This is a genomic window from Nonomuraea typhae (genome assembly GCF_009760925.1).
GTDB classification, from domain to species: domain Bacteria; phylum Actinomycetota; class Actinomycetes; order Streptosporangiales; family Streptosporangiaceae; genus Nonomuraea; species Nonomuraea typhae.
Map to the genome: position 1 here is coordinate 230,687 of NZ_VRLV01000011.1, position 56,340 is coordinate 287,026.

Sequence of the window (56,340 nt, forward strand, 5' to 3'; positions counted from 1 at the left end):
AACACCTCGTCGGCGTCCAGCAGCTCGACGGCCATGCCGGCCCATTGGGAGCCCTGGCCGGGGAAGACGAAGACGGGCTGCGCGTCCTGCTCGGCCACCCCGGTGACGACGGCGGCGTGCGGCACGCCGTCTGCCAGGGCGTCCAGGGCGGCGACCAGTTCCGCACGGCCGTGGGCGACCACCACGGCCCGGTGCGCGAAGGCGGTCCTGGCGGCCAGCGCCCGTCCGGCGGCGTCCAGGTCGGGCGCGCCGGCGGCGAAGTCCCGCAGCCGCTTGGCCTGGGCGCGCAGGGCGGTGCCCGTCTTGGCGGAGATCACCCAGGTCAGGAGTTCCCGGCCGGAGGCCGGGTGGGCCGGAGAAGCGGCCGGGGGTTGTTCGAGGATGAGGTGGGCGTTGGTGCCGCTGATGCCGAAGCTGGACACCGCCGCGCGCAGCGTGCGGCCCTCGGGCAGGGAGACCGGGGAGGTGAGGAGCCTGACGTCGGCGGCCGTCCAGTCCACGTGGGGGGTGGGTTCGGCGGCGTGCAGGGTGGGGGGCAGGGTCCGGTGCTCCAGAGCCTTGATCATTTTGATGACGCCGCCGACCCCGGCCGCCGCCTGGGTGTGGCCGATGTTGGATTTGAGGGAGCCCAGCCACACGTCCCCGTAGACCGACATGACCGATTCGGCCTCGATCGGGTCGCCGAGGGTGGTGCCGGTGCCGTGGGCCTCGACCACATCCACGTCGGCCCCGGTCAGGCGGGCGTCGGCCAGCGCCTGGCGCATGACGGCCTGCTGGGCCAGCCCGCTGGGGGCGGTGAGGCCGTTGCTGGCGCCGTCCTGGTTCACCGCGCCGCCGCGGATGACGGCGAGCACCGGGTGGCCGTTGCGGCGCGCGTCGGACAGGCGCTCCAGCAGCAGCATGCCGGCGCCCTCTGCCCAGCCGGTCCCGTCCGCGGCGGCGGAGAACGCCTTGCAGCGGCCGTCGCGGGCGAGGCCGCCCTGGCGGCTGAACTCCACGAACATGCCGGGCGTGGACATCACGGTGACGCCTCCGGCCAGCGCCAGCGTGCATTCGCCGCGCCGGAGCGCCTGGGTGGCCAGGACGATCGAGACCAGGGACGACGAGCACGCGGTGTCGGTGGTGAGCGCGGGCCCGCGCAGCCCGAGGGAGTAGGCGATGCGGCCGGAGGCGACGCTCAGCGCGGTGCCCGTCAGCAGGTGGCCGTCGGCCTGGCCGTCCGGCTGGTGCAGGCGGGGCCCGTAGTCGGGGGCCATGGCGCCGACGAACACGCCGGTCGCGCTGTCGCGCAGGGCGCCGGGGTCGATGCCGGCCCGCTCGACCGCCTCCCAGCTGATCTCCAGCAGGAGCCGCTGCTGCGGGTCCATGGCGGCGGCCTCGCGGGGGCTGATGCCGAAGAAGGCGGCGTCGAACCGGTCGGCGTCGTGCAGGAAGCCGCCGTGGCCGGTGTCGCTGGTGCCCGAGCGATCCTGCCCGGAGGCGAACAGCCGGGCAAGGTCCCAGCCCCGGTTCGCGGGGAACTCGGTGATCGCGTCGGCGCCGTCGCTGACGAGCCGCCAGAGGTCGGCGGGCGAGGCCACGCCCCCCGGGTACCGGCAGCCCATCCCGATCACCACGACCGGGTCGTCGTCCGGAGCGGTCGCCGTGACCCGATCGTGGTGATCGGGGATGGTGGCCTGAGTCCCGGGCAGCAGCCCGCGTACGTGGTCGATGAGCTTCTGCGGCGTCGGGTGGTCGAACAGCAGGCTCGTGGGCAGCTTCAGCCCGGTGGCCGTGCGCAGCCGGTTGCGCAGGTCCAGTGCGGTGGCCGACTCCACGCCGAGGTTCTTGAAGGTCCTGGCGGGCTCGATCGCGCTCGCGTCCTCGTGCCCGAGCAGCCCGGCGAGCGTGCTCAGCACCAGCTCCCGCACGTCCCCGGTGAAGGTCTCCGCCGCGCCCGGGGTCTCCGTCACAGCCGGTACGGCCGGCCGTACCACGCCAGGGGAGGCGAGCGGGTACGGCCGGCGCTGGAACGGATAGGTGGGCAGGTCCACGAGACGGCCGCTGCCGCACAGCCCGCTCCAGTCCACGTCCGCGCCCCCGGCGTACGCCTCGGCGAGGGAGCGCATGACCCGGTCGGGCCCGCCGTCGTCGCGCCGGAGCGTGCCCACGGCGGCCACCTCGTGCCCGGCGGCCTCGGCGGTCTCGGTGACGCCGCCCACGAGCACGGGGTGGGGGCTGCACTCCACGAACACCCCGGTCTCCTGGGCCAGCGCGACGCGTACGGCCTGCCCGAAGCGGACGTGCCGGCGCAGGCTGGCGTACCAGTAGGAGGCGTCCAGGTCGGCGGTGTCGATGGGCCTGCCGGTGAGCGTGGAGACGAAGGTGGTGCACGTGGAGGCCGGCCGTACCGGGGCGAGGGCGGCGAGGACCTGGTCGCGGACCTGCTCGACCTCGACGGAGTGGGAGGCGTAGTTGACCGGGACGATCCGGCTGCGGTACTCGGGCAGGCGGGCCTTGAGCTCGTGGAGGGCCTCGGTGGGGCCGGAGACGACGAACGAGCGGGGGCCGTTGACGGCGGCGAGGGCCATGTGGCGGGAGATGCGCGCCATGGTGGTCTCGATGACGTCGAGCGGCGCGGCCACGGACATCATGCCGCCCTTGCCGGCGATCCCGGCGATGGCCTTGCTGCGCAGGGCCACGACGCGGGCGCCGTCCTGGGGGGACAGGGCGCCGATGGCGGTGGCGGCGGCGATCTCGCCCTGGGAGTGGCCGATGACGAGGTCGGGGCGCAGGCCGTGAGCCTGCCAGAGCGCGGCCAGGCCGGTCATGACCGCCCACAGGGCGGGCTGGACGACGTCCACGCGGTCGAAGCCGGGGGCTCCGGGCTTCTCGCGCAGCACGTCCATGAGGTCGTAGTCGGTGAAGGGGGCCAGGGCGAGCGCGCATTCGGCGACGCGTTCCGCGAAGGCGGGCGAGCCGGCCAGGAGGGAGCGGGCCATGGCGGGCCACTGGGCGCCCTGGCCGGGGAAGACGAAAGCGGTCCGGCCGGTGCGGCCGGGGACGAAGGCGGTGCCCGTCACGGCCGCGTCGTGCGGGTGCCCGGCGGCCAGGGCGGCCAGAGCCTCACGCTTGGCGGGGCCGAGGACGACGGCGCGGTGCTCGAAGGCGGCGCGGCTGCGGACCAGGCTCCAGGACACGTCGGCGGGGTCGGCTTCGACCTCGGTCAGCCGCCTGGCCTGTTCTTTCAGTGCCTCGGGTGAGCGGGCGGAGAAGACCCACGGGGTCTCGGCCTGGCCGGAGGGGGCGGTCTGGCGCTTGCGGGCGCCGCCGATGCTGAGGCGGGGCGGCTCGGTGACGATGAGGTGGCAGTTGGTGCCGCCCATGCCGAAGGAGCTGACGCCGGCGACCAGCCGCCGGGCCGACCAGGGCTGCGTCCGCGGGACGACGCGCAGGTGGAGCGTGTCGAGGGGGATGTCGGGGTTGGGCGTGACGTAGTTCAGGCTGGCCGGCAGCTCGCGGTGCTTCACGCTGAGGACGACCTTGAGCAGCCCGGCGATGCCCGCCGCGCCCTCCAGGTGGCCGATGTTCGTCTTGACCGAGCCGACCAGCAGCGGCTCGCCGGCCCCGCGGGCCTTGCCGTACACGGAGCCGAGGGCGGCGGCCTCGATCGGGTCGCCGACCTTGGTCCCGGTGCCGTGGAGTTCCACGTACTGCACGGCACCGGGCGCGACCCCCGCCTGAGCGCAGGCCAGCTCGATGACCTCGGTCTGCGCCCGGCCGCTGGGGACGGTCAGGCCCGCGCCGCCGCCGTCGTTGTTGACGGCGCCGCCCAGGATCACCGCGTGGATGACGTCCCGGTCGGTGATGGCGGCGGCGAGCGGTTTGAGGACGACGAGCCCGCCGCCCTCGCCGCGCACGTAGCCGTTGGCCCGCGCGTCGAAGGTGTGGCAGCGGCCGTCGGGGGACAGCGCGCCGAACTCGCCGATGGCGTTGGTGGTCTCGCCCAGCAGGTTGAGGTTGACGCCTCCGGCGATGGCCAGGCCGGTCTCGCCGCGGCGCAGGCTCTCGCAGGCCAGTTGGACGGCGACGAGAGAGGACGACTGGCCGGCGTCGAGGGTGAGGCTGGGGCCGCGCAGGCCCAGCACGTAGGAGACCCGGTTGGCGATCATCGCCCGGTTGGCGCCGGTGTAGCCGTGCCTGCCGCCGGCGGAAAGGGCGGCGAAGTCGTTGGAGATCGCGCCCAGGAAGACGCCGGCCTTGCTGCCGCGCAGGTCGTCGGGGAGCACGCGGGCGCTCTCCAGGGCCTCCCAGGCCAGCTCCAGCACCAGGCGCTGGTGCGGGTCCATGGCCGCCGCCTCGTTCGGCGAGATGCCGAAGAAGGCGGCGTCGAAACCCTCGACGTCGTCCAGGAAACCGCCGTGGCGGTAGTCGGCGGCGTTCGGCCACCGATTCTCCGGGGCGGGGGTCACCGCGTCCACGCCGTCACGCAACAGGCGCCAGAACCGCGCGGGGTCGGCGGCCTGAGGAAGCCTGCAGGACATGCCGACGACGGCGATCCCAGCCAGCTGATTCGACTCACCAACCATCAGGACGCCACCTCAAGCCGGGTGTTGAATATTCGCGACTATTGGGCAAGTAATTAAGACCCTAATCGCGGACTTTGCCGGGGCCCATGGACCGGCGGTGGCACGTAGTTACCGCCGTTAGTGGCCGCCTGGGTCAGGTTGACGGTGCTGGCACATCTGGGCAATGAATGGCAATATGCCCGTAGAAGCTCCCCTCAGTTTCGGCCAGCTGTTCAGCTGGCGCGATATCGAGCGGCATCCGCACGACTGGGTCCACGAGGCGAACCTGCCCGCGATGTGGGATCTGCGCGGACTGACGCTCGACCGGGTGATGACGGCCCTGCGGACGCTGGCCGGCCGGCATGAGGCGCTGCGCACCACCTACCACGTGCGCGGTGGCACGCCGTACCAGAAGGTCCACGGGGCGGTCACGCTGCCGATCGAGCTGGTCGAGCGCGACGGCGGCGACCAGCAGGAGGCGGAGCGCACGGCGGCCGAGCTGATCGGCCGCCCCTTCCCCATGTCCGGGGACCTGAACTGGCGCGGGCTGCTGGTGAGCGTGAAGGGCGAGCCGAAGTTCCTCGCGCTGTCGATCTCCCACCTGATCATGGACGCCTGGTCGGTGCGGCACCTGCGCGACCAGTTCCGCGCGCTCGTCGAGGACCCCGGCGCGACGGCCGACCCGGGGCCTGTCCCGAGCGCGCTGGCGCTGCGCCAGCGCGAGGACGCGTGGGCCGCCCGCCGCACCGGCGCGGAACGGCACTGGCGCGGGGTCCTGGCCGAAGGGCTCATGGACGAGCTGCCCACGCTGCCGTCGCGGGCCTACCGCAACCGCCTCGAGGCCACGCTGCACTCCCGGCGCGTCAACGGCCTGTCGCACGTGGCCGCCAAGCGCCTCGGCGTGACCGCGCCCGCCGTGGTGATGGCGCTGGTCGCGGCCGGCGTGGCCAGGCACACCGGCGCCGAGCGGGTCACGATGAGCCTGATGGCCTCCAACCGGTTCTCCGCCGAGACCCAGCGGGCCGTCGGGACGCTCAACCAGCTCGTCCCCGTCGTCCTGCCGGTCGACCAGGGCGCCACCCTCGCCGAGCACGTGCGCCGCATGCACTGGAACGCGGCCAGGGCCTACCGGCACGGCAGTTACGACCTCGACCGGATCACCGAGGTCGCCGCCGAGTACGGCCGGCCCGGCCACGGCTGCTGGTTCAACCACCTGCTGCGCTGCTGGTTCAACTACCTGCAGATCGACGACGTGGTCGCCGACCCCGCCGACGACAGCCCCGCCGAGCTCGTGTGGACGCCGCTGGCCCAGCAGTACGGCCAGGCGTTCCGGGTCCGGGTGCAGGTGTCGCGGGGCCGTACCTCCCTGCTGATGCTCTCCGATCCCGACGTCATCCCGGCCGAGGGCATGCTCGACATCCTGCGCGGCGTGGGCCGCGGCGTGCAGCTCGCCGCCACCGACCCGGACGCCGGGCTCAAGGAGTTGTGGGGCGGCAAGGACCTCGACCCGTCGTTGTTTCCGCGCGAGCACTGACCATCCCGGGAGAAAGCCGTGGCACGCACCCTTTACCAGTGGTTCGCCGGCAGCGCCGCCCGGCACGGGGACGCCGTCGCGCTGGAGGTGGCCGGTGAGCGGCTCACCTACGCCGAGCTGGACGAGCTGGCCGGGCGCATCGCCGCCGCCGTCCGCGACCCCGGGCCGCGCATCGGGCTGCGGGCCGACCGGACGGTCCTGGCCTACGCCTCCTACCTGGCGATCCAGCGGCTCGGGCGGACCGTGGTGCCGCTCAACCCGGGCGCGCCGCGGGCGCGCAACGACACGATCGCCGCGTCTGCGGGGCTGGGCGAGGTACTGGCCACCCCAATTCCCGAAATTTCCGGACAGGCGGAGGGTCCTCAGGATCCCGACAGCCTGGCCTACATCCTGTTCACCTCCGGCTCCACCGGCGTGCCCAAGGGCGTGCCGCTGCGCCACCGCAGCGTGGACGCCTACCTGTCCTACGTGATCCCCCGCTACGAGCTGGGCCCCGGCTGCCGCGTCTCGCAGACCTTCGACCTCACCTTCGACCTGTCGGTCTTCGACATGTTCGCCACCTGGGGCAGCGGCGCCACGCTGGTCGTGCCGCTCAAGTACGACCTGCTCAAACCGGTCTCCTTCGTCACCAGGCACGAGCTGACCCACTGGTTCTCGGTGCCGTCGGTGGTGTCCGTGGCCGCGCGCACGCGCAGGCTGCCGGCCGGCTCGATGCCGTCGCTGCGCTGGAGCCTGTTCTGCGGGGAGCCGCTGACGTTGCAGCAGGCCGACGCCTGGCGGGCGGCCGCGCCCCTGAGCGTGCTGGAGAACCTGTACGGCCCGACCGAGCTGACCATCTCCTGCACCCAGTACCGCCTGCCCGCGCGGCGGGCCGACTGGCCGGTGACCGCCAACGGAACGGTGCCCATCGGCGTGCCGTACCCGCACGTCGAGCACACGATCGCGGACGGCGAGCTGTGCCTGAAAGGGGTGCAGCGCTTCCCCGGCTACCTCGACCCGGCCGACGACGAGGGCCGCTTCACCGGCGAGTGGTACCGCACGGGCGACCGGGTGGCCTGGGAGAACGGGCTGCTGGTGCACCACGGGCGGCTGGACCAGCAGGTCAAGATCTCGGGGCACCGCGTGGAACTCGGCGAGATCGAGGCGGCGTTGCGCGGGCAGCCGGGCGTGAGCGAGGCCGTCGTGCTCGCCCTGCCCGGCGTCTCCGGCGAGCTCGTGCTGGAGGCCGCCTGCACCGGCGCGGACCTGGACCCCGGGGTCCTGCTCAAGGGGGTCGGCGAGACGCTGCCGCGGTACATGGTGCCGCGGGCGGTGACCGTCCTTTCCGAGCTGCCGCTCAACGGCAACGGGAAGGTCGACCGCCGCGCGCTACGCGATATGTACCTCCAGCGCCTGCCATAGCGAGCCGACCGTGGCGAAGGTGTCCTCGTCGAGGATGTCATCGGGCAGGGCCACCGCGTAGCCGTTCTCGATGTCGACGAGCAACTGCACCACGCCCATCGAGTCGAGGCCGAGCCCGGCCAGCTCGTCGCGTGCCGAGAAGTCCCCCGCGTCGGCGTACGGCAGGTGCGGACGCAGGATGCGCTGAAACTCGTGCGGTATTTCCAACATATGCCACCTCACGCTTAAATCTGCCTACCACTAAGCGTCCCCTATTTTTCACGCGGACCGCTAGTGACAGCTTTTCGCTAGCCCCTAGCGGACACCGGCAAACCGTTGTCCATACCCCGGGAACAACTAATTCTGGAAGGGTGAAGACTGCGAAGCTGTGCTGGGGCCAGCGATACATGTGGCTGAGATTCCACCAGCTGCCCCCCGGCCACCGACACGAGACGCACGTCGTGCTCAGGCTGGGTGTCTACGAGGGCGTCACCGTGGCCAACTGCCGGGCCACGCTCACGTACCTGGCCCGCCGGCACGAGGCGCTGCGCACGACCTTCCACCTCGACGGCGACGGCGACCCCTATCAGAGGGTCCACCCCCCTGGCCCGGTGCCCGCGACCGAGGTGACGACCGAGCGGGACGGCACCCCGTCGCCCGCCGAGGTGATCGAGGAGCTGTCCACCCGCCCCTTCGACCTGGAGAACGAGTGGCCGATCCGCCTCTGCGTGATCACCACCGGCGGCGCGCCCAAGCAGATGGTCGTGGTCCTCAACCACCTGGCCGTCGACGTCTGGACGATCGAAGCGCTCAAGCGCGAGCTGCGGATGCAGCGCGCCGCCCACGCCGACCGCCGCCCCGCCGCCCTGAAGCCGGTCCGGCACCAGCCGGTCGACCTGGCCCGCTACGAGGCGTCGGCGGAAGCCGCCGTCACCGCCGCCCGCGCGGTCGCCCACTGGGAGAACGAGATCGCCCAGCTCCCCTATGACCTGTTCGCGGCCAGGCGCGGCCGCCCCTCCGACCCCGTCGCCCGCCACGCGACGCTCATCTCCCCCGCGCTGCTCGCCGTCTCCCGCGAGCTGGCCGCCCGGCATCAGGTGTTCCCCTCGCTGATCCACCTGACCGCCTACACCGCGATGATGGCCGCCTACACCGGCAGCGAGACCGTCGGCCACCTGTCGTTCGTGGGCAACCGCGACGCCCACCCCTACGGCGACGTGCTCACCTGCATGTTCTCCCCGACGCTGGTGCGGGTGGACTGCTCGGGCGACCCGGCCTTCGGCGACCTGCTCGCCCGCGTCTCGGCCGCCTTCGCCACCGCACGGGAACACGCCTACCTCCCCTACGACGAGGTGGTCGAGCTGCTGTCCCGCGAAGGCTCACGCCGCGCCCATCCGGTACGGCTGGCCACCGAGTTCAACTTCATCAAGCAGGCCGCCCGCGAGTACAAGGGCGCCAGGACCGCGTTCACCTCGAACCCGGTGCCCGAGTCGTGGGCGCGCACCGGCACTGACACCTACGTCCGCGTGGACGAGTGGCGCGACGCCGTGGCCGTGTCCCTGCACGCGGCCTCGGCGGTCATGGACGGCACCGCCGTGGAGCGGTTCCTGCGCGGCTTCGCCGCCTTCGTCCTCGCCGGCCTGGACAACGCGTCACTCGGCGACGCCGCCCGCCTGGCGGGTTTCGCGCCTCCGGACGGCCTGGCGGCGCCGCCGTACCTCGACGCCGGGGACGCCGACCCTGCGGCGGAACAGGATCTCGCGGAGATCGTCCGGCAGGTGAACGGCCTTTCCGAGGTGGATCTCGCGCGCAGCTACACGCTCGCGGGCGGCCGCGCCCTGCGCATCCCGCGCGTGCTGGCGGACCTCGGCGCCCAGGGCTGGACGGGCCTCGACGTCTGCCGGCTCGCAAGCCCCACGCCGCTCCGGGCGCTGGCCCGACGGCTCGTTTCCCTTTCCACGCACGACCGGAACAGACTCGGAGTGGTCACATCATGAGCGTTTCCAAGAGCCACGAGCTGGTGGCTTCCGAGCAGGAGCTCCTCGAGGTCGTCAACCGCGAGCTGGCCGGCGCCGGTCCGGGCGGCGATCTGGTCATCATGGGCGGCCACTTCATGCTCTTCGAGAACGAGGAGGGCAGGCTGGTCTCCGGCATCATCGAGGAGCAGGACTCCGAGGTGATGCGCCGCCGCATCGCCGGGCGGGTCGGCATCTTCCCGCTCTACACCTGGCGGATGTCGGTGGACCTGCTGCGGGAGCACCCGGAGGCGCGCCTGCTGCTGCTCGTCAACGACTGGCAGTACGTCCCCCAGAACGGCCGCCCGGCCGGTGAGCTGCGCGCCGAATACTACGACGGCTTCACCCAGTTGCCCTCCTCCTACGAGAAGGAGCTGCGCAGCGCCGGCCTGTCCCCCGACAGCATGCTGGCGAGCAGGAAGCACCCGCTGGCCTTCCCCGAGACCTGGCTGAAGTACCGCTTCCAGAAGACCGCCGCCAAGCTCGTCAAGCAGGGCCGCCTGGAGAAGAGGTACCTGGAGTCGAGCGAGAGCAAGCCCGAGGTCTCCTTCCTCGACGAGAACGGCAACTACCGCACGCTGATGAGCTGCGGCATCACCGGCTGCGCCGGCGAGATGACGGAGATGGTGGCCGAGGTGTACAACGCCGGCTACCGCAGGCTGCTGGTCTTCGCCCCCGGCGAGTGCCTGAACCCGGTCGAGACCGGCGTCGACATCGCGCTCAGCCTGTACGGCCTGCCGGGCATGACCGTGATCATCACCGACCCCGGCGGCAGCGGCGAGATGTCGGCCGAGGAGATCTTCGGCGGGCTCGTCACGGTGTGCACCATCAGGAGCTGATGGCATGAACATCATCTACCTGGACAACTGCGCGACCACCCGCGTGGACGAGGAAGTACTCGACGCGATGCTGCCCCACCTGCGCGAGGACTTCGGCAACCCGTCCTCGCCGCACGTCCTGGGCAAGCGCGCCCGCCGGGCCGTGGACCTGGCCGCGGTCTCGGTGGCCGAGCTGCTGGGCGCCGACCCGGGCGCCGTCGTGTTCACCTCCGGCGCGACCGAGAGCAACAACATCGCGTTGCTCGGCCTGTTCGGGCACGAGGACCGGGCGCCGGCCAACGCGGTCTTCTGCCCCACCGACCACAAGTCCTCCCTGTCGATCGGCGCCGCGCTGGCCGCCCGCGGCGTCGAGACCAGGTCGATGGCGGTGCGCCACGACGGCCAGGCCGACCTGGCCGACCTGCGCGGCAAGCTCGACGCCCACACCCGCGTGGCGACCGCCGCGTGGGTCAACAGCGAGCTCGGCACGATCCAGCCGATCGCCCAGATGGCCGCGCTCTGCCACGAGGCCGGCGCGCTGCTGCACGTGGACGGCGCGCAGGCGGCCGGGCGCATCCCGATCGACGTGGAGGGCGAGGGCATCGACACCCTGTCCATCTCCGCGCACAAGATCCACGGCCCGAAGGGCGTGGGCGCGCTGTTCGCCCGCCGTGACGTGCGCCGCCGGTTGCGTCCGATCATGTACGGCGGCGGCCAGCACGAACTGCGCAGCGGCACGATACCCACCCACCTGGTCGTCGGCCTGGGCGCCGCCTGCCGTATCGCCCAGAAGCGGCTCAACGACAACTGGGCGGCCGTCACCCGCCTGCGCGAGGTGGCGCTGGGCGTGCTGTCGGCCCGGGTGCCGGGCTTCCGGTTCAACGGCGACCCGAACGTCGCGGTGCCGCACGTGCTGAACGTGGTGCTGCCCGGCGTGCGGGGCGAGAGCCTGGTCTCGGGCCTGCGCAGGGTGGCGTTGTCCACCGGGTCGGCGTGCAACTCCGACTCGCAGGAGCCCTCGTACGTGCTCACCTCGATCGGCGTCGGCGCCGAGGACGCCAACAGCTCGGTGCGCATCTGCCTGAGCCCGCACCTGTCCGAGGAGGACCTGGTGACCGGGCTGGAGCTGGTGTGCGAGCGCGCCAGGGGCCTGGCCGAGGTCGTCGCCGGGGCGTCGGGACACTACGCGTGACGGAAGGGGCCGGTTGCCCGGCCCCTTCCGGAAGGACGGCTAGTGGGCGAGGAACTTCTTGGCGGCCTGCACCCCGGCCTGGAAGCGGCTGGTGGCGTCGAGGTCGCGCATCAGGGTCGCGATGTGCCGGCGGCAGCTGCGCACGGACATGCCGAGCTTCCTGGCCACGACCTCGTCGGTGTAGCCCTTGGCCATGAGCGCGGCGATGGACTGCTGGAGGTCGTCGGCGACGTCGGCGTAACCGGCCTCGATGCCCTCCAGCGGGGTGGCGCTCTCCCAGAGGTGGTTGAACAGGTCCAGGAAGAACTGGGCCACGCCCTGGTTCTGCACGCGGGCCACGTTCGTCTCGCCGTCGCTGACGCCGAAGAGCACCACCAGCGTGCGGTCGAAGACGATCGCCGAGCGCGGGATGTGGCTGACGGTGTAGACCGTCGCGCCGGCCTCGGTCAGCCGCTTCATCTTCATCCGTGTGGCCAGGTCGGCGCGGTTGCGGTGCTGGCAGATGATCCGCACCGAGATGCCCCGCCCGAGCAGCGCCAGATAGACCTCGGCCAGCTCGTCCCCGTCGATCCCGCTGGACTGCAGCACGAGGACCTCGTCGCGGCAGGCGTCACCGGCCATCTTCAGGAAGCCGCGCACCTCCATGCCGCCCACCAGGTAGTCGATGGAGCCGCCCGGCGCCGGGCCGTCGCCGTGACCGGCGTAGTCCTGGCGGAAGACGTCGATCCGCTCCTTGATCTGGTCGATCAGCTCACGCCGCTGGTAGATCTCCCGCTCCACGAAGGAGACGAGCGTGGCGGCGGCGACCTCCGGGTCCACCGGCAGGAACCGCCGGCCCCGCCCGTCGCCCGGCCGCAGCAGGCGGCTGTCGACGAGCTGGTCCACCGCCTCCCGCATCTCACGCATGCCGATGCCCAGGTCGGCCGCCGCCACGTCCACGGCCTCGATCGCCCCCTTCCGCGCCGCATAGCGGTACACCGCCGCCACGTGCTCCCCGTCGACCGGAGCCCGTCCCGTGAAGAACGCACTCGTCGTCATGACCTACCTCCCCTGTTCCGCGAACTGCTCGGCCACCGAGATCACGTACTGGCCGTACGCGGACTTCTCCAGTGCGACGCCGAGCCGGTGGCATGCCTCGGCGTCGATGTAGCCCATACGCAGGGCGATCTCCTCCAGACAGGCGATCCGCACCCCCTGCCGCTGTTCGAGGAGCTGGACGTACTGGGATGCCTGCAGCAGGGACTCCGGCGTCCCGGCGTCCAGCCATGCGAAGCCGCGGCCCAGATTGACCAGTTCGGCCTTGCCGCGCTTCAGGTAGTCGAGATTGACGTCGGTGATCTCCAGCTCGCCCCGCGCGGAGGGCGCGAGGTTCTTGGCGATGTCGACCACGTCGTTGTCGTAGAGGTACAGGCCCACGACCGCGTGATTGGACTTCGGTACGGCCGGCTTCTCCTCCAGGGAGAGCAGGCGGCCGTCCCTGTCGGTCTCGGCGATGCCGTACCGGTGCGGGTCGCTGACCGGGTAGCCGAACAGCACGCAGCCGTCCACGTCGTGGCAGGCTTCGCGCAGCACGCCCTGGAAGTCGTAGCCGTGGAAGACGTTGTCGCCGAGGATCAGCGCGACGCCGTCGTCGCCGATGTGCTCGGCGCCGAGGATGAACGCCTCGGCGATGCCGTTGGGCTCGGGCTGCTCGGTGTAGCCGAGGCGCAGGCCGAGCTGGGAGCCGTCGCCCAGCAGGCGGCGGATCTGCGGCAGGTCCTCCGGGGTGGAGATGATCAGGATGTCGCGGATGCCGGCGAGCATGAGGACCGACATCGGGAAGTAGATGAGCGGCTTGTCGTTGACCGGCAGAAGCTGCTTGGAAACGGCCAGCGTCGTGGGCAGCAGCCGGGTGCCGCGCCCGCCGGCGAGGAGTATCCCCTTCATCGTGGTCCGCCTTTCGCTCGCCATCAGGTGCCCGCTCTCGTTCTCCGGCTGAACAGGACGAGCGCGGTACCCATCAGCGCCGCGGCCATCGCGGCCAGCACCAGCAGCTCCCGCAGCACCGCGGCTATCCCCGTGCCCGGCCGCGACAGCGCCAGCAGCGCGTCCAGGCCCCAGGCGTGCGGGAACAGGTGCCCGATCGCGTTCAACGTCTCGCCCGCCGCCTCGCGCGGCCACAGGCAGCCGCCCAGCATGCCCAGCACCACGCCCAGCGACGGCCCGATCGCCGGCGCCTGGTCCGGATTGTTCAGCAGCGTGCCGACCAGGATCGCCGCCGCCGTCGCCACCAGCGCGAACAGGCCCACCACCGCGGCCACGCCCAGCGGGTCGCCCCACCGCACGCCGAAGGCCAGCGAACTGACCACCACGATGAGCACCGCCTGCGCGATCGCCACCGCGAACCGGCTCAGCGCCTCGCCCATGAGCACCATGCCCCGCTTCACCGGCGCGGTCAGCGCCCGCTGGAGCATGCCCAGGCGGCGGCTCTCCACCATCGCGGCCGCCACGGCCATCGAGTTGATGAAGGTGAACAGCAGCAGGTTGGCCGGGGCGGTGTAGGCGAAGCCACGCGGTTCGCCGCCGGGTGAGTCCCTGTCCACGACCGTGACGCCGCCGATCTCCGCGCGGGCCTGCCGTACCAGCCGGCCGGCCTCGGCTTCCGAGGCGCCCGCGGACCGTGCGGCGGCGGTGGCGGCGAGGACCCCCGACACCCGTCCGGCCGCCACCTCGATCGCGGCGCGCGCGGCCACGCCGCTGCCGTTGTTCTCGGTCGCCACCAGGTCGAGGCGCGGGCTGCCGGGGGTGATCACCAGCCCGGCGGCCAGCGAGCCCTCCCTGACAGCCGACTCCAGCCCCGCCTTGTCGCCGACCGGCGTGACCTCCAGGTCGGGGTGGGCGCGCAGCCCGGCCAGCAGCGCCGCCGTGACCGCGTCGCCGCCGGGCGCGACCACGCCCACGCGCAGCTTGTCGCCCATGCTGCCGCCGCCCAGCGCCAGGCCGACGAAGATGATCGAGATGAACGGCATGATCGCCATGAAGAACATGCCGGTCCGGTCGCGGGTGTGGCGGCGCAGATTGGCCAGCACCAGCGCCAGCACGGGCCGGGGCCTCATCCGAGCAGTCCCTTCTTGAGTCCGGCGGCGGCCAGGCCGCCCGCGGTCAGCGCGATCGCGCACAGGACGCCGATCGGCACCAGCACCTCGGCCAGGCCCCCGCCGGAGCCGGCCAGGTCGATGAGCGCGAACGAGGTCCAGCCGTTGGGCGTGAACAACGCCACGAACTGCAGCGGCTCGGGCAGGTTCGGGATCGGCACCAGGCTGCCGCCGAAGAACGCGGCCACGAACGAGACCACCATGATCACACCGTCGGCCTGGGCGTCGGTCTGGACCCGGCTGGCGACCAGCATCATGATCGCCGCGGCGGCCAGCACGTGCGCGCACAACACCGCGAACACGGCCACCGGGTCGCCCCAGGTCGTGCCGAAGATCAGCGCGGAGGAGGCCCAGGTGACGCAGACACAGAAGAGGGCGAGCGCGAAACCCACGATCGCCTTCCCCGCCACCGGCACCCACGGGGCCAGCGGACCGGCCCGCATCCGGTTGAGCGTGCCCAGTTTGCGCTCGGTCAGCAGGCTGCGGAAGGAGGCGCCGACCACGAAGAACGCGAACAGCGCCGCCATGCCGGAGCCGTGGTAGACCGCCAGGTCCACCTTGCCCCCCGACATGGGATCGGCGACCACGGTGAGCGCCGCGGGGCTCGTGCTCTCGGTACGGCCGGCCGGGTCGGCGGTTTGCGGGGAGTTAACCGGTTTGGCGGAGGCGGGATCGGGGTTGGCGGGGTTGGCGGAGGCGGAGGCGGAGTCGGGGGTGGCGGGGTTGGGGGTGGCGGGGTTGGGATGGGCTGCCAGGGTGGTCGTGCGTTCGGTCAGGGCGCCCGATTCCACCATGACCGCGATCCGGTCCGCCAGCGACCGGGTGACGATGCCGGCCAGCGGCGACTCGGGCGTGGTGAGCACGGTGACCGCGCCCCTGCCGCCCCGCTCGACCGTCCGGCTGAACCCGGGCCCGAAGACGATCGCCGCCCCGATCTCGCCCCCGTCCACGGCCTGCCGGGCGGCCTGCTCGCTGGGCAGGTCCCGGAGGGTGAGCGCGCCCTTGAACTGCTCGGCCGCGGCGATCTCGCGCCGTACCTCGGCGGGGAAACGCCCGCGGTCGAGGTCCACGACGCCCACGGTGGCCCGCAGCGGCGGGTCGTCCCCGCCCAGCGCGAGGCCGAACAGCGTGGCCAGCGTCACCGGCACGAGCACCGCGATGACCAGCGCCGTGCCGTCGCGCAGCCGCGTGCGCAGCTCCAGGGCGCTCACGGTCAACAGGGGTCTCAGCATGGTCAGTCCCTGAGCGTGCTGCCGGTGAGGTGCAGGAAGGTCGCCTCGAGGTCGGGTTCGATGACCTCGGTGGCGGTGACGGTGGCGTAGCCCTCCACGGCGGTGATGAGCGCGGGCAGCAGGTACCTGCCGCCCTCGGCGATCAGGCGCACGGAGTGCTCGCCGGTCCTGGCCGCCTCGATCACGCCCTCGACCGTGCGCAGCTTGGCGAGGGCGGCGTCCACGTCGCCGTCGAGGACCAGCTCGATCTTGTCGGCGCTGCCGACCATGGCGACGAGTTCCTGCCGGGTGCCCTCGGCGACGATGCGTCCGTGGTCGATGATGGCCACGCGGTCGCAGACGCGCTCGACCTCCTCCATGTAGTGGGAGGTGTACAGCAGCGCCATGCCGTCGGCGACCAGGTGCTCGACGCCGTCGAGGATGGCCTTGCGGCTCTGCGGGTCCACGCCGACGGTGGGCTCGTCGAGGATGAGGATCTCGGGGCGGTGCAGGAGGGCGGCGCCGATGTTGATGCGCCGCTTCATGCCGCCGGAGTAGGTGTCGAGCTTGCCGTCGGCGCGGTCGGTGAGGCCGACCAGCTCCAGCACCTCGTCGATGCGGACGGCGAGCCGCCTGCGCGGCAGGCCGAACAACCGGCCGAAGAAGCGCAGGTTCTCCCGGCCGGTCAGCTCGGGGTAGAGGGCGATCTCCTGCGGGACGTAACCGATCTTGGCCTTGGCGCGCAGCGGCTCGGCGCCGAGGTCGACGCCGCCGACGCGCACGCTGCCGGAGTCCGGCCGCAGCAGGCCGACCAGCATGGAGATGGTCGTGGTCTTGCCGGCGCCGTTCGGGCCGAGCAGCCCGTACGCCTGGCCGGGCTCGATGGAGAAGCCGACTTCGCGCACCGCGACGACGTCGCCGTAGCGCTTGCTCAGCCCGGTGCAGGACAGGGTCGCGCTCACGGGTTCCACCCCTTCGCGTCCACGGGGTCGCCCTTGTCGGCGCGGTTGCCCCAGATGGTCTGGCGGTCCAGGTCACAGCCGAACTGGAAGTCGAGCGGGCCGTTGCCGGTGACCTGGTTCCACAGGATGTGGTTGTCCAGGGCGTCGTCGCCGCCCCAGTCCTTGGAGGATCCGATGGTGAAGGCGGCGCCCATGACCGACTCCCCGCTCGGATGGTTGTCGTGGATGCGGTTGTCCACGACGCTCACCCGGTGGGTGCCGATCAGCGCCAGGCCGACGCCGGAGATCGGCGGCCCGGCGGCGCCCAGGCCGTCGGGCTGGACGCCGGAGGCCAGCGTGTTGGCGAACACCTGGTTGCCCGCCACCAGGCAGTCGCGCACGCCGCCCTCGGGCTCGCCCTCGTAGACCTGGTTGAGCAGCATGACGCCGATCGCGTTGTGGCGGCAGGCGTTGCGCAGCACCCTGGCCTGGGAGGAGTTGTCGACGAAGATGCCGAAGGCGTTGCGGAAGACCTCGTTGCCGGTGATCTCGCCGCGCGCGCCGGGACAGAAGCTGAGCGCGATGCCGCCGTACTGGGCGCCCGACGCGCGGCACTCCACGACCTCGCAGCCGCTCGACTCGCGCAGGTAGACACCCCAGACGGCGTTGTCGACGGCCTCCACCTCGCGGACCGATACGCCGGAGACGGTGTGGGCGTAGATTCCGGCGCCGGTGAAGCCGCGCACGGTCAGCCCCGAGATCCGCACGCCGGTGACGCCGCAGGCGCTGATGCCGCTGACCACCCCGGCGTCGGCGTCGTGCAGCTTGGGAATGTCGGGCAGCACGTCGCCGCCCGGCACGAGGACCGTCTTGCCGCGGCCGGCGCCGCGCAGGCAGACGTCGTCGTGCCTGATCCAGACGGTCTCCTCGTAGACGCCCTCCTCCAGGACGATCCGCGCTCCGGGGCCGGCCTCGTCGAGCGCGCGCTGGATGGACTGGCCGGGCTTGACCGCGTACATCACGGGTTCCCCTTCCTTCGGACGAAGACGATCGCGAGGGAGACGAACAGGCCGGAGCCGTGCCCCCACCGGGCGGCGCCGGACACCAGGCCCTCGTGCGGCGGCAGCCGTACCAGAGCGGCTTTTCTGCTGGCGCCGCTGACGGTGAAGACCGCGCGGCCGGGCAGCGCGAGGCCGGTGGAGGTGATCAGTTCGGCGGCCGCCTCGTCGAGCAGGCGACCGGCCCAGCCGGAGGGCGCATCGCCGGTCTCCTGGAAGTCGTGCCAGGTGAAGCCGGGTGGACGCCCGCCGACGGCCTTGATGAAGCTTTCCTTGACCGAGAACGTCGGCCCGCCGCCGCCCATGACGCGGTCGAACGTCTCGCCTCCGCGCTCGGCGGCCTTGGCGAGCCGGTCCGCGGCGACGATGTCGACCCCCAGGAGGACGGCGGGCGTGCTCACGCCAGTGCCCCCGCGCACCGGCCGACGAAGCCCTCGAGCGCCTCGGTGTACTCCGCGGCGCACTCGATCATGGGGATGTGGCCGCTGTCCTCGACGAGGACGATCTCGGCAGGGTATTCGGGCAGGACCGCCAGCCACGGGCCGACGGGCGTCATGCGGTCGTGGCGGCCCCAGATGTAGATCGACGGGCAGGTGACCCGGTCCAGGGCCCGCCTGACCTGGTAGGTGCGGGTGGCCTTGAGGCTGCGGGCCATGCTGACCATCGACTCCGGCTGCTGGAGCATGGTCCCGACCTCGTCCATGCGCTCCCGGGAGAAGGCGCGGGCGCGGTCGTGGAAGAGGGCGGCCAGCATGCGGTCGCCGAACTCCTCGCCGAACGGCCGGATGCTGCCGCGCCGGTCGAAGCTCAGGCCGACGTCGGGGTCGGGAGTGAGGCCGGGGGCGCCGCTGACCACGATGCCGCGCACCCGCTCCGGGTAACGCCCGGCCAGGTCCACGGCGACCAGGCCGCCCAGCGAGTTGGCGCAGACGATCACGTCGCCGACGCCCGCCTCGTCGCAGGAGGCCAGGAACGAGTCGCCGAGGCGCTCGATGGACCCGGCCACCCGGCGATCGATCGCGCAGATGGCCTCGTTGGTGCGCAGCACCGGCCAGCCGCGCTCTTCCAGGCGGCGGTAGGGGTGCTCCCAGATCCAGCCGCCGGCGAACAACGCGGACATGAAGACGACGGCCGGCCTGCTCCCGCCGTCCAGCCGGTGTTCGGTCGTGAAGTCGGTCATGGGGGCTCCGTTCAGAGTAAGGAGGCGTCATCGGGGAGCCATCCGCAGCCGCAGGCCGTACCCGTGCCGACCGGCACGACCGACGCGCAGCCCGGGCAGCGGGCGTACTCCCGCGACTTGGCGGGCAGCCAGATGCTGGTGTGGACACGGGTGCACAGGCCGCTCCTGAAGAAGCGGCGCATGGCCCGCTGGTGCGGCCGGGCGTGCACGGCGCGAACCGATTCGGGCGTGTCGAAGGCGCTCAGCGTGTACTTGCGGTTGCCGACGTCGACGGTGGTGACGCCGAGGAAGCCGCGCGAGGCGCGCAGCGACTTGACGATCTCCACGCTGAGCAGGTCCACGTCGGCCGCCTCCGCGGCGTCGCGGATCTCCAGCCAGGTCAGGGAGAAGGCGCCCGGCCGGTCCGTGCGCCCGCTCGAGGTCCGCGCGCTGGTGCCGAACTCCCGCACGTCATCGGCCTCCGGCACGAACCTGGCCGCGTACCCGAGCGCCTCGGCGAGGGCCAGCCGGTCGAAGGTGCGCCGCACGTGCCCGCCGGCGGTCACCAGGTCGGTGCCCGTGACGCGGGCGGTGCCGCCGGTGGCGGGCATGCCCAGGTAGGCCGCGCGGTGGTCGGCGGTCAGCGTCCAGGAGACGGTGACCGCGTCCGCGTCGCCGGTCACGGCCTCGACCTCGAAGCGCAGGTTCTTGAAGCTGTCCATGAGGGCGGCGGCGTAGGCGGCCAGCTCCGGGCCGCACAGCACCCCGCCCGATCCCGGGTCCTCGTAGCCGCTGACCGAGGCGACCGTCTCGGGGTCCTCGCGCCGCCAGGCGTCCAGGTGCTCCTCGGCGATCTTCCTGGCGTCCATGTCAGTCGTCCTCCGGGAGCCGTGCGGCCGAGACCGCGACGGCCAGGGCGTGACCGTCGGTGTGGCTGAGCGAGATGCGGATCCGCTCCCCCGACCGCGCCCGCGCCCGCAGCGATCCGCTCAGCTGTACGGCCGGCGGATGCCCGTCCAGGCAGGCCGTCGACTTCCGGCAGGCGGGCGTGGGCCGGGGCAGCACCTCGACCTGGCCCAGGAGCTCGGCGGTGGGCGGCATGTCCAGCAGCCGCAGGACGGCGTACTTGCCCGCCAGCCGCCCCGCCCAGTGCTGCAGGGTGCGCCCGGCGCTCGACCTGAGCCGTTCCGCCGGGGTGTAGACGGCGTCCACCGCCATCTGCCCGAGCAGTTCCTGTGGCCTGGACAGGTCGCCGAAGCGGATCAGGGCGCTGCCCCAGCGGTTCACGCGGCCACCTCCCTGGCCAGGCGGCGCAGGGTGCCGGGCTCGGCCATGCTGAGGCAGCGGGCGCCGGAGCGGCGGGAGAGCCCGGCCAGCACCTTGCTGTCGCCGACCTCGACGCTCGGTCCCATGGCGTCGACGACGGCCACGGTGCGGGTCCACAGGACGCGGCCGGTGAGCTGGGCGATGAGGGCCCGGCGGATGGCGACGAGGTCGAGCGTGGGCTCGGCGGTGACGTTGGGGACGACCGGTACCCGGGGCGGCGTCATCAGCGCGGCCTCGACCGCCTCGGTCCAGGCGGGGACGGCCGGTTCCATGAGCGGCGAGTGGAAGGCGTTGCCGACGGCCAGCTCCACGATCTTGCTGGCCGAGGTGGCGAGCTTGGCCAGCCGGTCCAGCGCGCCGATGTGGCCGGAGACCACCACGTGGCCGGGCGCGTTCTCCAGCCCGACCACCAGCGGCTCGTCGGGGGCCGTGGCCCACATGGCCATCTCCTCGACCTGCGCGACCTCCAGCCCCATGATCGCGTGCATGCCGCCGACCACGTCGATCTGCGCCATCAGCCGGGCCCTGAGCTCGACCAGCCGGGCGACCTCGGCCAGGTCGAGGACGCCCGCGGCGTACAGGGCGCTCAGCTCGCCCACGCTGTGCCCGGCGACCACGTGCGGCTCGTACCCCTCGTCGGCCAGGACGGCGTGCGTGGCCAGGTTGCAGGCGGTCACCGCGATCTGGGCGTGCTCGGTGGAGACCAGCCGGTCCAGCGGCCCGCGCGTGCAGATGGGCGAGATCGGCCGGGACAGCCGCTCGTCGAACGCGTCGAGCACGTTCCTGGCCACCGGGTTGCGGCGCAACCAGGCGCCCATGCCGACGCGGACCGTGCCCTGCCCGGGGAAGAGGTAGCCGACCATGGTGTGCTCCTTACAGGCGGCGCCGGGGCCGCCGCTCCGGCTCGGCGGGCTGCTCGGTGCCGAGGAAGCCGAGCAGCAGCTTGCTGACGGTCTCCGGGGCGTCGAGCGGGATGTAGTGGCCGGCGTCCTCGACCCGCTCGTACCGCCACGGGCCCTTGACGAACTTGCCGGAGTTGGCCATGCCCTCCTCCAGCAGCGCCTTGTCACCGGTGGACCAGATGCCGAGGGTCGGGGCGTACACCGGCGGGAAGGGCCGCTGGTGGCGTAACTCGGCCTCGGGCGAGCGGTTGGCGCGGTACCAGTTGAGCCCGGCGGTCAGCGCGCCCGGCCTGGCCATGTCGCGCAGATGCCGGTCGTAGTCGCCCTCGCGGCCCATGATCTCTTTCCACAGCCGCCAGCCGTTGCGCTTGAGCAGTTCCTCGGCCGCGGGCGACTGGTAGAAGAGCATGTACCAGGAGGCCGCGCGCTGCTCCAGCGTCGGGTAGGAGAAGACGCCCGGGTGCCCGACGGACAGCACGGCGAGGTGGTCGATGCGCCGCGGCATCAGGAACGCGTACATCCAGGCGATCGCCGCGCCCCAGTCGTGCCCGACCACGTGCGGCTTCTTGATGCCGAGCTGGATGGTCATGGCGACGATGTCGTTGACGATCGTCTGCATGGTGTATGCCTCGATCTGCTGCGGCTTGCTGGAGTCGCCGAAGCCGCGCAGGTCGGGCGCGATCACCCGGAAGCCGCCCTCCGCCAGGGCCGGGATCTGGTGCCGCCACAGGTAGGAGGAGTCGGGAAAGCCGTGCAGGAGGATGACGACGGGCCCCTCGCCCTCGTCCACGTACGCGAGGTCCACGTCGTTGACGTGGATGAACTTCTTCTCGGTCATGCCGACTCCCTGAACAACCGCTCGGCGAAGAACTCGCTGAAACCGAACTCGGGGACTTCCTCGGGGGCGACCATGTTGAGCAACCCGGTCACCTGGGCGGCGAAGTTCTTCGCCATCAACTTGCGGACCCTGCGCCGCCGCTCGACGGCGGCCGGTCCGAACTCCACGTGCAGCCTGCTGATGATCTGGGCGCCGAAGTCCAGGCGCGACAGGCGGAACTCGCGCTCCTTGACGTACGGCTCGAAGACCGGCGGCGACCAGTCGTCACCCTCCAGGAGGATGTCGCAGACGGTCCTGGCGTCCCGCATCGCGCACGACAGGCCGGTGCCGAGCACGGTGTCGGCGTTGCCCGCCTCGTCGCCGATGAGCACCACGCCCTCGGTCAACGGCGGGCCCTCGGGCACGCTGGAGACCGACGGCCACACCGACAGCGGGCCCGCCTGCCGGGACTCCACGACGGCGCGGCCCCGGTCGGGCAGGCACTCCAGCTCGAAGGCGCCGAGGAAGCGGTCCATGGCGCCCGGGCCGCGGTACTTGCGGCTGTCCTTGACGCCGAAGTTGAGATACAGGCGGGCCTTGCCGTACCCCTGGGGGAAGACCATGAACATGACGTCGCCCTCGGTGCCCATCGCCTGGACGTCGGCCGGCCAGTCGTCGAGCCCCTCGATCATCACGCCGCCGCCCCAGTGGTGCATGTGGTTGCGCATGGTGATGCCGACCTGGCGGCCGACCGTGCAGCCGCGGCCGGTGGCGCCGAGCACGAGCTTGGGCCGGATCTCCTCGCGGGCGCCTTCGGGCGTCAGGTAGCTGACCGAGGGCCGCCTGCCCGCCTTCACCTCGATCTTGGCGGCGTTCATGATCAGTGTGGCGCCGCTGTCCACGGCCTGGGCGGCCATCAGCTCGCACACCTGGTGGTGCGGGAAGGAGTACGGCCCGCCGATGCCCGGGATGAACCGGGTCATGTCCACCGCTTCCACCTCGTGCGGGTCGACCGCCTCGTCCCAGGTCATCCACTCCCGGATCTCCCAGGCGCCACCCGCGCCGAAACAGTCGTACACGCCCAGCCGCTGCGCCTCGCGAATGCCCCAGGGGGCCAGCCACTCGCCGCGGACCAGGTCGTTGTATGACTCCTGCTTCTCCAGCAGCACGACCGAGAGCCCTCCGGCGGCCAGCTTGCACGCCGCCGACGCTCCCGCGATGCCGCCGCCAACGATCACGACGTCGGTCACGACTCCCACCTCTCCCAATACGTGCGTTCCTTGGCGCTGACGCGATCCGCCGGGCGGAAGTCGGTGCCCACCGTGTAGGCGACCGGGATCAGGCACACCTGCGTGACTCCGGAGGGGATGCCGAGCAACTCGCCGACCGGGCGCTCGTGGGCCACGTGCAGGCAGGTGATCGTGCTGCCCAGTCCCCTGCTGCGCAGCGCGAGCTGGAAGGACCAGATGGCGGGGAAGATCGACCCGTAGAAGATGCTGGCCCGCATGGAGCCGTGGGTGGAGCGGTGACCCGGGTCGTCGTCCTCCTTGGTCGCCATCCGCCTGCGCCAGGCTTCGTCGATGGCCGCGATGTCCGGCGGCCGGCCCAGGACGCACGGGATCACCAGGATGGGCACTCGCGCGATGGCCTCGGCGAGCGCCTGCGCGGACTGGTAGTTCCTGCGCGCCTGCCGGTCGTTGCGCCGCCGGCCGGCGTTCGTCCACATGTCCATGCGGTGGAACTGCCACGACAGCGTGGTCAGCTCGCCGATCTTCGCCTTGACGGCGTCGTCGGTGATCACCAGCCAGCGCCAGTTCTGGGTGTTGTTGGCCGTGGGCGCCTGGACGGCCACCTCCAGCGACTCCTCCACCACCTCGCGCGGCACCGGCCGCTCGAGGTCGAGGCGCCGCCGTACCGACCGGGTGGTGGTCAGCAGGCGGTCGGTCTCGGCCACGTCGAACGGCAGGCCGGCCATGATCTCCACCGGGGCGGTCATGCCGCCCCCAGCAGTACGGCGCCGCGCACCGAACCCGGCGCCGCGGAGAGCACCAGCGCCCGCGCGACCGGCCCGGCCGGCTCATGCCCCGAGGGACCCCGGGCGGGTGTGATGCCGTCGCGGACGGCCAGGGCGCCCAGCGCCAGGTTGAGGGCTCCGGACGCCGCCTGGCAGTCGCCCGCCAGCCAGGCGCCGGTGGTCAGCGTGGTCCCGGGCAACGCCGCGAACACCATCTCGGCCTCGGCCCCGCCGCCGGTGCCGACGACGAGCGCGGGCTCCTCGCCGTCCAGGGGGTAGCGCAGGGGCCCGGGAGTGTGGCCGCTGCCCAGGATCTTCGCGTACGGCGTGCCGTCCCGCCCGGCGCAGTGCTCGGCGGACTCGACCACGAAGGCCACCGCCCCCGACCCCTGCACCGGCTCACCGGGCGGCCGGGCCGTACCCTGAGGGGCTTCGTCGGCGGCGACCACGAGCACGACCTCGGCCTTGCCCGCCCGGATCATCTCCACCGCGCAGTCCAGCGCGATCGAGGCGGAGGCGGCGCCGTGGCAGATCGTGGTGGTCGGCCCGCGCAGCCCGAGGGTCTGGCAGACGGCTCCGCCGGTGGCGTTGAGCACCACGTTGGAGAAGCTCAGCACGGCCGGTTTGTTGGGGTTGACGGCGATGCTGTCGTCGAAGCCGCCGGTGCTCTCGGCCGAGCCCGCGCCGGTCGCGAAGACCAGGCCGACGTCGTCGAGGGCCTTCCTCGGAAGCTTCAGGCCCGAGTCCTCCCAGGCCAGCCGGGAGGCGGCGATCGCCATGCGGGAGAGCTGGTTCATGTGCCGCCAGAGCGAGCGCGGGGCGAACGTGCGGCCCTCCAGCGTCGGCGCCCCGCCCGGCGCCGTGCGCCCGGCCACGATGGCGGCGCTGAGCTCGGCGATCCCGGTCGCGACACCCAGGGCGGGGCCGAGGCCGGTGATGACCGTCTCGCGGCGCGGGAACTCCTCGTGCTCGCGTGGCGGCTTCGGCGTGGTCAGCACCAGCGAGACGTTGTTGCCGCCGAAGGCGTAGTTGTTGGAGACGACGGTATCGATGGGCATCCGCCTGGGCCGGTTCGGCACGAAGTCCAGGTCGCCCGGCTCGGCGTCGTCGTCGAAGCCGATCGTGGGCGGGGCGATGCCGTGCCGGAGCGCCAGCACGGCGGCGACGGCCTCCACGGCGCCGGCGGCGCCGAGCGTGTGGCCGACGAACGACTTGATGCTGCTGGTCGGCACCTGTCCCGCGCGTTCGCCGAAGACGACCCGCATGACCTTGGCCTCCATGGCGTCGTTGGCCGGAGTGCCGGTGCCGTGCCCGCTGACGTAGCTGACGTCGCCGGTGGTCAGGCCCGCGTCGGCGAGGGCCCGCCGGACGGCGCTGGCGCCGCCGCGGCCGGTGGGGTCGGGGGCGGTCGCGTGGTAGGCGTCGGCCGACAACCCGTAGCCCGCCACCTCGGCCAGCGGTTCGGCGCCCCTGGCCAGCGCCAGGTCCAGCGGCTCCAGCAGCAGGAACGCCGCGCCCTCGCCCAGGTTGAGGCCGTCGGAGTGACTGTACGGCCGGCAGGGCCCGATGCTGAGCGCCTGGAGGCCGGCGAAGCCCGCGTAGGTGCCGAACAGGAGCGGGTCCACGCCGCCGGCCAGGACGACGTCGGCCTCGCCGGTGAGGATCTTGTCCTTGGCGAGGCCGACGGCGTTGCCGCCGGCCGCGCACGCGGTGGAGACCAGGATGCGGGGGCCGCCCAGGCCGAGGCGCTCGGCGACCACGTCCTGGGTGCGATGCATGGGCTGGTAGCGCCCGGCCGCGTCCGGGGTGGCCTGGCACTTGCCGAGGATGATCCCGAAACGGTCGGGGTCGAACCGGGTCAGCCCCGCGGCCTCGACCGCCTGCCTGGCCGCGACGAGCGCCAGCTGGGCGGTGCGGTCCAGGTCGGCGTCGGAGCCGGGGAGCTGACTGGTGATCCACTCGTCCGGGACCTGGCCGGCGTACCTGGCCTCGAACACCGCGTACGCCTCGTCCGCGACCGGGGTGAGACCGCCCCGGCCGTCGAGAAGCCGCTGCCAGAACTCGGCCGGGTCGCGCCCGGCGGCGCAGATGATCCCCAGACCGGTGACGACGATGGGCCGCAGCGCCATTGTCTTCTCTCCCCTTCAGATGATCGGGATGCTCCAGCTCTTGGGCACGATGTACGGGCTGGTGAGCGTGGTGACCGCGGCGCCGCCGACGGTGAACTCCAGCCCGGCGGCGGCCAGGTCGGCGTCCACGCGGGCCAGGCCGAGCGTGGTGCCGAGGCCCACGCTGTACACCGCGTGCACGACCGTCCCGACGTCCTCACCGGCCGCGAATACCCGGGTGCCCGGCGCCGGGACGCCCTCGCCGCCGGCGAAGCCGACCGTGCGGCGCCCGCCGCCGGCCTCGAAGGCCGCCTGGACCGCGTCCTTGCCGACGAACGCGTCCTTGGTGACGTCGACCAGCCAGTTGGCGCCGATCTCGATCACGGTCGCGCCCTCGGTGACCTCGCAGCGCGGGATCGGCTGGCGGACCTCCAGCATGGCCAGCTCCAGCGCGTCCTGGCCGGCGGCGCCGGCGTGCTCCAGCGACTGGGTCCACAGCTGGCCCGCGGCCTCCTTGGGCACGATCATCTGGTAGCCGTACTCGCCGGTGAAGCCGGTGCGGGCGAAGACGATGTCGGCGTCGTTCCAGGTGGTGTCCACGACCGACTCGAACGGCAGCGAGGCCAGTTCGCCGTCGATCAGGCGGCCGACCACGCCCCAGGCGTAGGGGCCCTCCAGGCCGAGAACCGTCAGGTCGTCGCGCTCGGTGATCTCCACGCCCTCGTCGTTGCAGGCGCGCAGGTGCTCCAGCAGCCGCGTGCCGGCGCCGGCGGAGCTCTCCAGCAGGATGCCGTCCTCCCGGCCGAAGGCCAGGACCTGGTCGACGACCTGCCCGGACTCGTCCAGGACCAGGCTCATCATGCAGCGCTCGGAGGTGAGGTACTCCACGTCGCGGGCCAGCACCCGCTGGGCGAAGTCCACGGCGGCCGCGCCAGAGACCTCGATCAGCAGATGGGCGCTCAGGTCGAGGACGGCCGCGCGCTCCCTGAGCACCTTGTACTCGGCGGACAGCGCGTCGGGGGCGGAGGAGAAACGCCGCGGGACGGAAGCGTCGCCCACGTCGCCGTAGACGGTGTCCTCCGGATGCAGGGTCGCGAGGACGCTAGCCATTCTTCACACCTTTCGGATCGGCGATCGTGAGGATTCCTTCTGCGGCCATCTGGCCGTCGACCCGGGCCGAGACCTTGTACTCGGCGAAGCCCCGGCCGCCCGCGGTCCGCTCGGCGCTCAGCACGAGCTGGTCGCCGGGGACGACCGGGCGCCGGAAGCGCATCGACCTGACCCCGGCCAGGTAGCTGATCTCGCTCGCCCCGGCCAGGGCGAAGACGACGCCGGCGAGCTGGGCCAGCGACTCGATGATCACGATGCCGGGCAGCACCGCCTCGTTCGGGAAGTGGCCCTGGAACCACAGCTCGGTCCCGGCCACGTTCTTGACCGCGCTGCCCTTGACGCCCGGCTCCACCCGGGTGACCCGGTCGAGCAGGAGCATGGGCCAGCGGTGCGGCAGGACGGCGCGGATCTGGTCGTGGCCGAGCCCGGTCAGGACCGGCGGCTGCGCCGTACTCGCCGTGGGGGCGGCGATCGTGGCGGAGGCGCCCGCCGTACTCGTCGTGGTGGTCATGACGCGCGCAGGGCCGGGTTGACCTCGTCGGCCAGGCGGGAGACCGAGCCGAAGACCGCCATCTCGCTGTCGTAGAGCGCCACGCCGAACTCGGCCTCGATGGCCACGTAGAGCTCGAGCACGTCGAGGCTGTCGAGCTCCAGGCCGCGGCCGAACAACGGCTGGTCGTCGGTGATCCAGTCGGGCTCGATCTCCAGGTCGAGCCGGGAGACGATCATCTTCTTGATCTGGGTGCAGGTCTGCTGGCGCTCGGCGGCCTTCGCGCGAAGCTCGTCGATGGTCATCTGTCCTCCTAGTGGTGACCGGGTCAGCCGAGGCCGCCGCCGTGGGCGACGATCACGGAGCCGGAGATGTACGACGCCTTGTCCGAGGCGAGGAAGCTGACGATCGCGGCGATCTCCTCCGGGCGGCCCATGCGGCCCAGGCGGATGCGCGACTCGTACTGCTTCCTGATGTCCGTGGGCACCTTGCGGGTCATGTCGGTGGCCACGAAGCCGGGGGCGACCACGTTGGCCCTGATCCCGTGCGGCGCGGCCTCGTTCGACAGGGCCGAGGTGAAGGCGATGATCGCGCCCTTCGAGGCCACGTAGTTGGTCTGGCCGGGGAAGCCGCCGTCGAGCCCGCTCGTGGAGGAGATCGTCACGATCGAGCCGCGCTTCTGGTTCTGCATGAGGCGAAGCGCCTCGCGGCAGGCCAGGAAGGTGCCGACGACGTTGACGTCGAGCGGGGTGCGGAACTGCTCCTGGCTCATGGTGATCAGGTAGCGGTCGAGGGTGAGGCCGGCGCTGGTCACCAGCACGTCGAGGCGACCGTGATCGGCGCGGATGCCGCGGAACATCTGCCGCACGGCCTCCTCGTCGGCGACGTCGGCCTGGACGGCCTCGGCGCTGCCGCCGGTTTCCTGGATGAGCGCCACGACGTCTTTGGCGTCACGCTCCGACCTGGCGTAGTTGACGATGACGTGGGCGCCTTCCCTGGCCAGGTCGAGCGCGACCGCCCGGCCGATTCCGCGCGAGCCGCCCGTCACCAGGGCCACCGAGCCTTCGGCAAAGAGCATCTTCGTTCTCCAGGAATTCGACTGCTCATTTTCTGGATCTTCACCACACAAGTTACTAAAGGGCGATATCACGCCTGTATCATCCATGTATTGGCGCATTGACTGGGGAAATTGGATATATCACCCTTGGTGCATGGACGAGCTCGACGTGGAAGTTTTGATCGTCGGTGGCGGCCCGGTCGGTCTGTCCGCCTCAATTGAGCTCTCACGCCACGGAATTTCGAGCCTGCTCGTGGAAAAGCACCCGGGCACCTCGATATTTCCGAAGGCCAGGCTCATCACCACCAGGACCATGGAGATCTTCCGTGCCTGGGACATCGTGGAGGAGGTCGAGCACACCGGCATGCCACGCGAGGAGTTCCTCGCCGTCGGCGTCGGCAGCTCGCTGTCCTCCGATGACTTCGTGCGCTCTGCCGCCGCCATCCAGCGCGACGCGCCGCAGAGCCCGACCTACACCTACCTGTGCTCGCAGGACCGCCTGGAGGTGATCCTCCGCCGGCTGGCGGAGTCGATGCCGCCCGCCTGGGTCCGCTACGGCGCCGCGGTGACCTCGTTGCGCGACACCGGCGACGGCGTCTGCGCGCTCGTCGAGAGCGACACGACCCCCCTGCTGGTCCGCGCCCGCTACGCCATCGGCGCCGACGGCGCCAGAAGCGGCATCAGGGAACAGCTCGGCATCGAGATCGAAGGCCCGCCCACGCTCGGCCACATGATCAGCATCATGTTCGACGCCGACCTGAGCTTCCTGCCCCTCGAGCGCCGTGCCGCCCTCTCCTTCCTGCGCAATCCCCCGTGCGCGGTGGAGGCCGTGGACAGCGGACGCCGCTGGATGGTGCAGACCGGCTACGAGCCCGAGGAGGGCGGCAGCCCCGCCGACTTCACCCCCGAGGTCTGCCTCGACGCCGTCCGCGCCGCCGTCGGCGTGCCCGGCCTGCCGGTGAAGATCCTCGGCGTCATGCCCTGGCTGCAGCAGGCCAAGGTCGCGACCGGCTTCCAGAGGGGCCGCGTCTTCCTGGCCGGCGACGCCGCACACGTGGCCACTCCACAGGGTGGTTTCGGGATGAACTGCGGCATCCAGGACGCGCACAACCTGGCCTGGAAACTCGCCGCCGTCCTCCGCGGTACGGCGGGGCCGGCTCTGCTGGACACCTACACCCCGGAACGCCGCCCGATCGCCGCCAGGACCGTCGACGAGAGCCTGAACAACGCCCTCATCACCTTCCACATGATGGAAGGCGACCTGTCGATGACCGAGGCGATCCGGCAGCAGGCCGGCCGGCGCAGCTCCGAGGGCCTGGTCCTGGGCTTCCACTACGACTCGGCCGCCGTGGTCCCCGACGGCACCCCGGCGCCCGAGCCCGAGGACCCCTACCGCACCTACGTCCCCGCCGCCCGCCCCGGCCACCGCGCACCGCACGTCTGGCTGACCGGCGAGCACGGCAGGGTCTCCACGCTCGACCTGCTCGGGCCGTGGTTCACGCTGCTGACGCCGGCGGGGAGCGGCTGGCTGCAGGCGGCCAAGGAGGTGGCGTACGCGAGCGGGGTGACCGTCAACGCGGCGGAGATCTCCGACGACGGTTCCGGCGGGCTGACGTCGTCGGCCTGGGCCGTGGAGTACGGGCTGGAGGAGACCGGCGCGGTGCTGATCCGGCCCGACGGTCACGTGGGATGGCGCTCATGCGCCGGACGGGCCTCGACGGAGGAACTGGCCGCGGCGCTGGAGACGATCCTGGCCCGGTCATGAGGCCGGTCATGAGATAGGTCACGGGCGCGTTCGCGGGCGGAAACCTCGCGAGCGCGCTCATCGGATTCACGCGCGCGCTCGTGCATGTCACGAGTGCGCTCATGTATGTCACGAGTGCGCTCATGCACGTCACGAGTGCGCTCATGCACGTCGCGGGACCGCTCGCGGGACGCCTCGCCGGGCGGCTCGCGGCGGGTGCGGTAGCGGGTGCGCAGGCGGGCCGCCGCCAGGCGGAGGGAGAGCGGGTTGCCCGAGGACGCGGCCAGGACGCGGCCCTGGGCGGAGCCGACGAGCAGGTCGGCCAGCCGCCGGGAGTCGGCCGCGGGGAGCCGGCGGACGAACACGCGGTGCGCCCCCTGCCTGGCCACCAGGTCGTCGAGGGGGTCGGTGCTGACCACGAGCACGCGGCAGTGCGCGCCCCCGGGCAGCAGCGGCAGCACCCGGGCCGCGTCGGTCACGTTGTCCAGGACGACCAGCAGCCGCCGCCGGGCCGTCCAGCTGCGGTAGAGGGCGAGCTTCTCGTCGAAGTCCAGGGGCAGCCCGTCCGCCGGGACGCCGAGGGCGCGAAGGAAGCGGTCCACGACCGTCTCCGGCTTCGCGCCCGACATGTCGGCGAAAAGCTGTCCATCGGGGAACCATTCCATCCGCGCATGCGCCCACCGGAGCACGAGCGCGCTCTTGCCGATCCCCGTGGGCCCGCTGACCACGGTCGTGGCCGGCAGCGCGGCCTCCTGCTCCTGGCCGAGCGCCGCGTCCAGGGCGGCCAGCTCGCTCTCCCTGCCCACGAACGGCAGGAGCTGCGGCGGCAGCTGCGACGGCACCACCTGGGCGGACACCGGCCGGGCCGTGGAGCGCATGAGACCGGCCTCGTCCCGCAGGATCTGGTCGTGCAGGCGGCGCAGCGCGGGCCCGGGCTCCAGGCCGATCTGCTCCAGCAGGTACCGGCGGGTCTCCTGGTAGGTGCGCAGCGCGTCGGCCCGCCGGCCCGCACGGTACTGGGCCAGCATGAGCTGGGCCCGCGCCCGCTCGCGGAACGGCGACTCGGCCACCAGCGCCAGCAGCTCGGGGATCACCTGGTGGTGGCGGCCGAGCTCGATCTCCAGCTCCAGGCACGCCTCCTGGGCCTCCAGCCGCGACTCCTCCATCCGGGCCACGTCGTAGCGCAGCCCCCTGATGTCCTCGAACGGGTTGCCCCGCCACAACGACAGGGCCTCGCGCAGCAGCTTGACCGCGTCCTCGCGGAACCCCTCGGCCACCGCCGCGCGCGCCCGCGTCACCAGGGCGCAGAAGCGCAGCCAGTCGATGCTGTCCGGCTCGGCGCGCAGCATGTAGCCGGGGCTGGAGGTCTCGATCACGGTCCGGCCGAGCGCCCGTCGCAGCCGCGAGACGCAGATCGCGATCTGCCGCCACGCGCTGGCGGGCGCCGACCCCGCCCACACCGTCTCCACCAGGCGATCCACGCTGACGACCCGGTTGGCGTTGAGCAGCAGGCTGGCCAGGATCGCCAGTTCCCTGTTGGCGCTCATCTGCAGTTCGAGGCCATCCCTGATGACCTTGAGCGGGCCGAGGACCCGGTAGCTGAAGGGCGAGCTCATCTCACGTACCGCTCTAACTCGTCCACGGCCCGGGTCGTGCCGCCCGAGGCGCGGATCTCGTCTCTCATGGCCGCCGTGGCCTGCCGTACCCGCTCGTCGGAGACGACCGCGAGCACGTCGCCGACCAGGCGGCCGGGCGTGAGCTGCGCGGGGTCGAGCACGCGGCCGAGGTGGAGTTCGGCCACGCGGCGGGCGAGCGGGCCGTCGATGGCGGTGGCCGGCACGATGACGGTGGGGCGGCCCCAGTAGAGGGCCTCCATGGCGGTGCCCATGCCGCCGTGGGTGACGGCCACGCTCGCGTGCCGCAGCACGCTCAGGTGCGAGACCCAGCGGCGGACCTCGACGTTGGGCGGCAAAGGTCCGAGGTCTGCCGCCTCGGGCACGGTGACCACCACGTGCCAGGGCAGGTCGCCGAAGGCCGCGACGCAGGTGCGGAAGAGCTCGGGACGGCTGGTTGCCACGGTGCCGAAGGTGAGCAGCGCGATCGGCCGGTCGTCGCCCGGCGGCGTCCAGTCGGACAGGAAGCTCCGCTCGCCGAGGCAGGGGCCGACGAACGCGAAGCGCCGGTCGAACGTCTCCCCCTCGAACTGGAACGACCGCGGCAGGTTGACCAGGGAGAAGTCCTGCACCGACCACCACAGGTCGGCCGGCGGCACGTCCACTCCGTGCGCGGCGGACAGCGTCGCGGTCCTGGCCAGCATGTCGTCCACCCAGCCGGGCAGCGCGCCGCCGTCGCCGCCCGAGCCGTAGACGGCCGACAGGTAGGAGAAGTGCTCGTTGGAGGCGAAGACCGGGATGAGTTGTACGGCCGGCCGCCCCCATTTACGCGCGAGAATGCGCCCCGCGTGCAGCACCGAGATGTCGTAGACCACGGCGTCGGCGCTTTCCCCGCGCACCGCGTCGAGCATTATCCGGCTCTCGTCGAGAAAGAGCGATATCAGGCCGAGCGGGTCGTCTTCCAGTTCCCGCAGATTCGCCTTGTGATAAAGGGAGTCGTACCCGATGACGCGGGCTCCGGTGGCGCCGACGACCTCGGCCATGCTTTCACCGGTGACGTAGGCGACCCGGTTGCCCCGCCGGACCAATTCGGCGACCACGGCCAGGTTCGGAATGACGTGGCCATGATCGGGCTGACACATGAAGAGATAATCGCGTGCCATACCCAACAAAGTAATGAGCGCACCGCGCGGTGTGTCACCCCTAACCTCGTGGATAGGGGTTACCCGCCTGCGGCACCCCGTGATGACGTTGGGTCATGCCCACTCGTGTATGGGACTACCTGCCCGAGTACGACGTCGAGCGCGCGGACGTGCTGGACGCCGTCGAGACCGTTTTCCGATCCGGCCAGCTCGTGCTCGGTGAGAGTGTGCGTGCCTTCGAGGCGGAGTTCGCCGCCTATCACGGCGTGCGCCACTGCACCGGGGTCGACAACGGGACCAACGCGCTCAAGCTCGGCCTCCAGGCGCTGGGGATCGGCCGGGGCGACGAGGTGATCACCGTCTCCAACACGGCGGCGCCGACCGTCGTGGCCATCGACGGCGTGGGCGCCACGCCGGTCTTCACCGACGTCCACGCCGACACCTATCTCATGGACGCCGAGCAGGTCGAGGCGGCCATCACGCCGCGTACCCGCTGCCTGCTGCCGGTCCACCTGTACGGCCAGTGCGTGGACATGGCTCCGCTGGAGCGGCTGGCCGAGAAGTACGACCTGGTGATCCTGGAGGACTGCGCGCAGGCGCACGGCGCCAGGCATCACGGCCGGCCGGCCGGTTCGATGGGCCGGGCGGCGGCGTTCTCCTTCTACCCGACCAAGGTGCTCGGCGCCTACGGCGACGGCGGCGCGACGATCACCTCCGACGAGGTGGTGGACGCCAACCTGCGCCGCCTGCGCTACTACGGCATGGAGCAGACCTACTACGTGGTGCGGACGCCGGGGCACAACGCACGGCTGGACGAGGTGCAGGCGGAGATCCTGCGCCGCAAGCTCACCCGCCTGGACGCCTACGCCGCCGGCCGCCGCGCGGTGGCCGAGCGCTACGAGCGCGGCCTGGGCGACACCGGCCTGGTGCTGCCGCGGACGGCCGAGGGCAACGAGCACGTCTACTACCTGTACGTGGTCCGCCACCCGCGCCGCGACGAGATCATGGAGGCGCTGCGCGCCTACGACATCCATCTCAACATCAGCTACCCGTGGCCGGTGCACACGATGACCGGTTTCGCCCATCTCGGCTACCGGCCGGGCAGCCTGCCGGTCACCGAGGAGCTGGCGGGCCAGATCTTCTCGCTGCCGATGTACCCGTCGCTCCCGATCCAGCTCCAGGAGAAGGTCATCGCCGCCCTGCGCGAGGTCCTGTGAGTCACCACTCCGGCAGCAACCCGCGCGCGGCCGCCTCGCCCAGGGTGGGAGCGGCCGCGTCCCGTTCCGACAGCATCGGGTCCAGCCCGGCGGGCAGTTCCAGCCCTAGGTCGCCGTCGAAGACCGACAGCGTGAGCTCGTTCTCCTTGCGGTAGGCGGCCGACAGCAGATAGCTGACCACGGAGTCGTCCTCCAGCGCCGCGAACGCGTGCCCGACCCCCGGCGGAAAGTACACCGCCCGCGCGTTGCCGGCGCTCAGCTCGGTCGCCTCCCACTGCCCGAACGTCGGCGACCCGGCCCGCAGGTCCACGACGTAGTCGAGCACCCGCCCGGCGGGACAGTAGACGTACTTGGCCGTCCCCGGCGGGATGAGCGTGTAGTGGATCCCGCGCACGACCCCGCGCCGGGAGATGTTCCTGCTGGCCTGCGCGACCGGGAAGAGCGGTTTCCCGGTCGCGGCGATGAAGGCCCCTTCCTGGTACGGCGAGGCGAAGGTGCCCCGCTCGTCCGGGTAGACCTCGGGCGTGAACTCGACGGCCCCGGTGACGGCCAGTTCCCGATGGCGCATCACACGAGGTGGACGTCGGGGACGTACAGGATCCAGCGGCCGCCGGACTCGCGGAAGGCCGTCTCCTTGGCCATGATCTCCTCGGCGTGGTTCCAGGCGAGCAGCAGCGCGTAGTCGGGGTAGGGGTCGCGGAAGGCGTCGGGCCCGAGCACGGGGATGTGCGAGCCCGGCGTTAGCCGTCCCTGCTTGGCCGGGGTGGTGTCGGTGACGAACGTGAGCAGGTCCGGGCCGATGCCGCAGTAGTTGAGCACGGTCGCGCTCTTGGCGGTGGCGCCGTATCCGTAGACGGTGGCGCCCCGGGCGCAGAGCCCCTTCAGCAGGGCCACGAGGCGGTCGCGGTTGCCCTCGACGCGGGCGGCCCACTGGTCGAGCGCGGAGATCCGGGTGATGCCGGCGGCGGCCTCGGCGGCCAGCATCCGCTCCACGGCGGGGGCGGGCGTCCTGGCGCCGGCGCGGGCGAGGGTGTAGCGCACCTCGCCGCCGTGGACGGGCAGCCGCTCGACGTCGACGAGCTCGAAGCCGTGCCGGCGGGCCATGGCGCGCACCGAACCGGCGGCGAAGAAGTAGAAGTGCTCGTCGTAGATCTGGTCGAAGGAGGCGCGCTCCACGATCTCGGCCAGGTACGGGTCCTCGAAGACGAAGATGCCGTCGACCTTCAGCAGCGTGTCGACGCCGCTGAGGATGGAGTCCATGTAGGGGATGTGGCACAGGGTGTTGGCCGCGTAGATCACGTCGGCGGGGCCTTCGGCGGCGCGTACCCGCGCCGCGGTCGCGGCCTCGAAGAAGTCCTTGGTCACCCGCACGCCCTTGGCCGCGGCCAGGTCGGCGACGCCGCCGGACGGCTCGACGCCGAGGTGGCGCACGCCCGCGTCGGCGATGACCTCCAGCATGGTGCCGTCGTTGCAGCCGAGCTCGACGACGAAGGGGTTGCTGCCGGTGAGTTCGGTGGTCAGCAGCCGCTTGGCCAGGGTGTGGAAGTGCTCCCGCATGACCGCCGAGCCGGAGGAGACGTACGGGTAGCCCTCGTGGAACATGCGTTCGCGGGGCACCTCTTCGAGGAGCTGCACCATCGTGCACCTCTCGCAGATGCCGACCGCGAGCCGGAAGAAGAACTCCGTGCGCGTGTCACCGGGTTCGACGAACGCGTCGGAGATCGGCTGCCGGCCGAAATCCGCGAATCGGCGAAGTCGGCCCGAGCAGATGCGGCACGCCATGCGATCCTCCTGAAGATTGCCGTCAGCGGCGATACCTCACCCACACGTCACCGGTCTGCACGTATCCGGTGAGCCGCACGATGACGGCGGCCTGGGAGGGCGAGACGATGGGCCTGTTGTGGACGGCGCCCATGAGACGGCGGACGACCTCGTCGTCCTGGACCCACCAGTCGACGGGAACGATGATCACCACGTCGCCGAACCAGGAGGTGATCTCCACGTCGACGGGGACCTCGCGGTAGGGGCACTCGGCCCGGGTGAAGTCGATGCGGACGGTGCCGAACCGGTGGGCCTTGGCGGTGATGCGCGGGGGCACCACCCAGCGGCCCTCCTGGCGGATCTTGCCGCTGCGGGTGTGTAACTGCAGGACCTCACCGGGCTGCGGCGCCGGGAGGGGCGCGTGGCGGGTCGCGGGCAGGGCCGCGGTCGGCGGCCCCGGCATCGCCTGGGTCGGCAGCCCGCCGCCGCCCGGCAGGTCGGCGACGACCTCGTCCAGCTCGCCGAGCGTGCGTGCGCGGTAGGTGCGATCCAGCCGTTCGTTCAGTTCTTCGAGGTCGATGCGGCCTTCGCTGACCGCGACCCGCAGCATTTCCCCAATTCTGTCGCGATCCTGGTCACTGGCTCGGATTTCCGGACGGTCGGTCATGGCGTCCACCCTAAGAGCGTATGAATGGCCGCTCCCAGAGATAACCCCTATTTTCTTCGAAGAAAAAGAGGGGTTGAGACGTTATGCGAGCGCATGCGAACTTCGGCGGTAAAGGCGCGTGTTAGGAGACGGCCATTCTTGACGTCCGGAACTGGTTCGAGGAAGTCGCCGAGCGCACCGCGATGACGGTGGAGCGGCTTCCTCTCGACGAGCTGGGCGGATGGAGCCGGTGCGCGAGCACGGGGAACATCCGCCACGACAGCGGGAAGTTCTTCACCGTCCAGGGCCTCGACGTGCGCTTGCCGGGCCGGGCCGTGGACGCCTGGACCCAGCCCATCATCAACCAGCCCGAGGTCGGCATCCTCGGCATCCTGATCCGGCGCCTGGACGGCGGGCCGCAGTTGCTGATGCAGGCCAAGAACGAACCGGGCAACCACGACGGCCCCCAGGTCTCGCCCACCGTCCAGGCCACCAGGAGCAACTACACCCGCGTGCACAAGGGGCGACCGGTGCCGTACCTCGAGCATTTCCGCAACCCGAGCGGCCGGGTGCTGGCCGACGTGCGGCAGTCGGAGCAGGGCGCCTGGTTCTACCGCAAGCGCAACCGGAACATGGTGGTCGAGGTCGGCGAGGACGTCGAGGTGCTCGACGGCTTCCGCTGGCTCACGCTGGAGCAGGTCCACGGGCTGCTGGCGGTGCCCGACCTGGTCAACATGGACGCGCGCACGGTGCTGGCCTGCCTGCCCGTGCTCGGCCGGCCCGCTCCCGGCGCGGACGGCTTCCGCGCGGCGCTGATCCGCTCCCGCGACCCGCGACAGGGGGCCGAGCACGGCATCGACGAGGTGCTGAGCTGGCTCAGCGGCATCCGCTCGACCGTGGACATCAGCACCGAGCCCATCCCGCTCAACCGGATCCGGCAGTGGCACCGGAGCGATGGGAGGATCTCCCACGAGAGCGGGCGCTTCTTCGACATCATCGGCGTGCGCGTCGTCTCGGCGGGCCGCGAGGTGAGCAGCTGGACGCAGCCGATGATCGAACCGATCGGCACCGGCGTCGTGGCCTTCCTCGTGCGCCGGATCGGCGGCGTGCTGCACGCGCTCGTGCACGCGCGGGTCGAGCCCGGATACACCGACGTGGTGGAGCTGGCGCCGACCGTGCAGTGCGTGCCGGCCAACTACGACCACCTGCCGCCCGCCGCCCGCCCGCTCTTCCTGGACGCGGTGCTCGGCGCGCCGCCCGAGCGGATCCGGTACGACACGGTGTTGTCGGAGGAAGGCGGCCGGTTCTACCACGCCAGGAACCGCTACCTGATCGTGGAGACCGACGAGGATCCGGCGCCCGGCCATCCCGACTTCCGCTGGCTGGCCATGCACCAGGTGGTGGAGCTGCTGCGGCACAGCTACTACCTCAACGTCCAGGCCCGCACGCTCAGCGCCTGCCTGGACAGCCTCACCTCAGCCGCTGGATGATCCGCCCGAAGTCCTCCATCGCCGCCTCGATCACCGTGTAGTAGGCGAAGCCGTACCTCTCACTGTCGCGCAGGACCTGCTCGGCGAGCTGCGCGGGCGTGCCGGCGAGCAGCGTCGGGACCTCCAGGAGCTGCTCGGTGGTGAGGTCGGGCGCGTAGCGGCGCAGGCCGTCCAGCCCGGCGCGGCGATCGCGGGTGATGACCGTCGCCTTGGGCAGCAGGTTGAGCTCCAGTGCGCGCCCGCCCGCCGCGGCCCGGACGAAGGCGACACGCTCGGCGAGGGCGTCGGCGTCCACGAGGGCGGTCCTGCCGTACTCCGCGCGGTACGGCGCGCCGGTGAAGCTGACCGTCTGGGCGCGCTCGGCGGCCAGGCGCAGGATGCGGTCGCCGTGGCCGCCGATCATCAGCGGCGGCATCGTGTCCCCGAGCGCCGCGTCGAGTTCCTTGACCACGCTCTCCAGGCGGTCGGCGCGGGAGGCGGCGGTGCCGAAGGGGATGCCGGCCTTCTCGAACTCGGCGCGCACGTAGCCGCTGCCGAGACCCAGCTCCAGCCGGTCGCCGACGAGCTGCCGGGTGGTGGCCACGTCCCTGGCCAGGAGGGCGGGGTGGTAGAAGCTGGTGTTGAGGACGTAGGTGCCGATCTTGGGGCGGATGGTGGCCTCGGCGGCCAGCACGGCGCAGGGGAAGGGCGCCAGGAGGTTCAGGTGGTCGGGGACGGCGACGACGTCGAAGCCGAGGTCCTCCGCCCGGCGGCATTTGCCCGTCCACTCGGTCTTGGAGCAGCCTTCGGTGATGAGCACCACGCCGAACCTGATCATGAGACGCCGACCCTCGCGATGGCGGTGACGATGAGGCCGTTGCGGATCAGCCACCGGCCCTGCCACCGCAGTCCTTCCGCCAAGATGTGGGCCGAGAACGTGCCGCCGACCGGGTCGACGTCGATCTCGGCGTCGTAGAAGCCGAGCCACCGGTTCGTCATGGGGAACCATGCCTTGTAGACCGACTCCTTCGCGCTGAACAGCAGCCGGTCCCAGCAGGGTCCGGGGCTGGTGATCGCCAGCCTGCGCAGCATCTCGCGCTCGTGCGGCAGGGAGACCGCCTCGATGACGTCGTCGCCCACGGGCGCGTCGGGTTCGGCGTCGATGCCGATCATGGCCGGCTTCCTGGTGAGCGCGGCGGCGCGGTAGCCGGTGCAGTGGGTGATGCTGCCGGCGATGCCCTCCGGCCAGGTCGGCTCGCCCCGCGGGCCGCGCAGCACGGGCACCGGCGCCATTCCCAGCTTTCCCATGGCCCGACGGACGCAGTATCGTGCGGTCGCGAACTCCCGGCGGCGCTTTTCCACCGCCCGCCCGATCAGCGCTTCCTCCTCGGGGAAGAGCACCGTGCCCGGGGGATCGTCGAAGGTCTCGAAGGCTTCGACCTCCGGGGGGAGGATGTCCTCGATCACCCGGCTAACTTACCCATACAAGGCAATTCGCCAAAAGGGTTCCAAAGGCACTTGTCCGGGTAAGCGCCGAAAATTAGGGGTGCGTCGTATGGGGCGGACCGAGCACGAGTTAACCCCGGATTTGACCAATTTTTGACTGCGTTTCGCTAAGAAGAGGGATGCGCTACACGAGGTTGGGACGGACCGGCCCCGCCGTCTCCCGCATGGGACTCGGATCCCTGGCCCTCGCCGGCGCCTATGGCCCCGTCGACCAGTACGAGGCCGCCGACCTCATCCGGCACGCCCTGGACGCCGGCGTGACCCTCATCGACACCGCCGACTTCTACGCCGGCGGCCAGGTCGAGCGCGTCATCGGCCGGGCCGTCGCCGGCCGCGAGCACGAGGTCGTGCTCTGCACCCGGGGCGGGGCGCGCGGACCCGGCCCCGAGGTCGTGTTCGACGGCCGCCCCGAACACCTGGAGCGCGCCTGCGACGCCTCGCTCAAACGCCTGCACGTCGACAGCGTCGGCGTCTACTTCGTGCACTGCCAGGACCGCCGCGTGCCGATCGAGGAGAGCGTCGGCGCCCTGGCCGCGCTCGTGGCCGCGGGGAAGATCCGGCACATCGGCCTGTCCGGCGCCACCTTGCCGCAACTGCGCCGGGCGCATGCCGTACACCCGGTGACCGCGCTCGCGGTCGAGTACTCCCTGTGGGTACGGCAGGCCCGCTCCGGCCTGCTGGCCGAGGCGGACCGGCTGGGCGTGGGCGTGGTCGCCGCGCGCCCCCTGGGCCGGGGCTTCCTCACCGGCCGGGTGCGCTCCACCGCCTGGCTGGCCGCCGGCGACTGGCGGCACGACGACGCCCGCTTCCGTCCCCAGCGGAGCATCCCGGCGCTGCGGCGGCTGGAGTCCGTGGCCGCCCAGCTCGACCTGGGCGCCGGCCGGCTGGCGCTGGGCTGGCTGCTGACGCAGGAGCAGGCCGTGGTGCCGGTGCCGAGCACCCGCGACCAGGTGCATCTGGAGATGAATCTGGCCGCCGCCGCGCTCACGCTGACGCCGGAGATCCGGGCCGAGGTGGCGGAGATCTTCCCGGACTACTCGCCCTCGCTCCTGCTCTGAGGCGCGATCAGCGAGGCGGCCACGGCCTTGTTGACCGCGTCGATCCGCGAGACCGCGTTGAGCTTGACGAAGATGTTGCGCATGTGGCGCTTCACGGTGGCCTCGGCCAGGCCGAGCCGCCGGGCGATCTGGGCGTTGCTGAGCGCCTGGGCGGCCAGTTGCAGGACTTCCAGCTCCTTCTCACTCAGCCCGCCGGCGGGCGGTCCCGACTCCACGTGCGCCAGGCTGTGCCGGGAGACGGCCAGCACCACGCGGGACGGGTCCTCGTGCACACTCTTGACCGCCGCGATCAGCTCGTGCCGGTGCACGCTCTTGAGCAGATAGCCGCGGATGCCGGCGGACAGCAGCCGGGTGAGCAGCTGCGGCCCGTCGTACATGCTGAGGATGATGATCTGGGTGCCGGGCGAGATCGAGCGCACCTTGGCGACCGTCTCGGTCACCTCCTCGCCCGGGATCTCGACGTCGAGCAGGAGCACGTCCGGTCTGGCGCGGCCGACCATGGCCACCGCGCCGGCCGAGTCGCCGGCCTCGCCGACGATGCCGATCTCGCCACCGGACTCCAGGATCTCCCGCAGTCCCTCACGGAAGAGCGCGTGGTCGTCCACGATGCCGACGGAGATCAGCGCGCTACCCGGTGTCGTCGTCATCTTGGCGTCTCTTCAGAGGGATGAAGACCTCGACGAGGCAGCCGCTGCCGGGGGCGCTGGAGATGGTGACCCGGCCGCCGAGCAGCTCGGTGCGCTCGCGCATGGAGCTCAGGCCGACGCCGCCCCTGCCGCGCGCCAGGGCGGGATCGAAGCCGCGGCCGTTGTCCTGGACGGTGGCGACCAGCTCGTGCGGGGCGATGTCCACCCGCATGAGGATCATCGTGGGCGCGGCGTGGTTGAAGGCGTTGCGCGCGGCCTCCCTGACGACGAGGAACGCCTCGTCGAGCACCCGGGCGTCGGCCCACGACTCGTCGCCGTTGACGTGCAGCCCGACCGAGACCGTGTCGTCCTCGACCGCCTCCAGAAAGCCGAGCAGCGCCTTCTCCAGGCTCTTCAGCGGCACCTGGGGATGCAGTTCCGAGGTCATCTGGCGCAGGTTCTCCATGGTCTCCTGGATGGCCTGCTGGGCTACGCCGATCTTGGTGGAGGCGCGGGCGGCGTTGGTGCCCCGGTAGACCTCGGCCAGCGCGAGCTGCTGGTGGGCGACGCTGATGCCGTGGCCGATGCGGTCGTGCAGTTCGCGGGCGATGCGCCGGCGCTCGTCCTCCTGCGCCCTCTGCACCTGGTTGAGCAGGAACCCGTGGTAGCTCTCCGACGCCTCCCGGATGCGTAAGGACAGGCTCTCCTCCATGCCGGTGGCCACCAGCGTGAAGGTTTCGGCCGGGGCCTCGGATCGCATCGCCACCTGTTCGGCGAGCCGCGTCATCGCCACGCGAAAGAAAAGTGAGCCTGCCTCAAGAGAGGCTTTCGGATGCACTCCGGTGGCGGCCCTCCGCGCGCCGACTTCCCACGCGTGGAATTTGTACAGGTTGTTAATCTGTACCTTTCCTGCACGTAGCGTAGCCGCCACGTCGTCCAGGACGTAACGCGCAGTCATTAAGGCCTGTCGCTTGGCCTGCGGATCCGTGTACAGAACGTTGCCCGCGGCCTGCAGTGCGGCCTCGAATTCGACGATGATTTGTTCCCGGCATGCGTCAACGATTCTCGCCGGGTCGCCCCCAACGCCGTATGCCGCATCCAAGGATGTCCCTTCCGCCCGTGGGACCAAGCACTCAACTATCTCGCAGCGTGGCCATCATGGCAACATATAACGTCAAATGCCAGATATCAGCGCGGTAATGTGAACCAGGTGTTGTGTCACCATGAACGCCCGGTACGGCCGGCGTTGTTGACGGCGCTCCGTCCAGCCTGACCGCACCCGCGCCGCCCCGATCACCGAGACCGCCCCGGCCAGCGCCGCCAGGGCGACGCCCAGCAACGCCGCCCCGAGCAGCGCCACCGCCGCGAACACCCCCACGACCAGCAGCGACGCCGACACCGACATGAACCACGTGGCGGCCCCGGCACCCCTGGTCACCACGATCGTGCGCCGACCGGCCGCGGCGTCCCCCTCGCAGTCCGACAGGTCCTTGGCCGGCACGCCCACGAGCGTCATCCAGCCGACCGAGAGGGCGGCGAAGACCAGCAGTTCGGTAGGGGCGGCCACGGCCTGGCCCCCTGACGCGATCGTGAAACCGCCCAGGTACGACAGCAGCCCGGAGACCACCAGCACCGCGACGGTCGCGCACGAACTCTCCTTCAGCGGCGCCGGAGGGCCGGAGTAGAGGTAGCCGAGCACCAGGTTCGCGCCGACGATCGCGGTCATCGGCGCCGGCAGGTCGAGGGTGGCGCCCAGGGCCAGCGCCGCCGCCGCGGCCGCCACGCAGGTGGCCGAGCGCGGATCCAGCGCGCCCCAGGCGATGGGCCTGGTCGAGCCGTTGATCCGATCCTCGGCCACGTCGTTGGCGCCGTTGAAGAGATAGATCGCGAAGATCGACAACACCCAGGCGGCCGCGCCCTGCGCCACCTTCAGCGGATCGGCCGGCCCGGTGACCGGCATGGACAGCACCACTCCGGCGAGGAAGCGCAGGGCCGACACCGTCAGCACCGCCGGCCTCGCCTCTACCACGCACAACGCCAGTACCGAAAAGATGGACCCCGTCGCCCGCCTCGTCGCGGTAGGTAAAGCCATGGCGGGATTCTTGCCCCCGGCAACGTGCCTGGATAAGGGGGGTGATACCAAGGTTGTAGTCCCCGATGATTCTTCGGATACCCGGCCTACAACCTCCCGGGAATCCGTCTTGCCCGGCCGGAGAGCGCCCGGTTAGCTTCGCCTGGAGTCCGCAGAACGCGACCTTAGGGAATGCCATGCTGGATTTCAAGCTGCTCGGGCCGATTTCGGTCCGCCATGAATACGCTGGAATACTGGCACTGCGCGGCGCCAAAGTGCGCCAGGCCATTTCCCTGCTCGCCGCGAACGCCGGCCGTATCGTCACCACCGCGCAATTCATCGACGAATTGTGGCCGGCCAGGACGCCGAAGGACGCGCTGAAGACGCTGCAGACGCACATTTACTATCTGCGCAGAATGCTCGGCCCCGCCGGCCCTCTGGTCGCGACCGACGCCGCGGGGTACGTGCTGCACGCCGATCCCGCGCGCGTGGACGCGCTGGTCTTTCCCCGCCTGGTGGAGCAGGCCACGCGGCACGCCCGCGCGGACCGGGTGGAGCGCGCGGAGCAGTTGCTGGAGCGGGCGCTCGGCCTCTGGACCGGCCCGTCCGCCCTGGCCGGAGCACCACTCGGCATGGTCCTGGCGCCGCTGGCCGGCGCGCTCGGGGAACAGCGGATGCGCGCCCTGGAGACCTCCGTCGCCCTGCGCATCCGGCTCGGCCGCCACGGCGAGGTGATCGAGGAACTGCGCCTCCTGGTCGCCGCGCACCCGTTGAACGAGACCTTCCACTCCCAGCTCATCACCGCGCTGACGCGCGCAGGCCGGCGGACCGACGCCCGGCGGGCCTATGAGGGGCTGCGCATTCTCCTGGACGCCGAGCTGGGTGTGCCGCCCACGTTCGACCTCCCCGCTCTGCACTGAAAAGGCCCGTGAAAGGAAAACCGATGAAGGGTGTCGAGCGCTACGCCGGATTCACGCCCATCGACCTGGTCGACCGTACCTGGCCCGCCCAACGAATTCGCACCGCGCCGCGATGGCTGTCCACCGATCTGCGCGACGGCAACCAGTCCCTGGCCAATCCGATGACGCCCGAGCGCAAGCTCATGATGTTCGAGCTTCTGGTGGATATGGGATTCAAGGAGATCGAGGTCGGTTTTCCCGTGGCCAGCAGGAGCGACCACGACTTCGTGCGCATGCTCATCGAGCAGGACCGCATTCCGGACGACGTCCGCATCACCGTGCTGACCCAGGCGCGCGAGGAACTCATCAAAGAGACGCTCGACTGCCTCTCCGGCGCGCCCCGCGCGATGATCCACATCTACAACGCCACCTGCCCGCTGTTCCGCGACGTCGTCTTCGGCATCGACCGCGACACCTGCAAGAAAATGGCCGTGGCGGCCACTCACGTGATGATGGACCACGCCGAGCGCCGCCTGCCCGGCACCGACCTGGGCTACCAGTACTCCCCCGAGCTGTTCAACGAGACCGAGCCGGACTTCTCGCTGGAGGTCTGCGAGGCGGTCATGGACGCCTGGCAGCCCGGACCCGGCCGCGGGATCATCCTGAACTTCCCCACCACGGTCGAGCGCTCCCTGCCCAACGTCTTCGCCGACCAGATCGAATGGCTGGGCCGCAACCTGTCCAGGCGCGAGCACGTCTGCCTGTCGGTCCACCCGCACAACGACCGCGGCACCGGCGTGGCCTCGGCCGAGCTGGCTCTGCTCGCGGGCGCCGAGCGCATCGAGGGCTGCCTGTTCGGCAACGGCGAGCGGGCCGGCAACGTCTGCCTGGTCACGCTCGGCATGAACATGTACTCCCATGGCGTCGACCCGGGGCTCGACTTCACCGACATCAGCACGATCCGGCGCACCGTCGAGCTCTGCAACCAGCTGCCCGTCCACCCTCGCCACCCCTACGGCGGCGACCTCGTCTACACCGCCTTCTCCGGCTCCCACCAGGACGCCATCAAGAAGGGCTTCGACGAGATGGAACGGCAGGCGGCCCGCCTGGGGGTGCCCTCCGCCCAGTTGCCGTGGCGTGTGCCGTACCTGCCGGTGGACCCCAAGGACGTGGGCCGCACCTACGAGGCGATCGTGCGGGTCAACAGCCAGTCGGGCAAGGGCGGCGTCGCCTACGTGATGAGCGCCTGGCACGGGCTGAACCTGCCCCGCGGCCTCCAGGCCGACCTGGCCGCCAAGGTGCAGGCGCACGCCGACGCGATGGGCGGGGAGCTCTCGCCGAGCCTGATCGGCACGCTGTTCGCGCAGGAGTACCTGCACCACGGCGACCTGGCCGAGACCTCCGCCTGGCAGGCGCCGATCACGGCCTCGTTGTACGTGGACGGGGACTTCGACCACGCCGGCCCGCAGGCCGGCACCTTCCGCACGCTCGGCGCGCTGCTCGGCCCCTGGGGCATCCAGGTGCGCGTCGTCCACCGCACGGGCCGCTCCCTCGACCACGAGGAACTCGCCCCGGGACGACGGCTGCTCGGCGGCGCTCAGCGGGCGGAGACCGTCATCTACGCGGAGTGCGCGCTCGGCGACGAGGTGGCCTGGGGCGTCGGCATCGACGCCGACATCGCCACCGCCGCCTTCCTGGCCGTCCGGGCGGCGGGCGTCCGCCTGGTCCGCGAGAGCGACACCGGCCGCGCCGCCGTCGGCGCCACCGCGGGGCACTGAGGGAACGGGGAGATCCCAATGTCACTGACCACACTGCGCGCGCTGCTGGACGAGGCGGTCTCGGGCAAGGGCCGCATCGCGATGGTCACCGGCGCGATCGCCACCGGCAAGAGCACGCTCCTGTACGGCTTCGCCGAGGGCGCCTTCGAGCAAGGGGCGCTCCCGCTCACCGCGACCGGCTCCCGGGCCGAGTCCGAGGTCCCCCTGGGCGTGCTGTCGCAGCTCGTCCACAACGCGCCGCTGACCGAGGAGCAGCAGGAGGCGACGCTCGGCCTGCTCAGCGAGGACACCAAGGCCAAGCTGGGCACGGGCCCGTCCATCGAGCACATGGACGTGCAGGTCGTGGACGCCCTCACCCGCGTCCTGCTGGACCTGTCGGAACGCTGCCCGCTGGTGATCATGGTGGACGACGTCCACTACGCCGACCGGGCCTCGCAGCTGTGCCTGTCCTATCTGGCGCGGCGGGTCAGGTTCGCCAAGATCATGCTGGTGTTCGCCGCGGCCGACCACAGCCCGCACCTGCAGAGCCTGTTCCACACCGAAGTGCTGCGCCAGCCGCACTGTCGCCCGGTGCGCCTGACGCATCTGTCGGCCGAGGGCGTGGCCAGGCGGACGGCGGAGCGCGCCGGCGAGGAGGCGGCCGCGCGGTACGCCGCCCCCTGCTGGGAGCTCAGCGGCGGCAACCGGCTGCTGGCCGACGCGCTGCTGGAGGACCTGCAGGAGACGGGCGCCCCCGCCTCCAGGTACGGCGACGCCGTCCTGGCCTGCCTGCACCGGGCCGACCTGCGCATGCTGATGGCGGCCAGGGGCCTGGCGGTGCTGGGCGAGCCCGAGCGGCTGGGCAGGCTGCTGGGCGAGAGCGAGGCGGGCACGGTCAAGGCGCTGGCGGCGCTCGGCGGCGTGGGCCTGCTGGACGAGGGCCGGTTCCGGCATCCGGCGGCGGGCGCGGCGGTGCTGGCCGAGGTGGACGCCGACGAGCGCCTGGCGCTGCACCGCAAGGCGGCCGAGCTGACCTACGACGACGGCGCGCCGGTCTCGCTGGTGGCCCAGCACCTGCTGAAGGCGACCTATGCCGAGGAGCCGTGGGCCCTGTCGGTGCTGGAGGAGGCGGCCTCGCACGCGCTGCGCGACGACGGCGTGGAGACCGCGATCGAGTACCTCAAGCTGGCCTCGCGCTCCTGTGACGACGAGCGCCGCCGGGCCAGGATCGCGACCATGCTGGTGCGGGCCAAGTGGCGCATCGACCCGATCACGCCGACGGGCCAGCTGGCCGAGCTGACCGACGCCCTGCACAAGGGGAACCTGGGCGGCGCCGACGCGGTGGTGCTGGCCAAGGCGCTGTTGTGGCACGGCCACGCCAACGACGCCAAGGAGGTGCTGAGCCATCTGGCCGAGCCCGACCGCCTCGACCAGGAGGCGATCGCCGAGGTGGCGGCGGCCCGGCCGTGGTTCCGCGGCACCTACCCCTCGTTCCTGCCGCACCTGCCCGGGCTCACGCGCGAGCAGGCGGGCACGGCCGCCGCGTCCCTGCGGGTGGGCCGGCGGATGGAGTCGGCGGAGGCGCTGGCGAGCGTGCTGGCCGAGGGTCCGCGCGAGGAGACGATCGCCACCGCCGAGCAGATCCTGCGCGGCTCGCACCTGGACGAGATGTCCATGGACACCGTCGAGAGCGCCCTGCTGACCCTCACCTACACCGACCGGTCCGGCAGGGCGGCGCCGTGGTGCGACGCCTTCATCGAGGAGGCGGCCGCCCGCCGCGCCCCGAGCCGCCAGGCCAGGCTGTCGGCGATCCGCGCCGAGATCGCCCTGCGCCGGGGCGACCTGGCCGGCGCCGTCGAGGACGCCACCCGGGCCCTGGAGCTCATCCCCGCCGGAAGCTGGGGCGTGGCCGTCGGCAGCCCGCTCGGCAGCCTGCTGCTGGCCGGCGCCGCCATGGGACGGCTGGACGACTGCCTGTCCCGCTTCGACGAGCCGGTGCCCGACGCGATGCTGGAGACCCGCTACGGCCTGCAATACCTCTACGGCCGGGGCCGCTTCAACCTGCTGGCGGAACAGCCCAGGCAGGCGCTGCGCGACTTCATGCACTGCGGCGAGCTGATCCGCAAGTGGGAGATGGACGTGCCGGGCTTCATCCCGTGGCGGGTGGACGCGGCCGAGGCGCTGATCCAGCTCGGCCAGCCGGAGGAGGCCAGGCGGCTCATCGACGACCAGCTCACCCGCTGCCGCGGCCGCTCCAACCGGGTGCACGGCATCGCGCTGCGCGTGCTGGCCTCGGTGAGCGAGCCGCGCACCCGGCCGATGCTGCTGCGCCAGTCGAGCGACCTGCTGCAGTCGTGCGGCGACCGATACGAGCTGGCCAGGGCGCTGTCCGACCTGACCGAGGCATACCACGCCAAGGGCGAGGCGCGCCGGGCCGGGATGCTGGGGCGGCGTGCCCGGGTCCTCGCCGAAGCCTGCCACGCCGCCCCGCTCAGCCGGGCCCTGGCCCGGGGGCGCAGGACCGAGCCGCTGCCCGAGCCCGAGCACCTGGGCGAGAGCCCCATGCTCAGCGACGCCGAGCTGCGGGTGGCGACGCTGGCCGCGGAAGGGTTCACCAACCGCGAGATCTCCGGCAAGTTGTTCATCACGGTGAGCACCGTCGAGCAGCACCTCACCCGGATCTTCCGCAAGCTCAACGTCACCCGCCGCACCGATCTGCCCACGAGCCTGGCCCGTGAGCACACCTAGGCGGCGGGCCTCACTCCGCGATCGCGGTGCGCATGACCCAGCGGAAGACCGGGAGGTTCTCGCCTCCCACGGTGGTGTTCTCGCCCTGGTGCCGGAAGTGCTCGTACCCGGCGCCCAGGGGCACCTTGACCGTGTCGGCGACGGTGCCGACCTGCTGGATGCGGCTCTCGGCGGGCAGGTTCGCCGGCCCGCCGACCAGCACGACCTTGACGGGGGACATGGCTGGCTCCTTCTACAGGGGGATGTTGGAGTGACGGCCCCTCGCCACCGGCGCCTCTGCCAGCGCCTCGGCCAGCCGCAGCCGGGTGGTCTCCGGGGCGATGACCTCGTCCACGGCGCCCGTCGCCAGAGCGCGCTGCACGCCGCCGGACAGGCGCCGGTGCTCCTCGGTCAGCCGGGCCACCAGCCCGGGCCGGTCGTCGTCGGTGGCCGCCGCCAGGGTCTTGCGATGCAGGATGCCGATCGCGGCCTCCGCCCCCATGACGTCCACCTCGGCCTCCGGCCAGGCGAAGACCCGCGTGGCGCCGAGCGAGCGGGAGTTCATGGCGATGTAGGCGCCGCCGTACGACTTGCGGGTGATGAGTGTGATGCGGGGGACGACCGACTGGGCGAAGGCGTGCAGGAGCTTGGCGCCGCGCCGGACCACGCCGCCCCACTCCTGGTCCACGCCGGGCAGGTAGCCGGGCACGTCCACCAGGACGAGCAGGGGGACGCCCAGCGAGTCGCACATGCGCACGAAGCGGGCGGCCTTCTCCGCCGAAAGGGAGTCGAGGCAGCCGCCCTTGCGCAGCGGGTTGTTGGCCAGCACCCCGACCGTGCGCCCGCCGAGCCGGCCCAGGCCGACGCACATGTTCCCGGCCCACTTGGGCTGCAGTTCCTCGAAGGTGTCGTCGTCGAGGATCGCGCGCACCAGCTTGCGGCAGTCGTAGGCGCGGCGCGGCGAATCCGGCAGCAGCGAGGCGAGGTCCCTGGGCTCGATCAGGTCGGTGAAGTCGAAGCGGCCGTGCCGGGCGAAGAAGCCGGCCAGGCGGCGGGCCTTCTGGTGGGCGGCCTCCTCGTCGGCCACCGTGACGTGGGCGACGCCCGACTTCGGGCCGTGCGCGCCGGGGCCGCCCAGCCCGGCCATGTCGATCTCCTCGCCGGTGACCGTCCTGACGATGTCCGGGCCGGTCACGAAGATTCTGGCGTCCTCCGACATGACGATGATGTCGGTCAATGCCGGGCCGTACGCGGCGGCTCCGGCGGCCGGGCCGAGCACGACGGAGATCTGCGGCACCACCCCCGACGCCTTGGTCATCGCGGCGAACATCCGGCCGACGCCCTCCAGCGACTCCACCCCGTCGGCCAGCCTGGCGCCGCCCGACTGCCACAAGCCGATCACCGGGGAGTTCTGCAGCACCGCGATGTCGATGGCCGCGCAGATACGCTGGGCGCCCGCCGCGCCGAGCGCGCCTCCCTTGAGCGTGGCGTCGGTGCAGAAGGCCACCACGGGCGCGCCGTCCACCAGGCCGCGCACGGCCGTGACACCGCACCCGTCCTCCTCGTGCAACGCCACCGCGGTGTCGGGATCGAGCAGGCGGGCAAGGCGGACCGCCGGCGCCCTCGTATCGGTGATTCGTTCCGACAGAACTGTCATCGCTGGGTTTTTCCTGACGCTCGGCAGTGTGTTAATGGCAAAAGTGCCAAGATCACAACGCCCTGCCAACCCTTATTGACCACTGGCCGATGGCAGCTTGTGACCGCCCCTTCTCCGCGTTGACCACGCTCGGTCATTGGAGTTTCCATATCGTGATCACACTTTTGGAGGACTGCAATGCCGCAATGGTCCTTACCGATCGCTTTCACCCTGCTGGCCGGGCTGGCCGTGCCGCCCGGCGCGACGTCCCTCCCTCCCCCGGAGCCCGAGCCCGCCGCCCTGGTCAACGTCTTCCACGGCACCAAGGAAGCGGCACCCGACTTCGGCCACGGCGGCGGCGGAGGCATGACCTTCCCCGGCGCCGTGCTGCCTTTCGGCATGATGCAGTGGAGCCCCGACACCGTCACCGAGGCCGGCGGCGGGTACGCCTACGAGGACAACCGGCTGCGCGGATTCTCCATGACGCACATCTCGGGCCCCGGCTGCAATGGCGCCCAGGATTTCCCCGTCATGCCGTTTTCCGGGGTGATCGGCCGCTCCCCCGCGACGAATGGCTGGGATTATGTCCAGACGTTCGGGCACGAGAGTGAAACCGGCCGCCCCGGCTCCTATTCCGTCAAGACCGACACCGGGGTGAGGGTCGAGCTCACCGCCACCACCCGCGCCGGCGTCGGCCGCTTCACCTTCCCCGCCGGCAAGCCCGGCACCGTCCTGGTGAACACCAGCGGCTCCATCAACGGCGTCGACGACGGCGAGACCCGGGTCAGCGGCAACACCGTCGAAGGCTGGATCCAGACCGGCGGCTTCTGCGGCCCGCCCATGCGCTACAAGATCTACTTCCACGCCACGTTCGACCGGCCCATCACCGCCTACGGCACCTGGAAGAACGACACCGTCACCCCCGGCGGCGCACGCGTCAAGAACGCCGGCCCCGCCCGGGTCGAGAACGCCGAGACCGTCGGCGAGAGCGACGTCGTCACCAACGGCCCGGGCTCGGGCGCCTACGTGCAGTTCGCGCCCGGGCAGCAGGTGCAGATGCGGGTCGGCCTGTCGTACGTGAGCCTCGAAGGCGCCAAGGCCAACCTCGCCGCCGAGGTCGGCGCGCAGAACTACACCCAGATCAGCGACCTGGCCTACGACACCTGGAACCGGCGGCTCAGCCAGATCCGCGTCACCGGCGGCACCCTCGACCGCCGGCGCACGTTCTACAGCAACCTCTACCACGCGCTCCTGCAACCCCACGTCAGCGACGACGTCGACGGCCAGTACCCCGGCTTCGACCAGAAGCCCCGGCGGGTGCAACCCGGCCGCCACCACTACGCGCTCTTCTCCGGCTGGGACATCTACCGCACCGAGGTCCAGCTGATCGCCCTGCTCGACCCGGCCGTCGGCAGCGACATCGCCCAGTCGATGTACGACAACGCGCAGGCCGTCGGCAACGTCTGGGACCGCTGGTCACACCAGATCGCGATCACCGGCGTCATGGTCGGCGACCCCTACCACTCGATCCTGGCCAGCATGTACGCCTTCGGCGCCCGCGACTTCTCCGCCCAGAAGGCGGTCGAGGCCATGGCCGAGGCCGCCCGCCGGGTCGGCCCCCGCGACATCGGCAGCCCGCTGCTCGGCTACGACGAACGGCCGGGCAACGAGCACTACATGGGCCTCGGCTACGTGCCCATCGACCCGGCCACCACGCTCGAGTACACGATCGCCGACTTCGGCATCGCGCAACTGGCCGCCCGCCTCGGGAACACGCAGATCGCCCAGGAGTTCACCGCCCGCTCCCAGAACTGGCAGAACCTGTACAACCCCGCCAACGGCTGGATCCAGCCCCGGGCCAAGGACGGCTCGTTCGTCTCACCGTTCGACCCGGCCAGCATGCAGCTGTACGTGGAGGGCAACGGGGCGCAGTACCAGTGGATGGTGCCGCACAACGTGCGCGGGCTGTTCACCGTGATGGGCGGCCCGGCCAAGGTCGTGCCCCGGCTGGACGGGTTCTTCAAGGCGCTCAACGCCGGGCCGCACGAGCCCTACGCCTACCTGGGCAACGAGCCGGCCCTGGGGACGCCGTGGCTGTACGCGTGGGCGGGCCGGCCGTACCGGACGCAGGAGCTGGTACGCCGGGTGCAGAACGAGTTGTTCACCTCCGGGGCCGACGGGCTGGTCGGCAACGACGACCTGGGTGCCATGGGCTCGTGGTACGTGTGGTCGGCCATGGGGCTCTACCCGGCCATTCCCGGGCGGGCGGAGCTGCTGGTCAACACGCCGGTGTTCGACTCGGTCACCATCGACAGGCCCCAAGGGGCGATCACGGTCACCGCCGCCGGGGCTCCGGTCAACCCCTACATCCAGAGCATGCGCGTCAACGGGGTCACCAGTGACAGGGCGTTCCTGCCGGAGTCGTTCGCCCAGCGCGGCGGGCGGCTCGACGTCACCGTGGGCGCCCAGCCCAACACCGCCTTCGGCGCCAGCCCTGGACACGCGCCGCCCAGCTTCGGCGACACGGCCAAGCCGTACCTTGCGGGGCTCGCGCCGGGCAGCGGGCCGGTCGAACCGGGCGGGACCTTCACCAGCGAGCTGGCCGTGCAGTCGGCCGGGCGGGCGCAGAGCGTGACCTGGGCGGCCAAGGCCCCGGCCGGGGTCACGGTCACCCCCGCGAGCGGGACGCTGCAGGTTCCGGGAGGCGGCAGCGCCACCCAGAAGGTCACGGTCACCGTGGATCCCGGGACGGCGACCGGGTTCCACGAGGTGGACATCGTAGCCGGTGACGTCACCACCGGGCTGCGGCTGAACGTGGCCAGGAAGGGCACCGTCGCCTGGGCGCAGAACGGCGCCGGGATCGGCGACCCCGCCCTGCCCGGCATCGCCAACCTGGACGGGTTCAACTTCAGCTACTCCAACCAGGGCCTGGCGGCCGGCGGGTTGCGGCCCGGCCTGCCGTACAAGTGGAAGGACTTCTCCTTCACCTGGCCGGACCGCAAACCGGGCGAGTGGGACCACCTGCGGGTCGGGCCCGAGCCGGTGGAGGTGAACGCGCCCGCCGGAGCGTCCAAGATCGCCTTCCTCGGCGCGGCGACGTTCGGCTACCCCGAGGTCACCGTGACCGTCACCTACACCGACGGCACGACCGGCACCGGCAAGCTGGGCTTCAGCGACTGGATCCTGAACTTCAGCAGCCAGCAGCCGCGCCACGGCAACGAGATCGTGGCCAGGATGCCGACCCGGTTGTTCGGCGGCTCGTGGGCCTTCCAGCCGATCCCGTCGTATCTGTTCGCCGCCCAGCCGATCGCGCTGGATCCGGCCAAGCAGGTGAAGCGCCTGACCTTCGGGCCGGTGCCCGAAGGGGCGATGCACATCTTCACCTGGGCGTTCGCCTAGGGGTCAGGTGGGGGCGGCGTCGAGGTAGACCCAGGCGCCGTTCTCCCTGACGAACCTGCTGACCTCGTGCATGTGACCGGTGCGCCCGGCCCGGCTGAAGTGGGCGCGGAACTCCACGTAGGGGGCGGGCAGCCCGCAGGGGCAGGAACGCTTGGCCATGGATCCATCGTGTCAGGTGTACATCACCGACAGGAACCGGATCAGGATCTCCTCCCGCTTGGCCGCGGGCAGCGCGTCGAGGATCGCGTTGACCAGCGCCATCCCCGGCTGTCCCGCGCTCGTCAGATCGACGCCGGCCGCCGCGGCCAGCTCGCCGAACTCGCGGTCGCCCAGCGCGTCGAGATCCAGCCCGGTCACCATCGCGATCAGCCCGTCCGGCACGGCCACGGGACCACGCTCGCGGGCCGCCGCGGCCGACTCCTTGATCACCGCCAGCATCGCATCCACGGTGGCCAGCGTGGCTCCGGTGACCGTGATGTGGAGATTCGCGGGGATCCCGGCGTACGACAACTGCGGCTGGATGAACCAGCCCCTGGCCCGCGCCTCGTCGGCCAGCACGAAGACGTCGATCTCCGCGGAGGTGAACGCGATCAGCGAGCCCGCCGGATCGCCCAGCACCCGCAGCCCGGGGATCTTCGCCAGCCCCTCGCGCAGCATGCGCGCCGCCTCCAGGGTGTCCCTGGCGAGCCGGACGTAACCTTCGCGCCCGATCGCGCGCAGCGTCGCCCAGGCGCCGCCGAGCGGCCCCGCCGACCGCGAGCTCTGCACGGTCGCGTTGATCACCGTGTACCCGGGCCAGGCCGCCGAGGCGAAGTACGCCCTGCGCCGCATGGCCGGATCGGCGAACAACACCACCGAGGCCCCCTTCGGCGCGTATCCGAACTTGTGCAGGTCGCACGAGATCGAGGTGACCCCGGGCACCGACAGGTCGAACGCGGGCACCTCCGCCCCCGCCTCCCGCAGCCAGGGCAGCAGCCACCCGCCCACGCACGCGTCCACGTGGCAGGGCACGCCCGCGGCGGCCGCGACCGCCGCCACCTCCGCGACCGGGTCCACCACGCCCTGGGGGTACGACGGCGCCGAGCACACCACCAGCACCGTGTCCGCGTCGATGCGCTCCCGTACGGCTGCCGCCGTCACCCGGAACGTCTCCAGGTCCACCGGAACCGCCCTGACCTCCAAGCCCAGGTAGTGCGCCGCCTTGTGGAAGGCCGGATGCGCGGTCACCGGCGCCACCAGGTTCGGCCTGCGGGTCTCGGCCGCGTCCCGGGCCGCCTTGACCGCCAGCATGATCGACTCGGTGCCGCCGCTGGTGAAGATGCCGTGCCCGCCGCCGAGCACGGCCGCGACTTGGCCGACGACCTCCTTCTCCATGGCGACCACGCTCGGGAAGGCCGTCGGGTCGAGGGTGTTGACCTCCAGCATCGCGGCGTAGGCGCGGGTGGCCGCCTCGTGGACCTCCGGGCGCCCGGTGTCGTAGACGTAGGCGGTCACCCGGCCGCCGCGGACCGGCAGGTCGTGCTCGGTCAGCCTGGCCACCGCGGCCAGCAGGTCGTCGGCGGTGCTCACCGCGTCTCCCCCAGCCTGGCCACCGCGGCCGGCAGGTCGTCGGCGGTGCTCACCACGTCTCCCCCGGCAGCGCCAGGGCCCTGTGGATGCTCTGGTGGAGATGGGCACGGAAGCGCCGCAGCACGGCCGGGTCCCCGGAGCCCCGGCGGCGGCCGTCGTCGTCGAGCACGCCGCCCTTGGCGAAGCCGTGCACGGTCCAGATGAAGGTCCAGACCGCCATCTCGACGTCCACCCCGGGCCCGATCGCCCCGGTGGCCTCCAGTGTGCGGGTGACGGTGGTGACCGTCGGGCGCGCGTACTGCCGTTCGAGGTCGGTGAGGTCGTCGGCGTCGGACAGCCAGCGGTGCATCCACAGGGCGGGGATCTCGGGGTGCTCGACGCAGAAGCCGAGGTAGTCGTCGATCAGCCGGTGGATGGCGGGGACGGGGTCGGTGGCGGCGGCCAGCCGTACCAGGGCGGATTCGAGCGCGGTGCGCTCGGCCACTTGGGCGCGCTCCATGACCGTGAGGTAGAGCTCCCGCTTGCCGCCGACGTGGTAGTTGACGGTGGCGATGTTGAGCCCTGCGGCGTCGGCGATCTGCCGGGTGGAGGCGCCGTTGTAGCCGAGCGCGGCGAACAACTGGGTGGCGACCTTGACGATGGCCTCCTGAGGGTGCACCCATGTCACGATATTTCGGGTACGACTCC

49 protein-coding genes (1 of these 49 running past the window's edge) are annotated in these 56,340 nt (G+C 71.7%); 13 read left to right on the forward strand and 36 right to left on the reverse strand.

Annotated elements, in window-relative coordinates; genetic code table 11:
* On the reverse strand, nt 1-4,568 hold the 5' portion of the coding sequence (locus FVE25_RS35755; RefSeq protein WP_181019820.1) for a type I polyketide synthase. Its footprint begins 3,826 nt before the window's first position; the window shows 4,568 of its 8,394 coding nt (coding positions 1-4,568); its start codon is at nt 4,566-4,568; its stop codon lies off the left edge, out of view.
* A 175-nt stretch (nt 4,569-4,743) separates the two neighbouring features.
* Between FVE25_RS35755 and FVE25_RS35760 the strand changes: the two genes are divergently transcribed.
* Nucleotides 4,744-6,081: a condensation domain-containing protein gene (locus FVE25_RS35760; RefSeq protein WP_157251725.1), complete on the forward strand. Its 1,338-nt coding sequence runs from the start codon at nt 4,744-4,746 to the stop codon at nt 6,079-6,081.
* 18 nt (nt 6,082-6,099) lie between these two features.
* A complete protein-coding gene (locus FVE25_RS35765) occupies nt 6,100-7,482 on the forward strand; it encodes an AMP-binding protein (RefSeq protein ID WP_157251727.1) in 1,383 nt (460 codons plus the stop codon).
* On the opposite strand, the gene FVE25_RS35770 is transcribed toward FVE25_RS35765, so the two are convergent.
* Nucleotides 7,450-7,692, reverse strand: a complete 243-nt coding sequence (locus FVE25_RS35770; protein ID WP_157251729.1) for a phosphopantetheine-binding protein — start codon at nt 7,690-7,692, stop codon at nt 7,450-7,452. The genes FVE25_RS35765 and FVE25_RS35770 overlap by 33 nt on opposite strands.
* 140 nt (nt 7,693-7,832) lie before the next feature.
* Here FVE25_RS35770 and FVE25_RS35775 point away from each other — a divergent pair, with 140 nt between their 5' ends.
* Genes FVE25_RS35775 through FVE25_RS35785 form a run of 3 tightly spaced genes read left to right on the forward strand, consistent with a single transcriptional unit; the run spans nt 7,833 to nt 11,486 of the window.
* On the forward strand, nt 7,833-9,458 hold the full coding sequence (locus FVE25_RS35775) for a condensation domain-containing protein (RefSeq protein ID WP_157251731.1): 1,626 nt from the start codon (nt 7,833-7,835) through the stop codon (nt 9,456-9,458).
* The gene (locus FVE25_RS35780) at nt 9,455-10,315 is read left to right on the forward strand and encodes an LPD16 domain-containing protein (protein WP_157251733.1); all 861 of its coding nucleotides are present in this window, start codon (nt 9,455-9,457) and stop codon (nt 10,313-10,315) included. The genes FVE25_RS35775 and FVE25_RS35780 overlap by 4 nt, the downstream gene beginning before the upstream one ends.
* 4 nt (nt 10,316-10,319) lie before the next feature.
* Nucleotides 10,320-11,486, forward strand: a complete 1,167-nt coding sequence (locus FVE25_RS35785; RefSeq protein ID WP_157251735.1) for a cysteine desulfurase family protein — start codon at nt 10,320-10,322, stop codon at nt 11,484-11,486.
* 39 nt (nt 11,487-11,525) lie between these two features.
* Here FVE25_RS35785 and FVE25_RS35790 read toward each other — a convergent pair whose 3' ends face one another.
* The 19 genes from FVE25_RS35790 to fabG are packed head-to-tail and all read right to left on the reverse strand — an operon-like array spanning nt 11,526 to nt 28,834.
* Entirely contained in the window at nt 11,526-12,524 is a 999-nt protein-coding gene (locus FVE25_RS35790) for a hypothetical protein (protein ID WP_157251737.1), read from the reverse strand.
* A gap of 3 nt (nt 12,525-12,527) precedes the next feature.
* Complete coding sequence (rfbA, locus tag FVE25_RS35795; RefSeq protein ID WP_157251739.1) at nt 12,528-13,412, reverse strand: glucose-1-phosphate thymidylyltransferase RfbA; 885 nt, start codon at nt 13,410-13,412, stop codon at nt 12,528-12,530.
* A gap of 23 nt (nt 13,413-13,435) precedes the next feature.
* Complete coding sequence (locus FVE25_RS35800; RefSeq protein ID WP_157251741.1) at nt 13,436-14,581, reverse strand: ABC transporter permease; 1,146 nt, start codon at nt 14,579-14,581, stop codon at nt 13,436-13,438.
* On the reverse strand, nt 14,578-15,852 hold the full coding sequence (locus tag FVE25_RS35805) for an ABC transporter permease (protein ID WP_181019821.1): 1,275 nt from the start codon (nt 15,850-15,852) through the stop codon (nt 14,578-14,580). The genes FVE25_RS35800 and FVE25_RS35805 overlap by 4 nt, the downstream gene beginning before the upstream one ends.
* Nucleotides 15,853-15,854: 2 nt before the next feature.
* Nucleotides 15,855-16,793: an ABC transporter ATP-binding protein gene (locus tag FVE25_RS35810; RefSeq protein ID WP_157251743.1), complete on the reverse strand. Its 939-nt coding sequence runs from the start codon at nt 16,791-16,793 to the stop codon at nt 15,855-15,857.
* Entirely contained in the window at nt 16,790-17,791 is a 1,002-nt protein-coding gene (locus tag FVE25_RS35815; protein ID WP_157252040.1) for a right-handed parallel beta-helix repeat-containing protein, read from the reverse strand. Before FVE25_RS35815 ends, FVE25_RS35810 begins: the two co-directional genes overlap by 4 nt.
* Nucleotides 17,791-18,231 carry a holo-ACP synthase gene (locus FVE25_RS35820; RefSeq protein ID WP_157251745.1) on the reverse strand — a complete coding sequence of 147 codons (441 nt, stop codon included), beginning with the start codon at nt 18,229-18,231 and terminating at the stop codon, nt 17,791-17,793. The genes FVE25_RS35815 and FVE25_RS35820 overlap by 1 nt, the downstream gene beginning before the upstream one ends.
* Nucleotides 18,228-19,010 (reverse strand): alpha/beta fold hydrolase, encoded by a 783-nt coding sequence (locus tag FVE25_RS35825; RefSeq protein ID WP_157251747.1) that lies wholly within the window; start codon nt 19,008-19,010, stop codon nt 18,228-18,230. The genes FVE25_RS35820 and FVE25_RS35825 overlap by 4 nt, the downstream gene beginning before the upstream one ends.
* 11 nt (nt 19,011-19,021) lie before the next feature.
* On the reverse strand, nt 19,022-19,858 hold the full coding sequence (locus FVE25_RS35830) for an ester cyclase (RefSeq protein WP_157251749.1): 837 nt from the start codon (nt 19,856-19,858) through the stop codon (nt 19,022-19,024).
* A gap of 1 nt (nt 19,859) precedes the next feature.
* The gene (locus tag FVE25_RS35835) at nt 19,860-20,276 is read right to left on the reverse strand and encodes a holo-ACP synthase (RefSeq protein WP_157251751.1); all 417 of its coding nucleotides are present in this window, start codon (nt 20,274-20,276) and stop codon (nt 19,860-19,862) included.
* Nucleotides 20,273-21,178, reverse strand: a complete 906-nt coding sequence (locus tag FVE25_RS35840; protein ID WP_157251753.1) for an ACP S-malonyltransferase — start codon at nt 21,176-21,178, stop codon at nt 20,273-20,275. The genes FVE25_RS35835 and FVE25_RS35840 overlap by 4 nt, the downstream gene beginning before the upstream one ends.
* A gap of 10 nt (nt 21,179-21,188) precedes the next feature.
* Nucleotides 21,189-22,055 carry an alpha/beta fold hydrolase gene (locus FVE25_RS35845; RefSeq protein WP_157251755.1) on the reverse strand — a complete coding sequence of 289 codons (867 nt, stop codon included), beginning with the start codon at nt 22,053-22,055 and terminating at the stop codon, nt 21,189-21,191.
* The gene (locus FVE25_RS35850) at nt 22,052-23,284 is read right to left on the reverse strand and encodes an NAD(P)/FAD-dependent oxidoreductase (protein WP_246267932.1); all 1,233 of its coding nucleotides are present in this window, start codon (nt 23,282-23,284) and stop codon (nt 22,052-22,054) included. Before FVE25_RS35850 ends, FVE25_RS35845 begins: the two co-directional genes overlap by 4 nt.
* Nucleotides 23,281-24,030, reverse strand: coding sequence for a nitroreductase family protein (locus FVE25_RS35855; RefSeq protein ID WP_219825782.1), 750 nt, complete (start codon nt 24,028-24,030; stop codon nt 23,281-23,283). Before FVE25_RS35855 ends, FVE25_RS35850 begins: the two co-directional genes overlap by 4 nt.
* The gene (locus FVE25_RS35860; RefSeq protein WP_157251759.1) at nt 24,027-26,177 is read right to left on the reverse strand and encodes a beta-ketoacyl-[acyl-carrier-protein] synthase family protein; all 2,151 of its coding nucleotides are present in this window, start codon (nt 26,175-26,177) and stop codon (nt 24,027-24,029) included. Before FVE25_RS35860 ends, FVE25_RS35855 begins: the two co-directional genes overlap by 4 nt.
* A 15-nt stretch (nt 26,178-26,192) precedes the next feature.
* Complete coding sequence (locus FVE25_RS35865) at nt 26,193-27,266, reverse strand: glycine cleavage T C-terminal barrel domain-containing protein (RefSeq protein WP_157251760.1); 1,074 nt, start codon at nt 27,264-27,266, stop codon at nt 26,193-26,195.
* Nucleotides 27,259-27,777, reverse strand: coding sequence for a 3-hydroxyacyl-ACP dehydratase FabZ (gene fabZ / locus FVE25_RS35870; protein ID WP_157251762.1), 519 nt, complete (start codon nt 27,775-27,777; stop codon nt 27,259-27,261). The genes FVE25_RS35865 and fabZ overlap by 8 nt, the downstream gene beginning before the upstream one ends.
* The gene (locus tag FVE25_RS35875) at nt 27,774-28,061 is read right to left on the reverse strand and encodes an acyl carrier protein (protein ID WP_157251764.1); all 288 of its coding nucleotides are present in this window, start codon (nt 28,059-28,061) and stop codon (nt 27,774-27,776) included. Before FVE25_RS35875 ends, fabZ begins: the two co-directional genes overlap by 4 nt.
* A 23-nt stretch (nt 28,062-28,084) precedes the next feature.
* Nucleotides 28,085-28,834, reverse strand: coding sequence for a 3-oxoacyl-ACP reductase FabG (gene fabG, locus FVE25_RS35880; RefSeq protein ID WP_157251766.1), 750 nt, complete (start codon nt 28,832-28,834; stop codon nt 28,085-28,087).
* A 133-nt stretch (nt 28,835-28,967) separates the two neighbouring features.
* On the opposite strand from fabG, the gene FVE25_RS35885 reads away from it, so the two are divergent.
* Nucleotides 28,968-30,578, forward strand: a complete 1,611-nt coding sequence (locus FVE25_RS35885; RefSeq protein ID WP_157251768.1) for an FAD-dependent monooxygenase — start codon at nt 28,968-28,970, stop codon at nt 30,576-30,578.
* On the opposite strand, the gene FVE25_RS35890 is transcribed toward FVE25_RS35885, so the two are convergent.
* Together FVE25_RS35890 and FVE25_RS35895 are read right to left on the reverse strand one after the other, a co-directional pair.
* A complete protein-coding gene (locus tag FVE25_RS35890; protein WP_157251770.1) occupies nt 30,494-32,173 on the reverse strand; it encodes an AfsR/SARP family transcriptional regulator in 1,680 nt (559 codons plus the stop codon). The two genes, FVE25_RS35885 and FVE25_RS35890, sit on opposite strands and share 85 nt — an antisense overlap.
* Entirely contained in the window at nt 32,170-33,333 is a 1,164-nt protein-coding gene (locus tag FVE25_RS35895; protein ID WP_157251771.1) for a macrolide family glycosyltransferase, read from the reverse strand. The genes FVE25_RS35890 and FVE25_RS35895 overlap by 4 nt, the downstream gene beginning before the upstream one ends.
* 95 nt (nt 33,334-33,428) lie before the next feature.
* Here FVE25_RS35895 and FVE25_RS35900 point away from each other — a divergent pair, with 95 nt between their 5' ends.
* The gene (locus FVE25_RS35900) at nt 33,429-34,529 is read left to right on the forward strand and encodes a DegT/DnrJ/EryC1/StrS family aminotransferase (RefSeq protein WP_157251774.1); all 1,101 of its coding nucleotides are present in this window, start codon (nt 33,429-33,431) and stop codon (nt 34,527-34,529) included.
* Between the two features lies 1 nt (nt 34,530).
* Here the strand turns inward: FVE25_RS35900 and FVE25_RS35905 are convergent, their stop codons facing one another.
* From FVE25_RS35905 to FVE25_RS35915, 3 genes are read right to left on the reverse strand one after another with little or no spacing between them, the layout of a single operon-like run.
* Entirely contained in the window at nt 34,531-35,097 is a 567-nt protein-coding gene (locus FVE25_RS35905) for a dTDP-4-dehydrorhamnose 3,5-epimerase family protein (protein WP_157251775.1), read from the reverse strand.
* Nucleotides 35,097-36,311 (reverse strand): class I SAM-dependent methyltransferase, encoded by a 1,215-nt coding sequence (locus tag FVE25_RS35910; RefSeq protein WP_157251777.1) that lies wholly within the window; start codon nt 36,309-36,311, stop codon nt 35,097-35,099. The genes FVE25_RS35905 and FVE25_RS35910 overlap by 1 nt, the downstream gene beginning before the upstream one ends.
* A 22-nt stretch (nt 36,312-36,333) precedes the next feature.
* Nucleotides 36,334-36,957, reverse strand: coding sequence for a DUF1707 domain-containing protein (locus FVE25_RS35915; RefSeq protein WP_281367944.1), 624 nt, complete (start codon nt 36,955-36,957; stop codon nt 36,334-36,336).
* Nucleotides 36,958-37,091: 134 nt separating this feature from the next.
* Here FVE25_RS35915 and FVE25_RS35920 point away from each other — a divergent pair, with 134 nt between their 5' ends.
* The gene (locus tag FVE25_RS35920; protein WP_281367948.1) at nt 37,092-38,426 is read left to right on the forward strand and encodes an NDP-hexose 2,3-dehydratase family protein; all 1,335 of its coding nucleotides are present in this window, start codon (nt 37,092-37,094) and stop codon (nt 38,424-38,426) included.
* Here FVE25_RS35920 and FVE25_RS35925 read toward each other — a convergent pair.
* Together FVE25_RS35925 and FVE25_RS35930 are read right to left on the reverse strand one after the other, a co-directional pair.
* Nucleotides 38,407-39,243: a TIGR03621 family F420-dependent LLM class oxidoreductase gene (locus FVE25_RS35925; protein WP_157251783.1), complete on the reverse strand. Its 837-nt coding sequence runs from the start codon at nt 39,241-39,243 to the stop codon at nt 38,407-38,409. The two genes, FVE25_RS35920 and FVE25_RS35925, sit on opposite strands and share 20 nt — an antisense overlap.
* A complete protein-coding gene (locus tag FVE25_RS35930; protein WP_157251784.1) occupies nt 39,240-39,872 on the reverse strand; it encodes a 4'-phosphopantetheinyl transferase family protein in 633 nt (210 codons plus the stop codon). Before FVE25_RS35930 ends, FVE25_RS35925 begins: the two co-directional genes overlap by 4 nt.
* 203 nt (nt 39,873-40,075) lie before the next feature.
* On the opposite strand from FVE25_RS35930, the gene FVE25_RS35935 reads away from it, so the two are divergent.
* On the forward strand, nt 40,076-40,969 hold the full coding sequence (locus FVE25_RS35935; protein WP_157251786.1) for an aldo/keto reductase: 894 nt from the start codon (nt 40,076-40,078) through the stop codon (nt 40,967-40,969).
* Here FVE25_RS35935 and FVE25_RS35940 read toward each other — a convergent pair.
* The 3 genes from FVE25_RS35940 to FVE25_RS35950 form a co-directional block, all read right to left on the reverse strand.
* Nucleotides 40,945-41,616 carry a response regulator transcription factor gene (locus FVE25_RS35940; protein ID WP_157251788.1) on the reverse strand — a complete coding sequence of 224 codons (672 nt, stop codon included), beginning with the start codon at nt 41,614-41,616 and terminating at the stop codon, nt 40,945-40,947. The genes FVE25_RS35935 and FVE25_RS35940 overlap by 25 nt on opposite strands.
* The gene (locus tag FVE25_RS35945) at nt 41,597-42,382 is read right to left on the reverse strand and encodes a sensor histidine kinase (protein WP_246267977.1); all 786 of its coding nucleotides are present in this window, start codon (nt 42,380-42,382) and stop codon (nt 41,597-41,599) included. Before FVE25_RS35945 ends, FVE25_RS35940 begins: the two co-directional genes overlap by 20 nt.
* A gap of 387 nt (nt 42,383-42,769) precedes the next feature.
* Entirely contained in the window at nt 42,770-43,624 is an 855-nt protein-coding gene (locus FVE25_RS35950; RefSeq protein WP_219825783.1) for a UbiA family prenyltransferase, read from the reverse strand.
* Nucleotides 43,625-43,863: 239 nt separating this feature from the next.
* Between FVE25_RS35950 and FVE25_RS35955 the strand changes: the two genes are divergently transcribed.
* The 3 genes from FVE25_RS35955 to FVE25_RS35965 are packed head-to-tail and all read left to right on the forward strand — an operon-like array spanning nt 43,864 to nt 49,070.
* Complete coding sequence (locus FVE25_RS35955) at nt 43,864-44,586, forward strand: AfsR/SARP family transcriptional regulator (RefSeq protein ID WP_181019823.1); 723 nt, start codon at nt 43,864-43,866, stop codon at nt 44,584-44,586.
* A 23-nt stretch (nt 44,587-44,609) separates the two neighbouring features.
* A complete protein-coding gene (locus tag FVE25_RS35960; protein WP_157251796.1) occupies nt 44,610-46,343 on the forward strand; it encodes a 2-isopropylmalate synthase in 1,734 nt (577 codons plus the stop codon).
* Nucleotides 46,344-46,361: 18 nt separating this feature from the next.
* On the forward strand, nt 46,362-49,070 hold the full coding sequence (locus FVE25_RS35965) for a helix-turn-helix transcriptional regulator (protein ID WP_157251798.1): 2,709 nt from the start codon (nt 46,362-46,364) through the stop codon (nt 49,068-49,070).
* A 10-nt stretch (nt 49,071-49,080) separates the two neighbouring features.
* Here FVE25_RS35965 and FVE25_RS35970 read toward each other — a convergent pair whose 3' ends face one another.
* Both FVE25_RS35970 and FVE25_RS35975 read right to left on the reverse strand, forming a co-directional pair.
* Entirely contained in the window at nt 49,081-49,290 is a 210-nt protein-coding gene (locus FVE25_RS35970; RefSeq protein WP_157251800.1) for a DUF5988 family protein, read from the reverse strand.
* A gap of 12 nt (nt 49,291-49,302) precedes the next feature.
* Nucleotides 49,303-50,706, reverse strand: coding sequence for an acyl-CoA carboxylase subunit beta (locus tag FVE25_RS35975; RefSeq protein WP_157251802.1), 1,404 nt, complete (start codon nt 50,704-50,706; stop codon nt 49,303-49,305).
* A gap of 177 nt (nt 50,707-50,883) precedes the next feature.
* On the opposite strand from FVE25_RS35975, the gene FVE25_RS35980 reads away from it, so the two are divergent.
* On the forward strand, nt 50,884-54,084 hold the full coding sequence (locus tag FVE25_RS35980; protein ID WP_157251804.1) for a GH92 family glycosyl hydrolase: 3,201 nt from the start codon (nt 50,884-50,886) through the stop codon (nt 54,082-54,084).
* Between the two features lie 3 nt (nt 54,085-54,087).
* Here the strand turns inward: FVE25_RS35980 and FVE25_RS35985 are convergent, their stop codons facing one another.
* Genes FVE25_RS35985 through FVE25_RS35995 form a run of 3 tightly spaced genes read right to left on the reverse strand, consistent with a single transcriptional unit; the run spans nt 54,088 to nt 56,311 of the window.
* Nucleotides 54,088-54,243, reverse strand: a complete 156-nt coding sequence (locus FVE25_RS35985) for a YchJ family metal-binding protein (protein ID WP_157251806.1) — start codon at nt 54,241-54,243, stop codon at nt 54,088-54,090.
* A gap of 12 nt (nt 54,244-54,255) precedes the next feature.
* Nucleotides 54,256-55,653, reverse strand: coding sequence for a pyridoxal phosphate-dependent decarboxylase family protein (locus FVE25_RS35990; RefSeq protein ID WP_157251808.1), 1,398 nt, complete (start codon nt 55,651-55,653; stop codon nt 54,256-54,258).
* Nucleotides 55,654-55,702: 49 nt separating this feature from the next.
* Nucleotides 55,703-56,311: a TetR/AcrR family transcriptional regulator gene (locus tag FVE25_RS35995; RefSeq protein ID WP_246267934.1), complete on the reverse strand. Its 609-nt coding sequence runs from the start codon at nt 56,309-56,311 to the stop codon at nt 55,703-55,705.
* Nucleotides 56,312-56,340 lie beyond the last annotated feature (29 nt).

Excerpts from the sequence above, each read along its gene's own strand:
- FVE25_RS35760 (WP_157251725.1), top strand. The coding sequence starts at position 4,744 with ATGCCCGTAGAAGCTCCCCTCAGTTTCGGCCAGCTGTTCAGCTGGCGC.
- FVE25_RS35770 (WP_157251729.1), bottom strand. The coding sequence starts at position 7,692 with ATGTTGGAAATACCGCACGAGTTTCAGCGCATCCTGCGTCCGCACCTG.
- FVE25_RS35780 (WP_157251733.1), top strand. The coding sequence starts at position 9,455 with ATGAGCGTTTCCAAGAGCCACGAGCTGGTGGCTTCCGAGCAGGAGCTC.
- FVE25_RS35785 (WP_157251735.1), top strand. The coding sequence starts at position 10,320 with ATGAACATCATCTACCTGGACAACTGCGCGACCACCCGCGTGGACGAG.
- FVE25_RS35790 (WP_157251737.1), bottom strand. The coding sequence starts at position 12,524 with ATGACGACGAGTGCGTTCTTCACGGGACGGGCTCCGGTCGACGGGGAG.
- rfbA (WP_157251739.1), bottom strand. The coding sequence starts at position 13,412 with ATGAAGGGGATACTCCTCGCCGGCGGGCGCGGCACCCGGCTGCTGCCC.
- FVE25_RS35800 (WP_157251741.1), bottom strand. The coding sequence starts at position 14,581 with ATGAGGCCCCGGCCCGTGCTGGCGCTGGTGCTGGCCAATCTGCGCCGC.
- FVE25_RS35805 (WP_181019821.1), bottom strand. The coding sequence starts at position 15,852 with ATGCTGAGACCCCTGTTGACCGTGAGCGCCCTGGAGCTGCGCACGCGG.
- FVE25_RS35815 (WP_157252040.1), bottom strand. The coding sequence starts at position 17,791 with ATGTACGCGGTCAAGCCCGGCCAGTCCATCCAGCGCGCGCTCGACGAG.
- FVE25_RS35825 (WP_157251747.1), bottom strand. The coding sequence starts at position 19,010 with ATGACCGACTTCACGACCGAACACCGGCTGGACGGCGGGAGCAGGCCG.
- FVE25_RS35830 (WP_157251749.1), bottom strand. The coding sequence starts at position 19,858 with ATGGACGCCAGGAAGATCGCCGAGGAGCACCTGGACGCCTGGCGGCGC.
- FVE25_RS35840 (WP_157251753.1), bottom strand. The coding sequence starts at position 21,178 with ATGGTCGGCTACCTCTTCCCCGGGCAGGGCACGGTCCGCGTCGGCATG.
- FVE25_RS35845 (WP_157251755.1), bottom strand. The coding sequence starts at position 22,055 with ATGACCGAGAAGAAGTTCATCCACGTCAACGACGTGGACCTCGCGTAC.
- FVE25_RS35855 (WP_219825782.1), bottom strand. The coding sequence starts at position 24,030 with ATGACCGCCCCGGTGGAGATCATGGCCGGCCTGCCGTTCGACGTGGCC.
- FVE25_RS35860 (WP_157251759.1), bottom strand. The coding sequence starts at position 26,177 with ATGGCGCTGCGGCCCATCGTCGTCACCGGTCTGGGGATCATCTGCGCC.
- FVE25_RS35865 (WP_157251760.1), bottom strand. The coding sequence starts at position 27,266 with ATGGCTAGCGTCCTCGCGACCCTGCATCCGGAGGACACCGTCTACGGC.
- fabZ (WP_157251762.1), bottom strand. The coding sequence starts at position 27,777 with ATGACCACCACGACGAGTACGGCGGGCGCCTCCGCCACGATCGCCGCC.
- FVE25_RS35875 (WP_157251764.1), bottom strand. The coding sequence starts at position 28,061 with ATGACCATCGACGAGCTTCGCGCGAAGGCCGCCGAGCGCCAGCAGACC.
- fabG (WP_157251766.1), bottom strand. The coding sequence starts at position 28,834 with ATGCTCTTTGCCGAAGGCTCGGTGGCCCTGGTGACGGGCGGCTCGCGC.
- FVE25_RS35885 (WP_157251768.1), top strand. The coding sequence starts at position 28,968 with ATGGACGAGCTCGACGTGGAAGTTTTGATCGTCGGTGGCGGCCCGGTC.
- FVE25_RS35890 (WP_157251770.1), bottom strand. The coding sequence starts at position 32,173 with ATGAGCTCGCCCTTCAGCTACCGGGTCCTCGGCCCGCTCAAGGTCATC.
- FVE25_RS35895 (WP_157251771.1), bottom strand. The coding sequence starts at position 33,333 with ATGGCACGCGATTATCTCTTCATGTGTCAGCCCGATCATGGCCACGTC.
- FVE25_RS35900 (WP_157251774.1), top strand. The coding sequence starts at position 33,429 with ATGCCCACTCGTGTATGGGACTACCTGCCCGAGTACGACGTCGAGCGC.
- FVE25_RS35905 (WP_157251775.1), bottom strand. The coding sequence starts at position 35,097 with ATGCGCCATCGGGAACTGGCCGTCACCGGGGCCGTCGAGTTCACGCCC.
- FVE25_RS35910 (WP_157251777.1), bottom strand. The coding sequence starts at position 36,311 with ATGGCGTGCCGCATCTGCTCGGGCCGACTTCGCCGATTCGCGGATTTC.
- FVE25_RS35915 (WP_281367944.1), bottom strand. The coding sequence starts at position 36,957 with ATGACCGACCGTCCGGAAATCCGAGCCAGTGACCAGGATCGCGACAGA.
- FVE25_RS35925 (WP_157251783.1), bottom strand. The coding sequence starts at position 39,243 with ATGATCAGGTTCGGCGTGGTGCTCATCACCGAAGGCTGCTCCAAGACC.
- FVE25_RS35935 (WP_157251786.1), top strand. The coding sequence starts at position 40,076 with ATGGGACTCGGATCCCTGGCCCTCGCCGGCGCCTATGGCCCCGTCGAC.
- FVE25_RS35940 (WP_157251788.1), bottom strand. The coding sequence starts at position 41,616 with ATGACGACGACACCGGGTAGCGCGCTGATCTCCGTCGGCATCGTGGAC.
- FVE25_RS35945 (WP_246267977.1), bottom strand. The coding sequence starts at position 42,382 with ATGACGCGGCTCGCCGAACAGGTGGCGATGCGATCCGAGGCCCCGGCC.
- FVE25_RS35955 (WP_181019823.1), top strand. The coding sequence starts at position 43,864 with ATGCTGGATTTCAAGCTGCTCGGGCCGATTTCGGTCCGCCATGAATAC.
- FVE25_RS35960 (WP_157251796.1), top strand. The coding sequence starts at position 44,610 with ATGAAGGGTGTCGAGCGCTACGCCGGATTCACGCCCATCGACCTGGTC.
- FVE25_RS35965 (WP_157251798.1), top strand. The coding sequence starts at position 46,362 with ATGTCACTGACCACACTGCGCGCGCTGCTGGACGAGGCGGTCTCGGGC.
- FVE25_RS35970 (WP_157251800.1), bottom strand. The coding sequence starts at position 49,290 with ATGTCCCCCGTCAAGGTCGTGCTGGTCGGCGGGCCGGCGAACCTGCCC.
- FVE25_RS35975 (WP_157251802.1), bottom strand. The coding sequence starts at position 50,706 with ATGACAGTTCTGTCGGAACGAATCACCGATACGAGGGCGCCGGCGGTC.
- FVE25_RS35980 (WP_157251804.1), top strand. The coding sequence starts at position 50,884 with ATGCCGCAATGGTCCTTACCGATCGCTTTCACCCTGCTGGCCGGGCTG.
- FVE25_RS35985 (WP_157251806.1), bottom strand. The coding sequence starts at position 54,243 with ATGGCCAAGCGTTCCTGCCCCTGCGGGCTGCCCGCCCCCTACGTGGAG.